Below are 53,583 nucleotides of genomic sequence, written 5' to 3'. Positions count from 1 at the left end.
GCGCCCACTACGTCCTGGTCTCCACGGCCGACACCGACGACGCCGGGCCGTTCCAGTTCCGCTCCTACCGCATCGTGGACGGCCAGGTCACCGAGGAGGACGTGCGGATCGTGGAGTCCTACGGCTGAGGCACGGGTCCGGCCGGCGCTCCCACCGGTGTGAGCGCCGACCGCGCCGGGCCCGCCCTGACGGGCCCCACCCGCCCGCCGTCCCACCAGGTGTGCACCGATCGTCCGCTCGCTGAGACGCGTTTCCAGTCTGCGGACGGGGAATCGATACGATGACCGCATGGTTGACGAGGACGTGAGCGACAAGACCCCGGGCGCGCTGCTCGTGGCGCGACTGCACGTCGATCTGTGCCGCCTCGCCAGCGCCATCTGTCCACGCTGAACGAGGGACCGCCGCGCGGCTGACGCAGCCGCCCCGGCCGCCCCTCTTCCCCAGGTGCCGGCCGCCCGTCCCCGTCGCGACCCGCGTCGCCGCGCAGCCGGCCCCGCCCGAGCGCCACCAGCCGCCCGACCCCGCCGCCCCCGGCCCCGCGCCAAGGCGACCGACGGCGACCGCTCACCCACGCACGCAGCCGCCCCGCCCTGACGAACAGGAGCACACCATGGCCATCGAGGTCCGCATCCCGACCATCCTCCGCACCCACACCGACGGGCAGAAGTCCGTCGAGGGCAGCGGGGACACGCTCGCCGACCTCTTCGCCGACCTGGAGAGCCGCCACCCCGGCATCCGCGACCGCCTCGTCGAGGGCGACCAGCTCCGCCGCTTCGTCAACGTCTACCTCAACGACGAGGACGTCCGGTTCCTGGACGGGATCTCCACCAAGCTCACCGACGGCGACAACGTCACCATCCTGCCCGCCGTCGCCGGCGGATCCGGTGCGGCGGACGCGGCAGGCATGCGCTGATGCGGTACGACTCCCCGCTCGCCGCGGTCGGCAACACCCCGCTCGTCCGGCTGCCCCGGCTCTCGCCGTCGCAGGACGTGCGCCTGTGGGCCAAGCTGGAGGACCGCAACCCGACCGGCTCCATCAAGGACCGCCCGGCCCTGCACATGATCGAGCAGGCCGAGAAGGACGGACGCCTCACCCCGGGGTGCACCATCCTGGAGCCCACCAGCGGCAACACCGGCATCTCGCTGGCGATGGCGGCCAAGCTCAAGGGCTACCGCATGGTCTGCGTCATGCCGGAGAACACCTCCGAGGAGCGCCGGCAGCTGCTCGCCATGTGGGGCGCCCAGATCATCTCCTCACCCCCCGAGGGCGGCTCCAACACGGCCGTCCGCATGGCCAAGGAACTGTCCGTCCAGCACCCCGACTGGGTGATGCTGTACCAGTACGGCAACCCGGACAACGCCGGCGCGCACTACGCCACCACCGGCCCGGAGATCCTCGCCGACCTGCCCTCGGTGACCCACTTCGTCGCCGGCCTGGGCACCACCGGCACCCTCATGGGCGTCGGCCGTTACCTGCGCGAGCACGTCCCCGACGTCCAGATCATCGCCGCCGAGGCACGCTACGACGACGTCGTCTACGGGCTGCGCAACCTCGACGAGGGCTTCGTCCCGGAGCTGTACGACGAGTCCCGGCTGACCACCCGGTTCTCCGTCGGCTCCGACGACGCGGTCCGCCGCACCCGCGAACTCCTGGCCGAGGAAGGCCTGTTCGCGGGCGTCTCCACCGGCGCCGCCCTGCACGCCGCCCTCGCCGCGGGCCAGAAGGCGGTCCGCGCCGGGCAGAGCGCCGACATCGTCTTCGTGGTCGCCGACGGCGGCTGGAAGTACCTCTCGACCGGCGTCTACACCGCCGAGACCACCGAGGCCGCCATCGAGACGCTCCAGGGCCAGCTCTGGGCCTGACGGCCCCGCCACCACCCGCCCCCCGGAGCCGACCGAAGCCACCGGGGGAGAGCGGCACCTGAGGTCACACGGGCCCCTCCCCGTCCGAGCCGTCACGGCCACCGGACCCGGAGGGGCCCTGCCGCGTTCCGCCCCCGCCGGGCGGCTCCGGCTCACCGGGCCGCGGCGTCCGCGCCCGGGCCCGCGCCGCCCGCCGCTGCGCACGGGTGGGCCTGCCGGAGCGCCCCCGGCCGTCCACTACCGCGGCCACCAGCGCCAGCACACCCACCGCGACGGCCAGCAGCGGCCACCACGACACCGTCATCACCTCACCTCTCCCTCCCGCCCCGGACCGCCCCCTGCCCCACCCGTACCCACCGTGACACCGGACGTCCCGGCCCGGGCGGCAGAGACCTGGTGCGATGGGCGGGGACGGCGTACGGGGCGGACGAACAGGCCGTCGGCGCCTCCCACTCGGACTGGTGATTCCGCCCACAGCTCGCCCCGCCACAGGACCCGGCGGCCCCCGTGCGCCTTACGCTCGGGAGCACCGCGCGACCGGCCCGCACCCCCGAGCGGCAGCTGCCGCACCGTCCGGAAGCCGGCGCCCAGCCGCCCGCCCCAGGAGGTACACCCCCCTATGAAGCTCACTGTCGTCGGATGCTCGGGGTCGTTTCCGTCCGCGGAGTCGTCCTGCTCGAGCTACCTCCTGGAGGCCGACGGCTTCAGGCTGCTGATCGACATGGGCAACGGCGCCCTCGGCGATCTCCAGCGCCACACCGGTCTCTACGACCTCGACGCCATCCTCCTCTCCCACCTCCACGCCGACCACTGCATCGATCTGTGCGGCTACTTCGTGGTGCGCTACTACTGCCCCGACGGCAGCCGGTGCGCGCCGCTGCCGGTGTACGCACCGCCCGGCGCCGAGAGCCGGCTGGCCGCCGCCCACGGTGACCTGCCCCACCCGGGCGCCCTCGCCGAGGTGTTCGACTTCCAGACCCTCGCCCCGGGCTCCTTCCGGATCGGCCCGCTCACCGTCACGGCCGCACCCGTCAAGCACCCCGTCGACGCGTACGGCTTCCGCATCGAGCACGCGGGGCGCACGCTGACGTACTCCGGCGACACCGGCCCCTGCCAGGCGCTGGACGAGCTGGCCAAGGGCAGCGACCTGTTCCTGTGCGAGTCCTCGTTCACCGACGGCAAGGAGGCCATCCCCGACCTCCACCTCAACGGGCGCGAGGCGGGCGAGCACGCCTCCCGGGCCGGCGTCGGCCGCCTGGTCCTCACCCACATCCCGCCCTGGACCGACTCCGACGCCAGCCTCCGCGACGCACAGGCCGCCTTCGACGGGCCGGTGGAGGTCGCCAAGTCCGGTGCCGTGTACGAGGTCTGACTGCCTCTCGGCCCGGTCCGCAGGCAGGGGCCGCGGCCCGAACGGCCGGTGATGGCATGAGGAAGCCCCGGAGTCCATGAGACTCCGGGGCTTTTTCATGCCGTACCGGCCGGGGCGGCCTGTGGTGGCGGGCGGACCGTCAGGCGCCGGGGGAGGGCGGCTCGGCCGAGCCGTCGGCCGCACCGGACGCGGAGGCAGCCGGGGCGTCCGCGCCACTCGCCTGGGCGGGCACCTTCTCCCGCTTGGCGCGGCGGGCGGCCTTCTGCTCCGCCTCGGCCGCGGCCTCCGCGGCGTCGTCGATGGTGTCCTCCGGCTCACGTCCCGGCGTCGGGATGTTGAGCTTGGTGATCAGGACGCGGAAGACCACGTAGTAGATCACCGCGAAGACCAGGCCGATCGGGATGATCAGCCACTGCTTCTCGCCGTGGCTCCAGCCCAGCAGGTAGTCGAAGAGGCCACCGGAGAAGGTGAAGCCGGAGCGGATGCCCAGCGCCCAGGTGAGCGCCATCGACACACCGGTCAGCACCGCGTGGACGCCGTAGAGGACCGGCGCGATGAACATGAACGAGAACTCGATCGGCTCGGTCACACCCGTGACGAAGGCGGTGAGGCCGACGGAGATCATCATGCCCATCACGGCCTTGCGGCGCTCGGGGCGGGCGGCGTGCGCGATGGCCAGACCGGCGGCGGGCAGCGCGAACATCATGATCGGGAAGAAGCCGGTCATGAACATTCCGGCGTGCGGGTCACCGGCGAAGTAACGGGCGATGTCGCCGTGGACGGCGTCGCCGCCACCGGGCGGGTTGAAGGTGCCGAACTGGAACCAGGCGAAGGAGTTCAGCAGCATGTGCATGCCGATGGGGATCAGCAGACGGTTGACCAGGCCGAAGATGCCCGAGCCCACCGCGCCGTTGCCCGACAGCCACTCGGCGAAGGAGTTCAGGCCGTCACCGATCGGGTGCCACAGGTATCCGAAGACCACGCCGTAGATCAGGCCCACACCGGACATGAGGATCGGGATGAACCGGCGGCCGGAGAAGAAGCCGAGCCAGTCCGGGAGCCGGGTGCGGTGGTACTTCTCCCACAGCACCGCGGCGGTGATGCCGACCACCACGCCACCGAGCACGCCCGGGTCCTCGGGCTTGCCCGTCACGTTGCTGACGAAGCCGGTCAGCACGTTCTTGTAGACGAGGAAGCCGACGACGGCGGCGAACGCGGTGGTGCCGTCCGCCTTCTTGGCGAAGCCGATGGCCACACCTATGCAGAACAGCAGGGCGAGGTTGTCGAACAGCGCGCCGCCCGCGTGGCCGAAGATCTCGGCGACCTTGTTCCACCCCAGGCCGTCCTTGCCGAAGACGTCAGGCTGGCCGAGACGGTTCAGAATGCCCGCGGCGGGCAGGGCGGCGACGGGCAGCTGGAGACTGCGCCCGATCTTTTGCATGCCCTTGATCGCGCCCTGGCCCCGCTTCTTCGCGGGGGCCTTGGCGGTGGCCGTACTCATCGGATTCCTCCTGGCGAGGCGGGCACTCGGAAGGGGTTCGCCCGCCAATGATGGTCTAAACCACTAGTGGTTTAGACCTTTCTAGCACGGGGCCGCCACCCAAAGGAATCCATAGTTCCAGGTGGTCTGGAACACAGCACCACCGCCCCCGGCACCCCCGCCACTCCCGCCACCTCACCTGGTGACGTCCCGCTCCATCTCCTCGGCGACCTCCTCCGGCTCCCGCCCCGGCGTGGCCAGGCGAAAGACGGTGATCGCCACCCGGAACACCACGTAGTACAGGACCGCGAAGCACGCCCCGACCGGCAGCAGCAGCCACGGCTTCGTCGCCAGGGACCAGTTGATGACGTAGTCGATGAGACCGGCCGAGAAGCTGAAACCGTCCTTCGCCCCCAGCGCCCAGCACACCGCCATCGACACACCCGTCAGCACCGCGTGAATCACGTACAGCAGCGGCGCCACGAAGAGGAAGGAGTACTCCAACGGCTCCGTCACCCCCGTCACGAACGAGGTGAGGGCCACCGAGAGCATCAGCCCGCCCACCTCCTTGCGCCGGCCGGGACGCGCACAGTGGGTGATGGCCAGCGCCGCCGCCGGCAACGCGAACATCATGATCGGGAAGAAGCCCGTGGTGAACTGCCCGGCCGTCGGGTCCCCCGCCAGGAACCGGTTGACGTCGCCGTGCACCACCGTCCCGTCCGGCTTGGTGAAGCTCCCGAACTGGAACCACATGAAGGTGTTCAGGAACTGGTGCAGCCCCACCACCAGCAGCGCCCGGTTGGCGACGCCGAACAGCCCCGAGCCGATCGACCCCAGGTCCGTCAGCCACCTGCTGAAACTCGTCAGCGCGTCACCGATCGGCGGCCACACCCACAGGCACGCCGCCGCGAACAGCAGCCCCACGAAGGCCATGACGATCGGCACCAGCCGCCGCCCGTTGAAGAACCCCAGCCAGTCCACCAGCTTCACCCGGTGCAGCCGCTGCCAGGTGAACGCCGCACACAGCCCCACCACGATGCCGCCGAAGATCCCCGGGTTCTGGTACAGCCCCTGCGTGGCCTGCCCCGCCGAGTCCACGCACACCCCGCCCCACAGCCCCGCACTCCCGAAGTGCGAGCCCGCCGGACACGGCTGCGGGAACTGGTGCAGCACCGCGAAGAACACCAGGAACCCGGTGACCGCCGCCAGCGCCGTCGACCCGTCCGCCTTCTTCGCCATCCCGATGGCCACCCCGACGCAGAACAGCATCGGCAGCCCCAGCGCCGAGTCCAGCAGCCCGCCACCCGCCCCCGCGAACACCTTCGCCACGCTGTTCCAGCCCAGCCCGTCGGCGCCGAAGACGTCCGGCTGCCCCAGCCGGTTCAGGATGCCCGCCGCCGGCAGCACCGCGATCGGCAGCTGGAGGCTGCGCCCCATCTTCTGGAGCCCGCCGAACAGACCGGTCCACCACCGCCCGCCGGGACGCCCGCCACGCTCCGCCGCCGTGGCACTCATCCGCGTCCCTCCGTCCTCGGCCGGCCCGTCACCGACCGCTCGCCGGCCGCCGCGGGCCGCGCCCTCAGGTGAGGCGGCCGGACGACCCGAACCCTGCCTACGGGGATTCGGCGCGTGGGCGCATACTGGGTGGTGTAGACCACCTGAGTGCCCTCGCCGGCGCTCTCCCGATGGTCGTCATCCTTCGTCACCTCGCGTACGGACGCCCGGTCAACTGGGCTGAACGTGCGTTACCGTGTGAAATCCGACCGGCGGGAGCCGGCGGCCGGACCTACAGGAGCAGACATGGCCAGCAAGGCTGAGAAGATCGTCGCCGGGCTCGGCGGTATCGACAACATCGAAGAGGTCGAGGGCTGCATCACCCGCCTCCGCACCGAGGTCGTGGACCCCTCCCTGGTCGACGAGGCCGCGCTGAAGGCCGCCGGCGCTCACGGCGTCGTCAAGATGGGCACCGCCATCCAGGTCGTCATCGGCACCGACGCCGACCCGATCGCCGCCGAGATCGAAGACCTGATGTGAGCTGACGGCTCCCACCGGCGCCCCGCGCCGCCCAAGGCCCCGCCGCCCCCACGCACCACCGGGCTCGCGGGGCCTTCGCACGCCCCGGCGCACCCGCCGTCGCGGACCGCCGGCCCGGCGCCACCCGGCCCGACCGGCCCCCGCCCATGCCCCGCCCCCGGCCCGACCGGCGCCACCCGCACAGCCGATAGGCTTCCCCCCATGCGTATCGACGGCCGAACCCCCCAGCAACTCCGCCCCGTGACCATCGAGCGGGGCTGGAGCAAGCAGGCCGAAGGATCGGTCCTGGTCTCCTTCGGCGACACCAAGGTCTTCTGCACCGCCTCGGTGACCGAGGGCGTGCCCCGGTGGCGCAAGGGCAGCGGCGAGGGCTGGGTCACCGCCGAGTACGCCATGCTGCCGCGCTCCACCAACACCCGCGGCGACCGCGAGTCCGTCCGCGGCAAGATCGGCGGACGCACCCACGAGATCTCCCGCCTCATCGGCCGCTCCCTGCGCGCCGTCGTCGACTTCAAGGCGCTCGGTGAGAACACCGTCGTCCTGGACTGCGACGTCCTCCAGGCCGACGGCGGCACCCGCACCGCCGCGATCACCGGCGCCTACGTCGCCCTCGCCGACGCCATCTCCTGGGCCCAGAACAAGAAGCTCGTCAAGCACGGCAAGAAGCCGCTGACCGGCACCGTCTCCGCCGTCAGCGTCGGCATCGTCGGCGGCGTCCCCCTGCTCGACCTCTGCTACGAGGAGGACGTGCGGGCCGAGACCGACATGAACGTCGTCTGCACCGGTGACGGCCGGTTCGTCGAGGTACAGGGCACCGCCGAGGCCGAGCCCTTCGACCGCGACGAGCTGAACGCCCTTCTCGACCTCGCCACCGCCGGCTGCGTCGACCTCGCCGCCCTCCAGCGCACCGCCCTCGACGCGACGCTCTGATCGCACGGCGAGCGGCCCGGCTCCCCCCGGCACCCGTCCGCCGCTCGCCCACCGGGCCCGGCCGCCTCGCCGGGCCTGGTGGGGCGCTGCACGGGCGCCCACCCCCCGACGGGATAATCGACGCCATGAAGCGCCTGATTCTCGCCACCCGCAACGCCGGAAAGATCACCGAGCTCCGCGCCATCCTGGCCGACGCCGGCCTGGAGTACGAACTGGTCGGGGCGGACGCCTACCCGGAGGTCGGCGACGTCAAGGAGACCGGCGTCACCTTCGCCGAGAACGCCCTCCTGAAGGCCCACGCCCTGGCGCAGGCGACCGGCCACCCCGCCGTCGCCGACGACTCCGGCCTCTGCGTCGACGTCCTGGGCGGCGCCCCCGGCATCTTCTCCGCCCGCTGGGCCGGCCGCCACGGCGACGACCAGGCCAACCTCGACCTGCTCCTGGCCCAGCTCTCCGACATCGACGACGACCACCGCGCCGCCCGCTTCGCCTGCGCCGCCGCCCTGGCCCTGCCCGACGGCACCGAGCGCGTGGTGGAAGGCAGCCTGGAGGGCACCCTCCGGCACGCCCCGGCCGGCGAGTACGGCTTCGGCTACGACCCGATCCTCCAGCCCCTGGGCGAGACCCGCACCTGCGCCGAGCTCACGGCCGCCGAGAAGAACGCCATCAGCCACCGCGGCAAGGCCTTCCGGGCGCTGGCGCCGGTGGTGGGGGAGTTGGTGGGGTGAAGCGGAGTGGGCCCCGCCGTCGTCGTGACGGAGGGACCCACGTAAGTGTGCGGCCGGAGGGATTCGAACCCTCACGGGATTTCTCCCACGGGGTTCTAAGCCCCGCGCGGCTGCCTTTACGCCACGGCCGCTTGCGGCCATCGTACTAGACCGTGTGCGGCTGCACCGTGGTCACCGTCGCCGCGCAACGCTGCCTCCCCGGCACCACGTGTCTGTCACCGCATGGCAGTTGGGGCAGAGAAGGCGCAGGTTGTGGCGGCGGTCATCCGCCGGATCGCCGTTGATGTGGTCCACCTCCAGCACGAGCCGTCGGCCGCGCCACTGCTCGCCGAGTCCGCACTCCGCGCATCGTTCGGCGACTCCCACGTCCACCAGTGCTCGGCGGAGCATCGCGGAGCTGGTGCGACGCGGTCGGTCGTGCCGCACCAGGATGTCGTCGGCGGGCTTCTTGCGCCGATCGGATCGCACCTTGCCGTGGGCCTGCCCCAGAAAGTGTGCGGTGCTCAGGCCACGGTCGGCGATCAGCGCTCTCAGGCGGGCCCTGCTGCCGCCGCTCTCCGGGAGCCCGAGGCGCCTCAACACGGCGGCGATGGAGATCTCCTCCCGCACGGCCTGCCGCAGCAGGTCGGCGTCAGGCTCTGGGTGACCTCGTTCCCGCCTCGCCTCGAAGTGTGAGACGTCGATGCCGAAGTGGGCGAACCGCCGCAACAGGTAACGCTCCAGGTGCTTGTACCTCCGCGTGCCGAAGTGCTCGATGACCTCGTCGATGCTGTGGCAGACGCGGGCGGCGCCCTCAAGCCTCTCCCGCGAGTACTCCCTACCGCCGGTCACTGCCACCCCCGAAGCTCCCCTGCTCCGACGCTCGCTGTGCTCCGAGGCGCTTTTTGCCGCGCCCCCGGTAGGTATCGGTGGCGGAGTGGCAGTTGGGACAGAGGAACCGCAGGTTGGATGGGAGGTTGTTGCGCCAGTCGCCGTCGATGTGGTCGACCTCCAGTGGCAGCGGGCGCTCTCGCCACGCAGGTCCGATGCCGCAGTCGGCGCAGCGTTCCGGAACGCCGTGCGCAAGCAGGGCCGTCCGCAGCCGACTGGGACGTGCCCGGCGGCTCCGCTCCGGCCCGTGGGCGACCAGGACTGCTTCGGGTCCGCGACGCCGGGGGACACCCGGTACATGCTCTGCCCGTCCCGTGAAGTGCGAGGTGTCGATACCCATGGCGCGGACGCGCCGGGTGATGTGGGTGTGGTATCCACCGACCACGGGAAGTCCCAGCCGTCGCAGGACCCCGTTCATGGACGTCGACGCGGCGACGGCGGGTTCGAGTACCTCGCGCGTCCAGCGGTCACCCTCGCGCTGGAAGTGCGTGGTGTCCACTCCCAGCCTGCGCAGGCGATTGCGCAGGTACTTCCGGGTGGGGCTGGTCGGGTCGACCCCCAGGTGTACCAGCGCTTCGGTCAGGGACGAGGCGTGTGCGGCGGCTTCGGACAGTAACGCGTAAGTGAAGCGGCTTTCTCCCATTGGTTCCCCCAAGTGGCCGCCCCCACCGGGACGACCATCCGTGCCGTTCTCGAACTGTTCAACGACCGCCCCTCGCGTCGGTTACGCCGTTCGGCTCAACGTCCGCTCGGCGCCACCTTCGCCGCGGCCCGTCCCACCCGTGACCGCCCACGAAAGAACCCGCCGGCCCCCTCCGAAACGGAAGGGGCCGGCGGGCGGGGCCGTGGGGCAGGGCGCGGGTCAGGTCAGAACTTGGGGTCCTGGGTCTGGGAGTGCACGATCTCGGCCGCCTCCTCCTCGGTCTCGACCGAGGGGGGCGAGCCCTCCAGGGGCTGGTTGGCGGTCTCCTTCATGCACAGGACCGCGATCACGCCGACCACCGCCGCCGCCACCGCGTAGTAGGCCGGCATCAGCTTGGTGCCGAAGGCGCTGATCAGGGCGGTGATGACCAGGGGTGTGGTGCCACCGAAGATCGAGGTGGAGACGTTGTAGCCGACCGAGAGGGAGCCGTAGCGGACGTTGGTCGGGAAGAGCGCCGGCAGCGCCGCGGACATCGTTCCCAGCATGCACACCAGGGACAGGCCGAGCATCACCAGGCCGATGGAGATCGCCACCACCGAGCCCTGCCGGATCAGCAGGAAGGAGGGGACGGAGAGGACCAGGAAGCCCAGCATGCCCGTCATCAGCAGCGGCTTGCGGCCGAAGTGGTCGCTCAGCCGGCCCACGTAGTGGATGAGCACCATCTGGAGCACCATCACCAGCAGCAGGATCAGCAGGCCGTGGTTGGTGCTGTAGCCCAGCTCGTCGGAGAGGTAGGACGGCATGTACGACAGCAGCATGTAGTCGGTGATGTTGTACGCGCCGACCAGGGCGACGCACAGGACGAGCATCGGCCAGTACTGGGTGAAGATCTTCCGCAGGTCGCCCTTGGACGTGGTCTCCACGGCGTCGGCCGCGTCGCTCGCCCGTACCTTGCCGCTCTCCATCTTCTGGAAGGCGGGGGTCTCGTCCAGGCGCAGTCGCAGGTAGAGGCCGACGGCGCCGAGCGGACCCGCGACCAGGAAGGGCACGCGCCAGCCCCAGCTGGTCATCGCCGAGTTGTCGAAGAAGGTGGTGAGGATAACGACGAGGCCGGCCGCCGCGACGTAACCGGCGAGGGTGCCGAACTCCAGGAAGCTGCCGTAGAAGCCGCGCTTGCGGTCGGGCGCGTACTCGGCGATGAAGGTGGAGGCGCCGCCGTACTCGCCGCCGGTGGAGAAGCCCTGGACCAGGCGGAAGAGGACCAGCAGCGCGGGGGCGAACCAGCCGATCGACTGGTACGAGGGGATCAGGCCGATGGCGAAGGTGCCGATCGCCATCATGATCATGGTGATGGCCAGGATCTTCTTGCGGCCCAGCCGGTCGCCGAGGGGGCCGAAGAACATGCCGCCGAAGGGGCGGACCAGGAAGGCGACCGCGAAGGTGGCGAAGGACTGCAGCAGGGACGAGGTGTCACTGCCGGAGGGGAAGAAGACCCCACCGATGGTGGACGCCAGGTAGCTGTAGATGCCGAAGTCGTACCACTCCATGGCGTTGCCGAGCGCGGCGGCCTTCACCGCGCGCTTGACGGAGGCCTCGTCCGTGACCGTGATGTCGCTCCGCCGGAGCCTGGGGTTCTTCCGGCGGGCGATGGCTCTGAAAAGGGTGCGGTGTCGCTTGACAGCCTCGGGGTCGGTGTCTGGAGCGAACTCCGCGTCGCTGCTGCCGGTCGCCACGGGTCGGGTCCTCTCGGTCAGTCGGCGTGCGGTCGTGCCACGCCCGGGTGTACGAAGGGGACGCCTGCGCGGGATCACCCCGGCTCAAACCACTCTCGCGCCAGAACGCGACGTACGTCACGCCGCGTGAGCTGTTCGGGGTGGGAAAGGCGGGGCAAAACGGTAAGGGTGGTGCGTCCGGTGGACGCCGGGGTTGCGGCGCGGAGCCGCGGGAGCGGCGACACACGGTCACCGCCCCCTCACTCGGGGGTCGGGATCGGGTACCCCGCGACGGTCGGTGCACTCGTGATCCGGACCCCTAAGGCGAACGGAGCCGGGTCTCAGAGCCCCAGATCCTTGATGATCTTCGCGACGTGGCCGGTGGCCTTCACGTTGTACAGGGCCCGCTCGACCTTCCCCGACTCGTCGACGACGACCGTGGAGCGGATGACGCCCTGCACGGTCTTGCCGTACAGCTTCTTCTCGCCGAACGCCCCGTACGCGCTCAAAACCTCCTTGTCGGGGTCGCTGACCAGCGTGACCCGCAGCTCCTCCTTCTCCCGGAACTTCGCCAGCTTCTCGGGCTTGTCCGGGGAGACGCCGATGACGTCGTAGCCCTGGCCGGCGAGCAGCTCCAGGTTGTCGGTGAAGTCGCAGGCCTGCTTGGTGCAGCCGGGGGTGAGCGCCGCGGGGTAGAAGTAGACGATGACCTTGCGGCCCCGGTGGTCGGCGAGCGAGACCGGTCGGCCGTCCGCGTCGGGCAGGGTGAAGGCCGGGGCCTCGTCGCCGGGCTGTAGGCGCTCGCTCATGGTGCTCCTTGTCCGTGCCGGCCCTGTGCTGGCCGGCCTCGCTGGTCCGGCCGGAACCGGGCCGGTCCGGCCTGGGGGTGTTCCCGCCCGGGCGGGGTAGGCGCGGCGTGCGGGAGGTGCGCCTACCCCGCCGGGTCGTGGCGGCCTTCCGGTCGCCGTGTCCGACGAGGTTACCGAGCAGGCCGAACGGGGGTGCCGTGGGGCGCGGTGACGGGGAAGCTGACAGACTGTCCCTTCCGCAGTGCCGCGAACCACGAGGTCCGCGAACCCAGCAAGCCGAACCAGGAAAACAAGCGAGTACGCGCCGTGTCGCACCGGCGCGGGACGACGGAGGCAGCGCGGTGTCGGATGCCAGGACCCCTGCGCAGATCGAGGCGGACATCGTCCGTCGACGGCAGGAACTCGCCGTGACGCTCGACGAGATCGGTGTGCGCCTGCACCCCAAAACGATCGCCGGTGATGCGAAGGCCAAGGTCGTGGCCGTCGCGGACCGCACGGCGGGCAAGGCCTATGTGAGCGCCAACCGTGCGGTGTCCGGGATGCGGGCGAAGCTGACGGCGCCCGACGGGTCGCCCCGCATGGAGCGGATCGTTCCGGTCGCGGTGGCGGCCGTGGCGGTCGTGGGCCTGGTGGCCTTCACCTCCTCGCGCCGCCGCCGGTCCTGAGCGGCCGGACCCGGGGACGGCACGTCCGGGGGCGTGGGAGGCGGAGGCCTTCCGCGCCCCCGGCGGCATGTGGGGGCACGCGCGGCGCGCCCGCGGAGCGGTGGCGGGCGTGTGCCCGGCGGTGCGGGGCCGCGGGAGGGGCGGTCGGGGCGCGGTGGCGGTGGCGGGCCAGGTACCGTCATGCGCGTGAGCCCGAAAAACGACCATGAGACCCACGACAAGCTGCCCATCCGCATGCTGCACGACCGTGTGCTGGTGCGGACCGACATCGCCGAGGGTGAGCGGCGGTCGACCGGCGGCATCGTCATCCCCGCCACGGCGGCGGTCGGCCGGCGGCTGGCCTGGGCGGAGGTCGTCGCCGTCGGTCAGAACGTGCGGACGGTGGAGCCCGGCGACCGGGTCCTGTACGACCCCGAGGACCGTGCCGAGGTGGAGGTGCGGGGCATCGCCTACGTGCTGATGCGTGAGCGCGACCTGCACGCGGTGGCGGCGGAGCGCCTGGAGGGCGCGGAGGACGCCACCGGCCTGTACCTGTGAGCCGCTGACGGCCCCGGGCCGCCGGACGGACGCGAGAGGGCGAGGCCGTCGCGGGAGTGAAGCCGCGGCGGCCTTCCGCCTGCCCCGGACGGTCTCCCCTGCGCGGGGGCGGGCCCCGGCAGGTCGCGCCCGAGCCCGCCGGACCTCGCCCGTCGCGCTCGCGTCCGCCGGACCTCGCCCGTCGCGGCCGCAACTGCCCGGAGGCGTGGTTGCCCGGCGGGCGTGGTGACCGGGGTCTCCCCGGGCTCCGGGGCCGGTTGCTACGGTGGGACGAGCCCGACGAGACGCGCCGTACCGGGTCACGACAAGACGACGCACTCCTGTTGAGAGAGCTTTCACGGAGGTGCCGTCATGGCATGGGTGCTGTTGGTCGTGGCCGGTCTGCTGGAGGTCGCCTGGTCGGTGGGGATGAAGTTCACCGACGGTTTCACGCGGCTGTGGCCGAGCCTGTTCACCGGGGCGGGCATCGTGGTCAGCATGGCGTTGCTGTCCTATGCCGCCCGTACGCTGCCGATCGGCACGGCGTACGGGGTCTGGGTGGGGATAGGCGCCGCCGGTGCCGCGGTGGTCGGCATGGTGGTGCTGGGTGAGCCCGCCACCGCCGCGCGCGTCTTCTTCATCGCGTTGCTGCTGGTGGCGGTCGTCGGCCTCAAGGCCACCTCGGGCCACTGACCACCAGGACACCGACCGCCGCCACCCGGTGTGATCCCGCGCGGTGGGCGGCACGGACTGCCGGGCCGGGCCCGCACCAGGAGGGCCCCGGCCCGGCGCCTCTGACCCGGCGCGACCCTGTCACCCCTCGCCCCGGGGCCCCGCTGCCGCCGCCGTTCCGCTGTCGCTCCCGCGCCCACCACCGCCCCCGTCGCCGTCCGCCGTGCCGAGCGGCAGCAGCGCCGGCTGTCTGCGGGGCTGCGGGCCTTCGCCGCCCGGGACGGTGCCTTCGCCGCCGGTGGTGCCCTCGCCGCCGTCCGGTGGGTTGCCGCCGCCGGGGGGCTGGGGGCCCCCGGTGGGTTCGCCGGGGGGCTGCTCGCCGCTGGGCCGGGGCTCACCGGGGGGTTCGGGGCCCTCGGAGGGTTCGGTTCCGGGGGACTCGCCGGGGCTCCCGGAGGGGGAGGAGCCCGGTGAGCTGGAGGAGGCGTCGTAGGGCTCGGGGCTGGCGTCTGCGGCCAGTTGCAGGTCGAAGTCGGTGGCCGACCGGTCCCTGAGGGCGGCGGCGGTGTAGTCGGCCCAGATCTGCGCGGGGTAGCCGCCGCCGTTGACGCGTTTCTGGCCGCCGGCGCCGTAGAGGGGTTCCTGCCGGGCGGTCTGCGGGTTCTGCCCGAGGACGGCGACGACGGTGGCGAGGTCGGGGGTGTAGCCGGCGAACCAGGCGGCCTTGTCGTCCTCGGCGGTGCCGGTCTTGCCGGCGGCCGGCCGGTCTGCCGCGCGGGCGGCGGAGCCCGTGCCGTCCTTGCTCTCGACGACGCTGCGGAGCACGGCGGTGGTGGTGTCGGCGGCCTCGCGGGGGATGGCCTGACGGGGGGCGCGGTCGGGCAGTCGCACGTCGCGGCCGTCGCGTTCGACCTTGTCCACCAGCGTGTAGGGGCGCTCCTGCCCGTGGGCGGCAAGGGTGGCGTAGGCCTGGGTCATGTCCAGGACGCTGGGGGTGGCGGTGCCGAGGGCGATGGCGGCCTGGGAGTCGGTGAGTCCGGGCACGTCGCGGGGGACGCCGAGGGCGACGGCGGTGTCCTTGACCTTCTCCGGGCCGACGTCCACGCCCATCTGCGCGTAGACGGCGTTGACGGAGCGGTCGGTGGCCTCGGTGACGGTGATCTGGCCGTAGGAGCGGTCGTCCTCGTTGGCAGGGGCGAAGCCGGTGCGGTGCCCGTGGTGGACGGTCATCCGCTTGTTGCGGCCGTCGTAGCGGGTGTTGGGCGTGATGGTCTGGCCGTCCTGCGTCTTGGCGCCGTTGGCGATGGCGGAGGCCAGGACGATCGGCTTGAAGGTGGAGCCGACCTGGTAGTCGCGGCGGGTGGCGCTGTTGACGTACTGCTTGGCGTAGTCCTTGCCGCCGTACAGGGCGATGACGCGGCCGGTGCCGGGGTCGACGGAGGCGGCGCCGGCCCGTACGTAGGAGTCCGTCCGGGAGTCGCCGAGGTGGGCGGTGAGCTGGTTCTTGACGGAGGTGAGCAGGGCCTTCTGGCGGGGCGGTTCGATGGTGGTGGTGATGCGGTAGCCGCCGGAGTGCAGGTCGCCCTCGTCCAGTACGTGGTTCTCGGCGAGGTAGTTGCGGACGGCCTCGACGAGGTAGCCGCGCTGGCCGGAGAGGCTGGAGGAGGTCTTCGCCGCGTGGGGGTCGGGGAAGGTGGTGCGGCGGCGCTCGGAACTGCTGAGCCACTTCTTCTTGACCATGCCGTCCAGCACGTAGTTCCAGCGGGCCAGTGCCCGGTCCCGGTTCTCGGGGTGGGCGGTCAGGTCGTAGATGCTGGGAGCGTTGAGGAGGGCGGCGAGGTAGGCGCCCTCGCCGACGGTGAGTTCGTCGGCGTCCTTGTCGTAGTAGGCCCGGGCGGCGGCCTGGATGCCGTAGGCGTTGCGGCCGTAGTAGCTGGTGTTGAGGTAGCCCTCCAGGATGTCGTCCTTGCCGACCTCGTTGTCGAGCTTGATGGCGATGAAGAACTCCTTGGCCTTGCGGGTGAGGGTCTGCTCCTGGCCGAGGTAGTAGTTCTTGACGTACTGCTGGGTGATGGTGGAACCGGACTGCTTGCCCTTGCCGGTGAGGGTGTTCCAGGCGGCTCGGATCATGGCGGCGGGGTCGACGGCCGACTCGGAGTAGAAGTCGCGGTCCTCGGCGGCGAGCACCGCGTGCTGGACGCGGTCGGGCACGTCGTGCAGCGGCACGTTCTCGCGGTTGATGTTGCCGTCGTGGGCCAGCGGGGAGCCGTCGGCGTAGAGGTAGACGTTGCTCTGGGCGCGGGCGTTGGCGTTGGCCGGCGGGATGTCGACGAGCAGGTAGCCGGCGGCGAGTCCGCCGGCCAGGAGGAAGACCAGGAGGAGGAAGGCGCCGAGCCACATGCGCCAGGTGGGGATCAGCCGCCGCCAGCCGGTGCGCCGGCGCCGGGCGGTGGGCGGGCGCCGGTCCCAGCCAGGTGGCCCGTTCCTCGACGTGCCGGGGTGGTGCGGATCGCTCATGGTGCTGGACTCCTCGGCCGCCGCCGGGGGTCGTGCCACGGCGTGTTCGGTGTCGTGACGGGCACGGCGTCGGCCCTGCCCGGTGCCCACTTTGGCACCGTGTGTCCCACCTCGTGGCGGGGCGCGCGTGGTGGCCCGCGCGTACTGCGGCTGACGGCGGGCGAGCTTCACCTGATGGGGTGATGCGCGGTGGCGGTTGCCGCTCCCGGAGGCGCAGGCGCGGCCGTACGGGAGCGGCGACGACCGGGCGGTCTGGCCGGCCGCCCGGGGTCCGGCGTCCCGCGGTGTGCGGAAACCGGGTGGTGCGGGTGGTGCGGGCGCCCCTACGATCGCCTCTCCTCCCGCTGTCGCCTCCCGCGTCCGCGCTCGCGCGCGCCCCCCGGACCCATGGCGGGCGCGGCCCGGCGTTCCGGCCCGCTTTTCGAGGAGTCCCTGCCACGACGCACGGCCCCGGCCCCCGCGGTCCGGTGGCCGCGCCGTGCGCTGCGCCCTGTGTCGGCCGGTTCCGGTGGCCCGGGGTGCGGTCCGCGGGGCCGGTGCCCGGCCGCCGGCCGTCCCCGGCCGGTCGCGCCCGCGCCCGCGGTGGGCTCCGCACACGGATGCAGCAGCGGAGGAGAGAGACATGCTGTACGCGGCGGTGGCCGCCGGCGGGTTCCGGCGGTACGCCACCTATCGGGTCGCCACGGCGGCCGGGGTGTTCACCAACACGGTGTTCGGCTTCATCGTGGCCTACACCTTCCGGGCGCTCTGGGAGGTCCGGCCGCACCTGGGCGGCTACGACCAGCGCCAGGCGCTGACCTTCGTCTGGATCACCCAGGCGCTCCTCGCGGCGGTGGCGCTGCTGGCGGGCGGGGGGATCGACGAACTCCAGGAGCGCATTCGCAGCGGGGACGTCGCCGTGGACCTCCTCCGTCCGGGTGACCTGCAACTCTGGTGGCTGGCAGCCGATCTGGGCCGCGCCGCCTTTCAGCTGCTGGGGCGCGGGGTGGCGCCGATGGTGGCGGGTTCCCTGGTCTTCCCGCTGGCGTTCCCCGGGGGCTGGCTGCCCTGGTTGGGGTTCGCGGTGTCGGTGGTGCTGGCGGTGGTGGTGAGTTTCGCGTTGCGCTACCTGGTGACGCTGACGTCCTTCTGGCTGCTGGACGGGGCGGGTGTCTCGCAGGCGGCCGGTCTGCTCTGCCTGTTCTTCTCCGGCACGCTGCTGCCGCTCACCGTCTTCCCGCACGGGCTCGGCGAGGTGGCGGCGGCCCTGCCGTGGGCGGCGGTGCTCCAGGTCCCCGCCGACGTGTTCCTGGGCGCACGCTCGGGCGACTCGCTGGTGGCGGGCCTGGTGTTCCAGGCGGGCTGGGCGGTGGCGCTGCTGCTGACCGGGCGTGCCGTGCAGGCGCTCGCGACCCGGCGGGTGGTGGTCCAGGGTGGTTGAGACGGTGACGCGGGACGTGGCCGCGGGGCCGCTGCGCGCAGATCGCGACGCCCCGGCTTTGGGGCTCGGCCGGCGGACGGCCGAGGCCTTGCGGGTCTACGGGCTGATCGTGGCGATGTGGGTGCGCTCGACGTTGGCCTACCGGGCGTCGTTCGCCATGACGACCGTCGCCAACCTGGTGGCGACCTTCGCGGACTTCGCCGCCATCCTGGTGATGTTCGGCCACGTCCGGGCGCTCGGCGGCTTCTCGCTGCCGGAGGTGGCCGTCCTCTACGGCTCGTCGAGCACCAGCCTCGCCCTGGCCGACCTGGCGCTGGGCAGCATGGACCGGTTGGGGCGGCGGGTCCGCGACGGGACGCTGGACGTGCTGCTGGTCCGGCCGGCGCCGGTGCTGGTCCAGGTCGCCGCGGACCGGTTCGCGCTGCGGCGGCTGGGGCGGCTCTCCCAGGCGCTTGCGGTGCTCGGCTGGGGCCTTGCCCACCTGGACGCGGGGTGGACGGTGGGGCGGGTGCTGTGGGTGGTGTCGATGGTGGTGTGCGGGGCGGTCATCTTCGGCGCGGTCTTCGTGGTCGGGGCGGCCTGCCAGTTCCTGGCCAACGATGCCGCCGAGGTGCAGAACTCCTTCACCTACGGCGGGAACCTGCTGCTCCAGTACCCGCCGACGGTGTTCGGCCGGGAGCTGGTGCGCGGCGTGACCTTCGTCGTGCCGCTCGCCTTCGTCAACTGGATCCCCGCCCTCCACCTGATGGGCCGGGACGATCCGCTGGGCCTGCCCGGCTGGGTGGACCACCTGGGCCCGCTGGTGGCCGCGGGCTGCGCGGTGGTGGCCGGAGCGGCCTGGCGCCTGGGGCTGCGCAGCTACCGCAGCACGGGCAGTTGAGGGGCTCGGCGTGGACACGGAACCGAGGCCCGGCACGAGCACGGACCGGAGCACGAACACCCACAACACCCACAACACCCACAACACCCAGAACACCCAGCACACCCACATCGGCACGGCGGAACAGGGAACGGCGGTGGCGGACGCGATGGCGGCGGAGGACGGAGCGGTGACCGCGCGGGAGACGGTGACGGAGGACGGAACGGCGACTGTGCACGAGACGGTGACGGAGGACGGAACGGTGGCCCGGAGTGCGACGGCGAAGGTGAGCGGAGAGGCGGCGGGCACGGCGGTGTCCACGGTCGCGGGGGAGGCGGCGGGCACGGCCGAGCCCCTCATCGTCGTCGAGGACCTGGCGAAGGTCTTCACCGTCCGCCGCCGGGGAGAGGGACGGCTGCGGCGGCGGCGGGAGGAGGTGCGGGCCGTGGCGGGCGTCGACTTCACGGTGCACCGGGGCGAGATGGTCGGCTACCTCGGGCCCAACGGCGCGGGCAAGTCCACCACCATCAAGATGCTCACCGGCATCCTCGTCCCCAGCTCGGGGCGGCTGCGTGTGGCGGGGCTCGACCCCGCCCGCGACCGCACCCGGCTCGCCCGCCGCATCGGCGTCGTCTTCGGCCAGCGCACGACGCTCTGGTGGGACCTGCCGCTGCGCGACTCCTACGAGCTGGTCCGCCGCATGTACCGGGTGGAGCGGGAGACCTACCGACGCAACTTCGAGCGCTGCGTGGAACTGCTGGACCTGGCGGAGCTGCTGGACGTGCCGGTGCGCCAGCTCTCGCTCGGCCAGCGTATGCGGGGCGACCTCGCGGCGGCCCTGCTGCACGACCCGGAGGTGCTGTACCTGGACGAACCCACCATCGGGCTGGACATCGTCAGCAAGGCCCGGGTCCGTTCGTTCCTGCGTCAGGTCAACGCCGAGCAGGGCACCACCGTCGTGCTGACCACGCACGACCTGACCGACATCGAGCAGCTCTGCCGCCGGGTGCTCGTCATCGACCACGGCCGGGTCGTCCATGACGGCTCCCTCGCCGCACTGCACGCCGTGGGGGAGAGCGAACGCACCCTCGTCGTCGACCTGGAACGGGAGTACCCGCCCATCGACGACATCGAGGGGGCCCGGCCGGTGCGGGTCGAGGGACCCCGCCAGTGGCTGGCCTTCCCCGCCGGCCGCAGTGCCGCGCCGCTGGTGGCCGCGGTGGCGCAGCGGTACCCGCTGGTGGACCTCTCGGTGCGGGAGCCGGAGATCGAGGAGGTGATCGCCCGGGTGTACGGGGGACGGGGCTGAGCCGGTGACCCGCACCCTCCCCCGCCCGCCCCCGCCCGCCCGTCGGGGTGGGGGCGGGGGGTTACCCGGAGATCTCCCTGAGCTTCCCCACGGGGCGGGGTCGCGGGGGCCGTCCCGCCCTACGCTGACGCGCATGAGCGAGAAGCAGCCGGAACTGCGTGCCTCGGACGCCGACCGGGACCGGGTGGCGGAGGTACTGCGTGATGCGCTGGCCGAGGGCCGGCTGGCGATGGAGGAGTTCGACGAGCGGTTGGAGTCCGCCTACCGGGCGCGCACCTACGCGGACCTGGCCCCGCTGACCGCCGACCTGCCGGCCGCGTCCCGGCCGGTGTCCCGGGCGGAGCCCCCGGCGCGGGCGACGGGTGCGGCGGCGCGGTCCTGGCGTGACCGGATCACCGGTGGGCAGCCGGCCTCGTCGGGGGCGGTGGCGGTACTGGGCGGGTTCCAGCGCAAGGGGCGGTGGACGCTCGGCCCGCTCTTCTCGGCGTTCACCTTCCTGGGCGGCGGCGAGCTGGACCTGCGGGAGGCGGTGTTCAGCGAGCCGGAGTCGGTGATCCGGGTGACGGCGGTGCTCGGCGGCGTGAACATCGTCGTGCCGCCGGGCCTGCGGGTGGACGTGCGGGGCGTCGGCGTCATGGGCGGATTCGACGAGCAGGCCTCGGCGGACCCGGGCGACCCGGACGCGCCCCTGGTGGTGGTGACCGGCCTCGCCCTGCTGGGCGGGGTCAGTGTGGAGCGGAAGCCGACGAAGGAGGAGAAGCGGCTGCTGAGGGCGGAACGCAAGCGGCTGGAGGGGGAGGGGCGGACCCGGCTGTCGAAGGGTCACGACGCGGAGCGGGACTGACCACGGCCCGGACCGCCCGCCCGCCCGACGGCCTGCCGGGCACGCGCCCGGACGACCGGGCGCACGCCCGGCGAGCCCACGGGCCGAGTGCCGGCGGCCGGGTGCCCCCTCACTCCCGGCCTCCCGTTCCCTCGGCTCCCCGGGGCCGGGGCACGTCAGGTGGTGGCGGGGGAGCGGCCCTTGAGCCCTTCGAGGTTGACGGCCCTGGCCATGGCCCGGTAGCCGATGTCGCTGGGGTGCAGGTGGTCGCCGGAGTCGTAGGCGGGACGCAGCCGGTCGGGGTGCGCGGGGTCGCGGAGCGCCTTGTCGAAGTCGACGACCTGGTCGAAGACGGTCCCGGACCGGATCTGGCGGTTGACCGCCTCGCGCACCTGGTTCATCTTCGGCAGGTAGCCGTGGTGGCCGTAGAAGGGTGTCAGGGTGCCGCCGGTGACGCGCAGGCCGTGGGCGTGGGCCTCCTTCACGACCTGCCGCATGCCCGCCACGATCTTGTCCGGGTCGAACTGGCGCGGCCACTTGAACATGTCGTTGAGGCCGATCTCCAGCACGACGGCCTTCACGTCGGTACGGGTGAAGACGTCGCGGTCCAGCCGGGACAGGACGCTGGGGCCGTTGTTGGGCGAGAACCTGCTGCCGTTGACGAGCAGCCGGTTGCCGCTGATGCCCTCGTTGAGCACGCCGTAGCGGGGCGCGCCCTTCTCGTCGCGCAGCCGGGCGGCGAGGTAGTCGGTCCAGCGGTGGTTGGCGCCGACGGTGGAGGTCAGCCCGTCGGTGATGGAGTCGCCGATGCACACCACCGAGCCACTGGCCTGGGAGGACCAGACGTCCACGCCGGTCAGGTAGCGCCAGAACGGGCTCTGCTCGGTGTAGCGGGTGCCGGTGGTGTCCTCGGTGCGGTCGCCGTGCGCCAGGTAGGAGGTCTGCCGCGAGTAGGGGTGGTAGGTCACCGGGCCGGAGGGCACTGGCGAGTAGGTGGTGACCAGCAGGTCCGCGTCATGGGGCACGTCCAGGCGGACGGGGGAGCTGGTGACACTGGACCCGGCGGGGATCGTCACCGTCGGGCGGTTGTCGCCGAAGCCGAGGCGGCGCATGGTGCCGACGGCCGCCGTGGGGTTGCTGGGGGTGGCGGCCAGGGCCACCGAGGCATGGCTGATGACGAGCGGGCGGGTGCCGAACAGGTTCGACAGCTGGATGCGCACGCTGGTGCCGCCGACGCTGGTGTGGACCACGTTGCGGATCGACATGCCGGCGTAGCCGTCGAGGTTGCCCGGCTCGGCCGCGGCGGCCGCACCCGACCAGGTGCCGACCCACTGGCCGGCGACCGCGGGCGAGACGGGCTCCCGGGTGCGACCGGAGTCACCGCCGGGGGTGCGACGGTGCCCGCCGAAGCCGACGAAGATCGCCGCCGAGATGAGCACCACTACTGCCGCCAGGCCGGCGAGCAGGGAAAATCCCACGCGCTTGGTCATGTGGGGCAGGTCTCCAGGGACAGGCGGAGCGGCAGGCTCCGGACGGGCGGGGGCAGCGGGTGATCAGCAGCTCCGTTGCAGTCGATCGGTGCTCCATGATCCCACGGCGGCTTCCTGAGCGGCCCGGCAGGCCACCCTCACCCCGGCCTCCGGGGTGCTCGCGGACACGGGGTAGGACGCGCGGAACACCGGACGCGTTCCGTTCGTGGGTGAGAAGAGACCTGTCCGACACCTGGTGCGGCATCCCGGGGCGCCCGCCGCCCGTCCGGAGGCGCCCGGCGGGCCCGGGCGGGCACCGGAACGGCAGGCGCGGACGGCGGGGCCGGCAGCGGTCGGGGGGCCGGGAGAGGAGAGCCGGGACGGACGGCGGACGCAGACGCGGACACGGGCGGCGGATGAGGGAGGACCGGGCAGGGCCGGTCGGCGGACGGGTGGTCGCACGGCGGCCCGGCGTCGGCGGAGCCTCGTCGGGAAGGATGGCGGTGGGGGACGTCCCGGCACTCGGTGGGGGACGGCGCGGACCGCGACGGCAGCAGAAGGCGGACGAGGTGGCAGCGAGCAAGGGCAGCGACGAGGCGCGGACGGCGGTACCGGACGGCACCGGCACGGGAGGCGGCAGCGGCACGGGTACGGGAGGCGGCTTTGGCGGTGAGGGCGGGCCGTCCCCGGCCGGGCCGCCGGCGACGGCAGCGGCGCACGGCCCCGGCCCGGCAGCGGCGCACGGCCCCGGCCCGGCAGCGGCGCACGGCCCCGGCCCGGCACCGGCGTCCGCCGCGAGCGGCTTCTCCCTCACCCCCGCCGACCTGGAGCGGCGCCGCGGCGTGCGGCGCATGAAGACCTTCGCGACGCTGCTGCTGCTGGTCGTGGCCCTGGTGTACGCCGGGGCGACCTGGGCGGGCGCGGCCGGCGCCGGCGCCTGGACGGGGTACGTGGCCGCCGCCGCGGAGGCCGGCATGGTCGGTGCGCTCGCCGACTGGTTCGCGGTGACCGCCCTCTTCCGCCGGCCGCTGGGCCTGCCGATCCCGCACACGGCGATCATCCCGACCAAGAAGGACCAGCTCGGCCGCAGCCTCGGCGACTTCGTGGGGGAGAACTTCCTCTCCGGCGACGTGGTGCGCCTGCGGCTCAGCCGCATCGGCGTCGGGTGGCGGCTGGGCGCCTGGCTGGCCGCGCCGCGCAACGCCGAGCGGGTGACCGCGGAGGCCGCCACCGCCCTGCGCGGCGCGCTGACCGTGCTGCGCGACTCCGACGTGCAGGCCGTGGTGGGGGAGGCGATCACCCGCCGGGCCGGGACGGTGGAGATCGCGCCGCGGCTGGGGACGCTGCTGGAGCGGGTGGTGGCCGACGGCGGCCACCGGCGCGTCGTCGACCTGGTCTGCGCCCGCGCCCACGACTGGCTGGTCTTCCACAGCGACTCGGTGATGACGGCCGTGACCGGTGGCGCGCCCGGCTGGACGCCGCGGTTCGTGGACCGGCGGATCGGCGAACGCGTCTACAAGGAGCTGCTCCGCTTCGTCACCGAGATGCGCGACATGCCGCAGCACCCGGCCCGCGGCGCCGTCGACCGGTTCCTGAAGGACTTCGCCGCCGACCTGCGCACCGACCCCGACACCCGGGCGCGGGTGGAGCGGCTGAAGACGGAGGTGCTGGCCAGGGACGAGGTGCAGGACCTCATCGCCTCGGCCTGGAACTCCGTCCGCGCCATGATCGTCGCCGCCGCCGAGGACGAGCACAGCGCCCTGCGGACCCGCGCCCGCGACTCGCTGCTCTCACTGGGCGAGCGGCTCTCCCACGACGAGCGGCTCCAGGCGAAGGTCGACGGCTGGCTGGAGGGCGCCGCCGTCCACGTGGTGACCGCCTACCGCGACGAGATCACCTCGCTCATCACCGACACCGTCGCGGGCTGGGACGCCGAGCAGACCTCCCGCAAGATCGAGGCGCACATCGGCCGCGACCTCCAGTTCATCCGTGTCAACGGCACGGTGGTGGGCGCCCTGGCCGGACTGTGCATCTACACCGTGGCGCAGGCGCTCGGGGCGTAGAGGCCGCGGCAGGGTGCCGCCGGGGCCTGCTGCGGGGCGCGCCGCTGCGGGTAGGGTCCGTCCGTGTCCTCCAAGCCCCCCGCCCCGCGCTCGCCCCGGCTCCGGCGCCCCACCCTGTGGTGGCTGCTCACCCCCTACCTGCTGTACCTGGTGGTGCTGCCGCTGGTGAACCGGGTGACGCCAAGGGTGTTCGGCCTGCCCTTCCTGCTGTTCTGGCTGCTGCTCGCCACCGTCCTCACCCCGCTCGGGGTGTGGCTGGCGTGGCGCGGGGACCGGAAGCGGGGCCGGGCGTGAACGCGACGGTCGCCACCTCGATCTTCGCCGTCGCGATGGCGGCCACCGTCGCCCTGGGCCTGCTGGCGGTCCGGCGGCGGGGCGGCGGCTCCTTCACCGACTGGTCGGTGGGCGGTCGCGGCCTGGGCCCGGTGCTGATCTGGGTGCTGATGGCCGGTGAGGGCTACACCAGCTTCAGCTACCTGGGAGCGGCCGGCTGGGGGTACGGCTTCGGCGTGCCGGTCCTGTACGTCGTGGCGTACATGTCGTGCGGCTACGCCCTGGGGTACGTGGTCGGCCCGATGCTGTGGTCCTACGCCCGCCGCCACGGCCTGGTCTCCATCACCGACATCGCGGCCCGGCGCTACGGCAGGCCGTGGCTGGGCACGGCCATCGCCCTGCTCGCCACCGTCTGCCTGCTGCCGTACATCCAGTTGCAGATCACCGGCATGGGCGTGGTGGTCAACACCATCTCCTACGGCGCGATCAGCCTGAACTGGGCGTACTTCGCGGCCTTCCTGGTGACGACCGCGTTCGTCGTGGTCAGCGGGCTGCGGGGCAGCGCCTGGGTCTCGGTGCTCAAGGACGTGCTGGTCATCGTGACGCTGGTGGTCCTGGCGGTGTACGTGCCACTGCACTACTTCGGCGGTTACGGGCACTTCCTGGACCGGGTGGTGGCCGAGCGGGCGGACTGGCTGACCTTCCCGGGCCACGCCTCGGGCGGGCTGGGCCAGGGCTGGTTCGCCTCCACCACCGTCCTCAACTCCCTCACGGTGACCATCTTCCCGACGACGGTCGCCGGCTACCTGGGGGCCCGCTCGGCCGACGCGCTGCGCCGCAACGCGGTGTTCCTGCCGTTCTACAACGTGCTGCTCGTGGTGCCGATGCTGCTGGGCATCGCCGCCTCGTTCGTGGTGCCGCACCTGGCCGACTCCAACATGGCGCTGTTCCGGCTGGTGGTGGACTCGCTCCCGGCCTGGCTGGTGGGCGTCGTCGGGGTCGCCGCCGCGCTCTCCTCGATCGTCCCGATGGCCGTGTTCATGCTGGTCATCGGCACCATGTGGGGCCGCAGCGTGCTGGGCGCGGTGCCCCGCCTGGCGAGCCGCCAACGGCTGTGGTCCCAGGTGGTCGTGGTGGTGGCCGGCGCGCTGGCGCTGCTGCTGACCTACACGGCGCCCAACACCCTGGTCCGCCTCTCCCTCATCTCCTACGAGGGCATGGCGCAGTTGGTGCCGCTGCTCCTGCTCGGGCTGGTGTGGCGGCGGTTGACGCTGACGGGCGCCCTGAGCGGGCTGGTCGTCGGGTTCGCCGCGGTGTGCGTACTGGTCTTCACCGGCCACGACCCGCTGTGGGGCGTCAACGCGGGCCTGCCGACACTGGCGTTGAACGCGGTGGTGGCCGTCGCCGTCTCACTGTTCGGGCCGCGCTCGCGGGACGGACGCCCGGACGCGGAGGTGCTCGCCGACGACGTGGACGAGCCGGCGGAGCAGGTACCGGCTGCCGGTGGGGAACGCTAGGCTGTTCGAGGAGCAGGGCCGTCGCGTCGCGAGGACAACGGTCCTGCGACTGCGGCGGACGGCTGCTCGGGCGGGGAGACCGCCCCGGCCGGACACGGCGGAAAGGGGGAGCGATGCGGGACTGCACCAGCACCTGGCGCCTGCACGGCAACGTCGTGCTCTTCCTCCTCCTCGGCCTGGTGGTGACGCACAGCGGCGTCGCCACCGCGCTCGCCGCGGTCGCGACCGCGGCCGCCCTGTGCTGGGCGAGTCGCGCGATCCTGCTGGCCGTCTGCGCCCGCCCGGTCTCCGCGGCCCGCGTCCGCACAGCCCTGCGCGACCGGCAGCGACGCACCGCCTTCCTCCCCCAGCGCGACCCGGACGCCGCCGGCAGGCCGCGCCCCAGGGCTCCCGGCCTGCTCGTCCCGACGGCCGCGTAACCACCCCGCCCACCCCGGGCCACTACCCGCACCCCCGCCTGACTGCCCCACCGGGGCTCTGAGACCGCCACGCCCTGCCCCCGGCCACCCCGGCCGTGCGCTTTCCCGTCACGCGGGCGGTGGGCGGGATCGGGACGTGTCACCACGGGGGAACGGGCCTCCGGCGCCTTCTGCCGGAGGCCGGGCCACCGGTGCTTGCCGCATCGGGCCGTGCACCGAGCCGCGCGCCCGGTGTTCGTCCACCCGGTCTCCGGTGCCGCTGACTCCGGTGCTCGTCCACCCGGGTTTCCGTAACCCTGCGTCCGGTTCGCGTCCGTCACGCCGATCCTTCCTCCCGTCCCCTCCGGTCCGGACACGGCCGGACACCGTCCCGTGCGCCGGACCACCGGCGTCGCGCCGCGGTCGACGGGAGCCCCACCCGGCACGACGAGACCCGTGGAGGCTCTCCATGTCCCCCTTCTCCTTCCTCGGCGACCTGCTGTCCCGCCTCGCCGACCTCCTCGCCCCCCTGTGCGGCGCGTCAGCAACCGCCGCAGCCGTCGTCACCCTGACCCTCGCGGTCCGCGCCGCGCTCCACCCGCTGGCCCGGGCCGCAGCCCGCGGTGACGCCGCCCGCGCCGCCTTCGCACCGCGCCTGGCGGAGCTGCGGCGCACCCACCGCGACCACCCGGAGCGGTTGCAGCGCGCGGTCACCGAGCTGTACGCGGAGGCCGGCGGTTCGCCGTTCACCGGCTGCCTGCCGATGCTGCTGCAACTCCCCGTCTTCGCCCTGATGTACCACCTCTTCACCGGTGGCGGCGCCCACCTCGGCGACCACACCCTGTGGGGCGCCCCGCTCGGCGGCCACCTCACCGACGCCTTCGCGGCGGCCGCCCCCGCAACCGCCGCGTGGGTCTACCCGCTGCTGTTCGCCCTCACCGCCGCCGTCGCCACCTGGAACTACCGCCGCGCCCGCGCCCTGGCCGCCCGCACCCCCGCCGCGACCGACACGGCCGGGCAGCTGCCCGGACTGGCCGGGCTCGCGCGTCTCACCCCGCTCCTCTCCTTCGCCACGCTGGTCTCGGTCGCCGTGGTCCCGCTGGCGGCGGCCCTCTACCTGGTCACCTCCACCAGCTGGACGGCGTGCGAACGCGCCTGGCTCCAGCAGCGGTACGGCAAAGCCGGGCAGGACGCGGACCAGGGCGTCGAGGCCGCCGAGGCCGAAGTCATGAAGGCCGGGGCGGCCCGGTCGGGCGGGCGGAAGTAGGCCGCGACGACTGTCGGGTGGGCGCGCCAGGGTCTGCCCGAGGCGAGGCGTGCGCGGGGAGAGTCCTCTGCTCGACCGGCTCGGGGTGGGGTTCCGGCCGGTCCAGGGGCTGAACGGGGTCTTGCGGGATGGTCGGGCTTCTTGGAGGATCAGCCGAATCCCGTGGGGGCCGTCCCCTCCACCAGCCGGTCCGGGCAACCGCTCGGACCGACCGTAGGAACAGGGAGTTGAAGCCGTGAAGCTGCTGCGTGTCGGACCGACGGGGGCGGAACGCCCGGCGCTGCTCGACGAGAACGGAACCCTGCGCGACCTGTCCGGCCTGGTGGGCGACGTGGACGGAGCGCTGCTGGCCGACCCGGAGGCGCTCGGCCGCCTACGGGCCGCCGCCACCTCCGGTGCCCTGCCCGCCCTCGCCGACCAGAACCCGAGGATCGGCCCGCCGATCGGCCGCATCGGCAAGATCGTGTGCATCGGGCTGAACTACCACGACCACGCCCGCGAGACGGGGGCCACCGCCCCCGAGGAACCCATCGTCTTCATGAAGGCCCCCGACACCGTCGTGGGCCCCGAGGACACCGTCCTCGTCCCGCGCGGCTCGACCAAGACCGACTGGGAGGTGGAACTCGGCGTCGTCATCGGCCGCACCGCCCGCTACCTGGGCTCGCACGCCGAAGCCCTCGACGCGGTCGGCGGCTACGTGCTCTCCCACGACGTCTCCGAGCGCGAGTACCAGATCGAGCGCGGCGGCCAGTGGGACAAGGGCAAGAACTGCGAGACCTTCAACCCGCTCGGCCCCTGGCTGGTCACCGCCGACGAGGTGCCCGACCCCCAGGCCCTCGGTGCCCGCCTCTGGGTCAACGGCGACCTGAAGCAGGACGGCACCACCGCCGAGCAGATCTTCCCCGTGGCCGAAGTGGTCCGCTACCTCAGCCACTTCATGACGCTGTACCCCGGCGACGTCATCAACACCGGCACCCCCGCCGGCGTCGCCATGGGCCAGCCCGAACCCAAGCCCTACCTGCGCGCCGGCGACGTCGTGGAGCTGGAGATCGACGGCCTGGGACGGCAGCGGAGCGTACTGAAGGACGCCTGACCTTGCCCCGCGCCTGAACGCCCTCGGGCCCTCCCCGGTGTGGTGGGGAGGGCCCGAGTGGTGTGCCGTCGAGGCGCGCCGCGCCTCAGCGACCGACGGTGTCCAGGAAGGTGCGCCAGGCGGCGGGGCTGTGGTGGAGTGCGGGGCCTTGCCGGTTCTTGGTGTCGCGGACGTGGACGGCGTCAGGAGTGTCGGCCACCTCGACGCAGTCGCCGCCGTTGGGACCGCTGTGGGTGCTCTTGCGCCAGGGGAGAGCTTCAGGCTGTTCGACCGGCATTTTTTCTCCCGTTGTTACCGGGGCGTTGTGGCGTTGACAGGCAGACCGCTGGGGACATCCGGTCTGCTGCTCCTATCCGCCGACGGCGTCCAGGAACGTGCGCCAGGCGGCGGGGCTGTGGTGGAGTGCGGGGCCTTGCCGGTTCTTGGTGTCGCGGACGTGGACGGCGTCAGGAGTGTCGGCTACCTCGACGCAGTCGCCGCCGTTGGTGCCGCTGTGGGTGCTCTTGCGCCAGAGAAGGAGATCGGGTGTTTCGTTCGGCATGGGCCCTCCTGCCGTGGGATGTGGGGTAGGCAGCCGGCAGCTGTTCTTCCCTCCGACCGACGCTTTTTATCCGCGGACGGCGTTCAGGAAGGTGCGCCAGGCGGCGGGGCTGTGGTGGAGTGCGGGGCCCTGCCGGTTCTTGGTGTCGCGGACGCTGACAGCGTCCCCGGTGGCTGCCACCTCGACGCAGTCACCGCCGTCGGAGCCGCTGTGGGTGCTCTTGTGCCACAAGGCTGCCTGCGGGGCGCTCGTTACAAGACCTGGTCTCATAGCTCTCCCGTCAAACGCTCGATGAACCGGGCCGACTCGTCCGTACTGAGGGCCTGGGAGCGCAGCTTGCCATACCGGAGTTCGAATGCGCTGACCTTCGGGACTTCGGTCACAAGGGTCCCCACACCTTGTGACTCGAAGTACGCGACGTGGTCATGGGTCGCGGTCACGACCAACACCATCGGACCGTTGAGTCCTTGGTGAAAGCCACTGACTGTCGGCATGACCTGTACCTGAACGTGCCGCTGACGAGCTGTGGCGAGGATGTGCTCAAGCTGCTCCAGCATGGTGGCCCGGCCTCCCAAGGGGTTGCGCAAGGCGGCCTCACCGATGATGAAGCTCAGCTCGGCAGTGGGAGTGCGGGTCAGCAGGCTCTGCCGACCGATGCGCCCCTCCAGGCGCTGGTCGAGTGTCTCCGCGTCGAGCTGCGGGCAGTGCCCGTTGAAGACCTCTCTGCTGTAGTCCTCGGTCTGAAGGAGGCCGGGTACCAGGAGTGGGTCGAAAGAGGCCCTGCTCAACGCCTCCGTTTCGACAAGAGCGAAATCCTGGAAGAACTGCGGAAGCTTGGCGTGATCCACTTCCCTCTGCAGAGCGCTCAGCGTGCCGGCCGCCTCCAGCACCCTTTCTGCGGCCTGGGTGAAGGCTGCTTTCGCCGGACGCCGGCCTTGCTCGATCGAGGCCACTGTCTCGCACGAGTAGCCGACCTTGTCCGCGAGCTGTTGGCGGGAGAGGCCCGCACGGTCGCGGAAAAGCCGGACCAGCTTCCCGTAGCCGATCCAGATCGAGGGCCGGTCACTGTTTCCTTGGCCTTGCCCTGCCTGTCGCGCCGCCATCAACATCTCCCGCCCTGCGTTTGTTCGGCCCAACCGTCCCGGCGCGCTGAATGACACGGCTGGTGGTACGTACAGCCGTGGCTGCGGTACGTACGGCCGCCTTCGTACGAGGCGCCGCACTGGCTTTGTCACCCAGCGTGACAGGACAGTGGTCGCATGTCTGTGAATACGGAGGAAACGGGCCGCTCCTTCTCCGTCCGCCTCAGCTCCACCCGCCGGGGTGCCCGCCTCGCGCGCCAACTGGTCCTTTCCCAGCTCTGCCTCTGGGGCGTCCCCGTGTCCGGGGAGTTCGGGGCGGACGTGGCGAGCGTGGTGGGGGAGCTGGCCGCCAACGCCGTCTTCCACGGCCGCTCACCGGGACGCGACTTCGAACTGGCGGTGTCGTGCAGCCCGCCCCTGCTCCGGGTAGCGGTGACGGACACCCGCCCGGAACGTCTGCCGCCGAGCAGCGGGCACTCGCCCCGCCCTGCCCCCGAGGAGGAGGGCGGACGGGGACTCAGGCTGGTGGATGCTCTGGCGCTGGAGCGCGGCATGGTCGTCGGACCTGTGACGAAGACGGTCTGGGCCGCCCTGCGGCTGCCGGGGTGCTGAGGGGTGACGGTCGGCCGAGTGCCCGCGCGCTCAGGCCGGAGGCACCAGCTCAATGCGGACCTTGGCCCGCTCGAACCGGGCCTCGGCCAGGTCCTGGGGACGCATCAGCCAGAAGAGGGTGTTCTCGACCGGCTCCCGGACCTTCGGTGAGACGCGTGCCTGGGCCAGCAGGCGCCAGGGCTGCTCGTCGTTGTCCGGGTACGGGGGCAGGCACGGGTCGTCGAAGGCGGGACAGGAGTAGCCGCCCAGGGTCAGTTCACCGGCCCCGCTGTTGTCGATCCAGAGGTCGTAGTCGTACTCCTCCCACAGCTCGCTGCGTTCCTCGTCGGAGTTGACGACGTCGTGGTCGGGGGTGGGCATGTTCCAGTCGAGGTGCCCGTGGAGGGGGAAGGGGTCGGTGACGAACTCGGCGTGCTCTTCGTCCGGTTGCCGTTCGGTGGTCGGTGTTCCGGCGGGCACGTACACCACCTGGCCCTCCTTGTCCTCGTCCCACACCGGTTCGTCCAGGTTGCCGAAGAAGAGCAGGTGGCCGTCGTCGGGCAGCGGGAAGTCGAGCGCGTCGCGGGGCAGGGCCGCGCAGTCCACCGAGGCCACGAAGTGCGGGAAGCCGGACCACTCGACGTCCGCGGGGAGCGAGGGCAGGCCTCCGTACACCCCGACGACCGGGCCCGGACTGTGTCCTTGCGGACGCAACTCAATTCGGGGAAGGGCGAGTTGCATGGCCGATTCGACCACGTCTGCGGGTATCCCGTGGTCGGTGAGGGTGGCGCGGTAGCGCTGACGTCTGTCCATGAGGCAGGGAGTGTGCCACATGTGAGCCGGGCGCCCTAACTCAGGTGTGGCGCACAGGGGTTGGGGCCGGCGGCTCGGCTGTCTGGGCGCCCTCCGGAGCAGGGTGGCGGGGGAAGTGGGCCCGCATCGCGGTGATGCAGCTGTCGCGGGATGTGGGGCCGTCGAAGCGGAGCCGGTCGTAGTCGGTGAACGCCGGTTCCAGGGCGTCGAGTTCGTCGATCAGGAGGTGCAGGTGCTCCCGCCACCGTGCCGTGCCGGCATCCGGGGCGTCCGGGGCGGCGGTGATGGCGGCCGTCAGGTGGTCCTTGCGCCGGATGGTGGCGGGGGTCACCGAGTGCAGGCACACGTACCGGCCGCTGAGGTAGGCGTCCCACTCGGCGGCGCCGGCGGCCGGGTCGGCCCAGTGGGCGGTGAACCACTTCTGAAGCCGTTCCGTGCCGCCCGCCTCGTCGGCGAGGGCGAAGAGGTCGGCGGGGACCATCTCGGCACCGTCGGAGCGCAGGTATCCCGGGAGCGGCAGCAGCCGGTCCAGCATCAGCCGGCGTACCTCGTCGGTGTCCCGGCCGTGCGTTGCGCACAGTTCGTCCAGGGGGACGAACTGTGCGCTGACGTAGGCGTCGTCGGCGTCGGTCATCCGGTGGTCACCGTTGACCTGCCGGAACCGTGCGGCGAGCCGTGATCGCAGGTCCGTCCTCGGCACGAGGGCTCCTCCCGTCGCCCGCGGGGGCCTTCCCCGCGGCGTCCGGAGCACGCTAACGGCCTGGTCGTTCGGCCTGTGCCGAAGTGTCCTGGGCGGGGGTCACCCCGCCAGGAACCGCTCCACCGCCGCCACCACCAGCGCGTGGTCCTCCGCCTGCGGCAGGCCCGAGACGGCGACCGAGCCGACCACACCGGTGCCGCCCACCCGGACCGGGAAGGCGCCGCCGTGTGCGGCGTAGTGGTCGGGGTCCAGCCGGGAGGAGTCCTCGAAGGTGCGGCCCTTGGCGCGGAAGCGGGTGCCGACGAGGTAGGAGGACTCGCCGTAGCGGCTCACCACCCGGGCCTTGCGGGCCAGCCAGGCGTCGTTGTCGGCGCTGGTCCCGGGCAGGGCGAAGTGGAAGAGCTGCTGCTCGCCGTGGCGGATGTCGACGGTGACGGCCGCCTTCCGCTCGCGGGCCATGTCCACCAGCAGGGAGCCCAGGCGCCAGGCGTCGTCGTTGCCGAAGGCGGGGAAGACCAGCCGCGCCTCCTGCTCCTCCAGGCTCGCCACGAGGGCGAGCGCTTCCCGGCGCGCGCGGTCGGAGGTGGTTTCGGGCGTGGTCACGCGCTCTCCTCCTTCTGGTCCAGGCGGATGGTGCGGCCCTCGGCGGCCGAGCGGCGCGCCGCCTCCAGGACGCGCAGGGCCGCGGCGGCCTCGGCGGCGGTGACCGGCGGCTGCCCGCCCTCGCGCAGGGCGCGGGCGATCGCGGCGTAGTAGGCGGGGTAGTCGCCGGGCCGGGTCGGGACCGCGTGGCCGCCGCCCGTCAGGGGGGACTCGCCGGCGCCGAGACGGCCCCAGGAGCCCTCCTCCTCCACGCCCCAGGTGCCTCCCTCGGTACCGGGGCGGCGGCCCTCGCGGAGCGCGGCCTCCTGCGGGTCCAGGCCGTACTTGACGTAACCGGCGGAGCTGCCCAGGACGCGGAAGCGCGGGCCGAGCTGCGCGGTGGTGGCGCTCATCCACAGGTGGGAGCGGGCGCCGCCGGCGTGGGTGAGGGCGATGAAGGTGTCGTCGTCGGCCTCGGCGCCGGGGCGGCGCACGTCGGACTCGGCGTAGACGGTCTGCGCCGGGCCCAGCAGCGTGAGCGCCTGGTCGACGAGGTGGCTGCCCAGGTCGTAGAGGAGACCCCCGATCTCGCGGGGGTCGCCGGACTCCCGCCAGCCGCCCTTGGGCCTGGGCCGCCACCGCTCGAAGCGGGACTCGAAGCGCTGGACGTCGCCGAGCGCGCCGTCCGCCACCAGCTCGCGCAGGGTGAGGAAGTCGTTGTCCCAGCGGCGGTTCTGGAAGACGGAGAGCAGCAGGCCGCGGTCGCGGGCGAGGGCGTCCAGCTCCTCGGCCTCGGCGGCGGTGCCGGCCAGCGGCTTGTCGACCACGACCGGAAGGCCGGCCCGGAGGGCGGCGGCGGCCAGCTCCACGTGGGTCTTGTTGGGGGAGGCGATCACCACGAGGTCCAGCTCGCCGGCGCGGGCGATGACCTCCTCCGGTGAGGCGACGGTGCGCACCTGCGGGTGCTCGGCCCGCGCCTGTTCCTGGCGCTGCGGGCTGGAGGTGGAGACCGTGTCCAGTACCAGGCCCTCGGTCGCCGCGATGAGCGGGGCGTGGAAGACGGAACCGGCCAGGCCGTAGCCGATGAGGCCGACGCGGAGCGGGGCCGGTGCGGGGGAGGGGGCGCTCGTACCGTTCATGGCAGCCACTTAAGCAACGCTGTTGCTAAAGTGCAAGCGACGCGGACCGTGATGCCGACAAGGGCGGGGTGAGCACCATCGAAGACAGCGAGCAGGACGCCCGTCCCCTCCCCGTCGAGGACGCAGGCGGCGAGGCGGCCCGCAGCTCCACGGCGGCCGGCGCCAACCTCCTGGCGCTGCGCCACCACAACGCGGCCCTGGTGCTGGCCCTGCTCCGGGCGGCCGGGGAGGCCGGTGTCAGCCGGCTGGAGCTGGCCGCGCACACGGGCCTCACCCCGCAGGCCGTCAGCAAGATCACCGCCCGCTTGCGGTCCGAGGGGCTCGCCGTGGACGCCGGACGCCGCGCCTCCACCGGCGGCAAGCCCCGCACCGTGCTCCGGCTGGACCCCACCGCCCGCTGGGCCGTCGGCGTCCACCTCGACCGCGACGAGGTCACCACCGTCCTCGCCGACCTCGCCGGTTCCCCGCGGCGGGTCCGCACCGCGGCCCTGGACCTCGGCGGCCGGGTCGAGGAGGTGCTCGCGGTGGTGGCGGACGAGGTCGCCGCCGCGCTCGCGGAGGTCGAGCCCTCCCGGGTACTGGGCGTCGGCGTCGCGAGCCCCGGCCCCCTCGACCACGACCGCGGCGTCCTCGGGCCGGTCACCGGGGTGCCCCGCCTCGCCGGCTTCCCGCTGCGCCGGGCGCTCGCCGAGCGGACCGGGCTGCCCGTGGTGGTCGACAAGGACACCAACGCCGCCGCCCTCGGCCTCACCCGGGAACCGGTCGTGTCCGCCGTGGGCCCCGCCCGGCCGCGTGACACCTTCGCCTATCTCCACCTGGGCACCGGTCTCGGCGCCGGCCTGGTGATCGGCGGCCTGCTGCACCGTGGCGAGCGGACCGCCGCCGGCGAGTTCGGGCACCAGGTGCTCCAGCTCGACGGACCGCAGTGCGTCTGCGGGAAGCGGGGCTGTGTCGAGGCCCTCGCGCTGGCGGCGGTCGCCCGGGGGGAGATCGCGAGGGCCGCCCGGGTGCTGGGGGTGGCGGCCCGCAACCTGGTGGAACTCCTCGACGTCGACCACGTCGTCCTCGGCGGGCGCGTCGCGCTGGCACACCCGGACACCTTCCTCGCGGGCGTCGGGCAGGCCCTGGGCGCACCCGAACGTCGCACCCCGGGCGTGACCACCCCCGGCGTCTCCTTCCCCGAAGCCGGGGCCCGGGTGGTGGCGGACGGGGCCGCCCACCTGGTGCTGGCCCCGCTCTTCTCGGGCGACGCCCCCACCCTGCCCGCCCCCGCCGTGCCCTGAAGGACCGGGCGGCGAGCGGGCAGGGCACGCCCCGGACGCGGCCCGGTCCGCAGGACGGACCGCCGCACCGAGTCCGCCCACCTGGCATACGCTGGCCCCGTCGGCCGAACGTATGACCCCAGGTGGCGCGGGCAGGCTGCCCGCAGCGGGGACGGACGCCCGACCGGTACCAGGCACCCACCCAGGCAGGAGACGCGGTAGTGGCAGAGCGCAAGCCGATCGAGTCATGGCTGACCGACATGGACGGCGTGCTGATGCACGAGGGCATCCCGGTGCCCGGCGCCGACACGTTCATCAAGCGGCTGCGGGAGTCGGGCCGGCCCTTCCTCGTGCTGACCAACAACTCCATGTACACCCCGCGCGACCTCCACGCCCGCCTCAAGCGCATCGGGCTGGACGTCCCGTGGGAGTCGATCTGGACCTCGGCGCTGGCCACCGCCAAGTTCCTGGACGACCAGCGGCCCGGCGGCACCGCCTACGTCATCGGCGAGGCTGGGCTGACCACCGCCCTGCACGACATCGGCTACGTCCTGACCGACTCCGACCCCGACTACGTGGTGCTCGGCGAGACGCGGACCTACTCCTTCGAGGCCCTGACCAAGGCGATCCGCCTGATCAACAACGGTGCCCGGTTCATCGCCACCAACCCCGACGAGACCGGTCCCTCCGCCGAGGGAGCGCTGCCCGCCACCGGCTCGGTCGCCGCCCTCATCACCAAGGCCACCAAGCGGGAGCCCTACTTCGTCGGCAAGCCGAACCCGCTGATGATGCGTGCCGGGCTCAACGCCATCGGGGCGCACTCGGAGACCTCCGCCATGATCGGCGACCGGATGGACACCGACGTCCTCGCGGGTCTGGAGGCCGGCATGGAGACCTTCCTCGTCCTCACCGGACTGACCGGGACCGAAGAGGTCGACAAGTACCCGTTCCGGCCGTCCCGCGTCGTCGACTCCATCGCGGACCTCGTCGACCTGGTCTGAGCCACCCCCGCGAACACGAGGAAGCCCCCCGCTCACCAGAGCGAGGGGCTTCCTCGTAGCTGTGCGCCGCCAGGGACTCGAACCCCGGACCCGCTGATTAAGAGTCAGCTGCTCTAACCAACTGAGCTAGCGGCGCCTGCTGACCTGGAAAACTCTACACGACCGCCGAAGGTGCTCCGGCCCGCAGCCGGGGCCGTGGAGGCGGTCCGCTGAGTGAGTTCCCCCACGCCGCCGCGACCCACCGTGACGGCGGGTGAGGGGAGTGTGGCCTGCTGTGCCGGCGTCCGGCCTGCCACCCGCACACCTTCACGGCGGCGCCCCGCCGGCCTCCCCGCGCACACGGCCGGTTCCCCTGTGGCGCACGGAGTCGTCCCGGTTGGCCGCCTTTCGCCTGTGCGGCCGCAACACTAGGCAATACTCTGCCAGTTGGTCTGTACCAATCGCACGTGTCCGGCTGGAAACCCCACCGTCACCGGGAGCGACGCATGCGCAGGAGCCTGAGAACCGTCACCGTCTCGGCGGCCCTGGCCGCCCTCACCGTCCTGGCCACCGGAGGCACCGCCTCCAGCCACGGCTACACCGACCAGCCGCCGAGCCGGCAGGCGCTGTGCGCGGGCGGCACCGTCACCGGTTGCGGCGACATCCAGTACGAACCGCAGAGCGTCGAGGGTCCCAAGGGCTTCCCCTCGGCGGGCCCCGCCGACGGCAGCATCTGCGCCGGCGGCAACAGCCGGTTCGCGCAGCTCGACGACCCCAGGGGCGGGCAGTGGCCGGCCACCAAGGTCACTGCGGGCCAGCGCTACACCTTCACCTGGCGCTTCACCGCCCGCCACGCCACCACTGACTTCAAGTACTACCTGACCAAGCAGGGCTACGACCCGACGAAGCCGCTGACCCGGTCCGAGCTGGACACCACGCCCTTCCTGACCGTCCCCATGAACGGCACGCAGCCCGGCTCGACCGCGTCCCACACCGGCACCATCCCCGGCGGACGCACCGGAAAGCAGCTCATCGTCGCCGTGTGGACGATCGCCGACACCTCCAACGCCTTCTACGCCTGCTCCGACGTCCAGTTCTAGGACGGGCCGCAGAGCCGGGGACGGGACCCTGTGAGGCGCGGCACCCGGGCGGCGTGAGGCGCCTCACGCAGCACACGACCGAGGGCCCCCACATGCGTGGAGGCCCTCGGTCTCAGGTGCGCCGCCAGGGACTCGAACCCCGGACCCGCTGATTAAGAGTCAGCTGCTCTAACCAACTGAGCTAGCGGCGCCTGCTGACGACAGAAATACTACCTGCTTTCCGGGGGTGCTCCTGACCACCGCCCGGCCACCCGGCCGCAGCGGTCAGATGGTGAGCGCGAGCAGGACCGGGGCGGCCCGGCGGTTCAGTGTCTCGGCGGCCTTGCGCAGCCGGTGGGCCTTCTCCAGCGGCATCGACACCGCCAGGCAGCCGACGGCCGAGCCCGCCGTGATCGGCACCGCCGCGCAGACCGTGCCCACGGCGTACTCCTGGAGGTCCAGGACCGGGACCGTCGGCGGCTGGCTGTCGAGCCGGTGGAAGAGGACCCGCTCGTTGGTGATTGTCCGCGAGGTCAGCCGGGCCGTCTTGTGGCGCGAGAGGTGGTCCTTGCGCCCGTCGTGGTCGAGCTGGGCCAGGAGGCACTTGCCGACGGCGTTGGCGTGGGCGGTGCGGCGGAACTCGGCCCACTCGTTGACCTTGGGCGTGCCCGGGCCGTCCGCGTAGTGCAGGATGCGGACCTCGCCGTCGATGTAGCGGCTCACGTACACCGCGGCGCCGACGGAGTCCCGGATGTCGGCGAGGGTCTCCTGGAGCTTGGTGCGCAGCGAGTCGTCGTGGGAGGCGCCGGAGCCGAGCTCGGTCAGGGAGGAGCCGGTGACGTACGCGCCGTCGGAGAGCTGCTGGACGTAGCCCTCGCTGCGCAGCATCGCCAGCATCTGCGCCATCGACGGGGTGGGGAGGCTGGTGGCCCTGGCGATCTGGGAGTCGGTCACGCCGTCCGGGTGGCGCGAGACGGTGTCGAGCACGCGCAGGGCGTTCCGCACGGCGTGCAGCGGCGCGTTGGGCTCGGGTTGCAGCGCCACGGTGTCCCCCCTGCAAGGTCGTGACCGTTGTGCGGTTTCGCGGTGGTGCGGGTGTGGATCGGACGGTGGTGCGGCCTGCCGGAGAGCCGGCCGGGAGGGTACCCGGTCGTGCGCCGCGGCGTGACCCTCCCACGATAGCGGTCAACCGGTTGCCTGGGAGGGTCCGTTGACAGAAAGAACGGGGGTTGCCCTTCCGGTAGGGTCCGGCATCCCCACATGTACTGACAGCGGCATATGCCGTGAGATCCACGGTGGGCGCCGGCGTACGCCCCGTGCCCGGTCCGCGTCCGGCGGCGGTCCGGGCACGGGGACGTGCTCAGACCACGGCCCGCAGGAACTCGCGGGTGCGCTCGTGCCGCGGGTCGCCGAAGATCTGCTCGGGCGGCCCGGACTCGATGACCCGGCCCGAGTCGAACATCAGCACCTCGTCGGAGATGTCCCGGGCGAAGGACATCTCGTGGGTCACGCAGAGCATGGTGATGTCGGTCGAGCGCGCGATGTCCCGCAGCAGGTCCAGCACGCCCGCCACCAGCTCCGGGTCGAGGGCGGAGGTCACCTCGTCCAGCAGCAGCACCTGCGGGCGCATGGCCAGGGCCCTGGCTATCGCCACCCGCTGCTGCTGGCCGCCGGAGAGCTGGGCCGGGTACTTGTCGGTGCAGTCGGTCAGGCCCACCAGCTCCAGCAGCTCGCGGGCGCGCTCCTCGGCCGCCGCCCGGTCCATGCCCAGGACGTGGACGGGGGCCTCGGTGAGGTTGCGCAGCACCCGCATGTTGGGGAAGAGGTTGAACTGCTGGAAGACCATCCCGATGTTCTTGCGCACCTCGCGCATGTGCTTCTCGCCGGCCGGCACCAGCCTCCCGCCGCGTTCCTCGTGGGTGAGGGAGGTGCCGGCCACCGTTATCCGGCCCTCGTCGGGCTTGAGCAGCGTCATCAGCAGCCGCAGGATCGTGGTCTTGCCGGAGCCGGAGGGTCCGATGAGGGTGACGTGCCGGCCGCTGGAGACGGTGAAGTCCAGCGAGTCCAGGACGGTCTGGCTGCCGAAGCGCTTGGTGACCGCGTCGAAGCGGACCAGTTCGGCGGCCCCCTTCCCGGAGGCGGCCGGGGCGGCGGGCCGTGCGGCGGTGGTGGCTGCGTCGTCCGTCGCGCCGCGGGAGCCTGCGGCGGGGGACTCGGGCGTGGGCTGGGGTTCAACGGACAAGGCGGCGCTCCAGGGCTCGCAGGAGGAGGGAGGCGGGGTAGGCGATGACGACGAAAGCGACGCCGACCAGGGCCAGGGGTTCAAGGCTGAGGAAGGTCTGGGCCGAGAACTGCTTGGCCTGGCCCAGCATCTCCAGCACCCCGATGGCGAAGATCATCGGAGAGTCCTTGAGCATCGCGATGACGTAGTTTCCGAGGGCGGGCACCACGCGGCGGATCGCCTGCGGCAGGATCACCGAGGTCCAGGTCCGGCCGCGCGGCAGGCTCAGCGCGGTGGCGGCCTCCCACTGCCCGGCGGGCACCCCGTCGATACCGGCCCGGTACACCTCGGCGGTGTACGTCGAGTAGTGCAGGCCCAGGCCCACGACGCCGGTGGTGAGCGGCGAGAGCGTCAGCCCCCACTCCGGCATCACGTAGTACAGGAAGAACAGCTGCACCAGCAGCGGGGTGTTGCGGACGAACTCGGTGACGGCCGTCACCGGCCAGCGCACCACCCGCAGGTCCGAGCGCTGCGCCAGCGCCCACACCAGGCCGAGCGCGAAGGCGATCAGGGCGCCGAGCACCAGCGCCTGCAGGGTGACGAGCAGACCGTCCCAGAACATCGGCAGGAAGTCGCCCACCGCGGACCAGTGGAACCTCATCGCTGGACACCCCCCTCACCGGCGGCAGGGGTCCGGCCCGGGCCGGCGGCCGCCGGACCCGCCTGCTCCGGTACGGCGAGGCGGCGGCTGAGGCCGGCCCGCGGTGGCGGGGTGCGGCCGACACCGGCCTTGGCCCGCCGCTCCACCACGCGCATGCCGCGGGTGATGACGAAGGCCAGCACGAAGTACATGACGAGGATGACGGTGTAGACCGGCGCGCTCTGCGAGAGCGCGTTGCGCACCAGCGAGGCGTTGAAGGCGATGTCGCCGACGCCGAGGATCGAGACCAGCGCGGTGCCCTTGAGCAGCTCGATCGAGAGGTTGTTGAAGGGCGGGACCATCTCGGGCCACGCCTGCGGCAGCCAGATCTTGCGCAGCTGCTGGAAGGGCGTGAAGTTCAGCGCCACGCCCGCCTCCCGCTGCGCCACCGGCACCGCCGCCAGCGCGCCGCGGACGATCTCCGAGCCGTAGGCGCCGTAGGTGAGGCCGAGAGTGAGGACGGCGGCCCACATCGGTACCAGCTGCCAGCCCAGTCCGACCGGCAGGCCGAAGAAGACCAGGAACATCAGGACCAGCGCGGAGGTGCCGCGGAAGACCTCGAAGTAGGCGCCGGAGACGAACCGCACGATCCACAGCCGGTGCGTCCTGGCCACGCCGACCACGAACGCCAGGACGAGGGCGAGGGCGGCGCTCGCCACCGTGAGCTGCACGGTGACCCAGACGCCGCTCAGCAGAAGCTTCCACAGACCCCAGGTGATGTCGCTCATGGCTGACACTTCTCCTTGGCCGTGATGGTCGTCATCTGCTTCTCTCCGAAGCCGAACGGCCGCATGACCCGCAGCAGTTCGCCGCTGGCGCGCATCTTGTGGAGCTCGGTGTTGAAGGCGTCGCGCAGGTTCGACTCCGAGGGGCGGAAGGCGAAGGCGCCCACGTCGATCACCGGCTTGCCGTCGACCAGCGGCGTGACCTCGGCCGTCGCCTCGGCCTTGGTGGTCCTCGACTGCTTGACGACGTTGCGGACGGTCACCGCGGTGCCGGCGAAGACGTCGATGCGGCCCTGTTCCACGGCGAGCAGGCCGGCGAGCGGGTCGGGGAGGGTGCCCACGTGCCGGACGCCGCCCTCCTTGGCGTAGGCGATCTCCGCGTAGCCGACGCCGGTGGCCAGTCGCGCCCCGGCCTTGGCGACGTCGCGGTAGCTGTGCAGGTTCATCGGGTTGCCGCGGCGGACGATGAACGCGTCGAGCATCTGGTACTCGGGGTCGGCGAAGAGGACCTGTTGGCATCGGTCGGGGTTGATGTACATCCCGGCGGCGACTACGTCGAACTGCTGTGAGTTGAGCCCGGTGATCAGGGAGCCGAACTCGGTGGCGAAGGGCTGGACGTCCGGGACGCCGAGGCGGCCGAAAATGATCTTCGCGACGGTGGGTGAGGTGCCGGTCATCCTCCCGTCGCGGCCTATGTAGCCGTAGGGCTGTTCACCCGCCAGGCCCAGCTTGACCGTGCCCTGGGCCTTCAGCCGTTCCAGCAGGTCACCCCCGTTGCCGGCGTCTTCCAGGGAGATCCGGCTGCAGGCGCTGGTGAGGCCCGTCGTGGCCGCCGTACCGAGCGCCGCCACCCCCGCGAGCAGCGATCGGCGAGGCAGTGCACCTCTCAACTGGCGTCTCTGTCTTGGGTACTTCTCCTGTGGTGGAGCCATGGGCGCGCCGCTACCCGCTCCACGGCCGGGTTATGCCGGTCGTTTCCAGCCCGTAAGACGATCTGCACGAGATGTTCCGTTCGCCGGGGTCGCGTCCCTACGATCGGATCATGACCGAGCGCTACATCGAAGTCTCCCTCGACAAGCGCGGTGTCACCTGCACCGCGAAACTGCTCGACGACCGCGCACCGATCACCTGCAACGCCGTGTGGAACGCGCTGCCGCTGGGCGGCGACGTCTACCACGCCAAGTACGCCCGCAACGAGATCTACGCCCTCGTGCCGCCCTTCGCCCCGGAGGAGCCGCCACTGGAGAACCCCACCATCACGCCGATCCCCGGCGACCTGTGCTACTTCACCTTCACCCAGACCCAGTTGGGCAACGCCGCCTACGGCTACGAGGACAGCTCCCAGGCGCGGCGCACCACCACCGTGGTCGACCTCGCGCTGTTCTACGAGCGCAACAACCTGCTGATCAACGGTGACGCGGGCTGGGTGCCGGGCATCGTGTGGGGGCAGGTCGTCGACGGCCTGGACCGCATGGCCGACGCCTGCCAGGACCTCTGGCGCGCCGGCGCCGTCGGCGAGACCCTCAACTACCGCCGGGCCTGAGGCCCGCCGCACCTCGGGGCCGGTCGGGACGGTGCTCGCAGCCGCCGCCCGGGCCGGCCCCGGGGCACGCCTCAGTCCGGCAGCACCGGCCGCGGCAGGTCCGCCACCCCCGCCTCGTACAGCGTGTGCGCCGCCCGCAGCACCAGGGCGTCGGCGTGCCGGGCCCCGACCAGCTGGGCGCCGATCGGCAGCCCCCGGGAGTCCAGGCCGCAGGGCAGGCTGGCCGCGGGCTGCTGCGTCATGTTGAACGGGTAGGTGAACGGCGTCCACTCCGTCCACCGCCGCATCCCCGACCCGGCCGGCACCTCCACGCCCGCCTCGAACGCCGTCAGCGGCTCGGTGGGCAGCAGCAGGAGGTCGTAGCGGGTGTGGAAGTCGCCCATGGCCCGGCCCAGCGCCATCCGCTCGTCCACCGCCGCCAGGTAGTCCAGCGCCGTCAGCCGCGCCCCCTGCTCGCAGATCTCGCGCAGCCCCGGGTCCAGCAGCTCGCGCCGCTCGGGGTCCATGTGCTGCACGACGCGGGCCGCGCCGCTGAACCACAGCGTCTCGAAGGCCTCGCGCGGATCGCTGACCCCGGGGTCCGTCTCCTCGACGACCGCGCCGAGTTCGGCCAGCCGCTCGGCCACCCGGCGCACGGCCCGCGCCACCTCGGGGTCGACCGGCACGTCCCAGCCCAGCCGGGGGCTGTAGGCGATCCGCAGGCCCCGCACGTCCGCCCGGCACTCTGCGGCGAACGACTGCGCGGGGGGCGCCTGTTGCGACCAGTCCCGCCAGTCGGAGCCGCTGAGGACGTCGAGCATCAGGGCGGCGTCGGCGGCGTCCCGCGTCATCGGGCCGGTGTGCGCCAGCGTCCCGAACGGACTGGAGGGGTACATCGGCACGCGCCCGTAGGTCGGCTTCAGCGCGAAGATCCCGCAGAACGAGGCGGGGATGCGCACCGAGCCCCCGCCGTCCGTCCCCACGCTCAGCGGCCCCGCACCGGCCGCCACCGCGGCCGCGGCCCCGCCGCTGGACCCGCCGGCGGTGCGCGCCGGGTCGTAGGGGTTGCCGGTCACGCCGTGGCGCGGACTGTCGGTGACGCCCTTCCAGGCGAACTCCGGTGTCGTGGTGCGGGCGAGGAAGACGGCCCCGTGCTCCCGCAACCGGGCCACCGGCGGCGCGTCCTCGTCCCACGGGCCGTCCTGTGGGCTGATGGTCAGGGAGCCGCGGAGCGTCGGCGTGTCCCGCATCAGCACCAGGTCCTTGACGGTGACCGGCACGCCGTCGAGCAGGCCGAGCGGCGAACCGGCGCGCCACCGGTCGGCCGACGCCTTCGCCTGGGCCAGGGCCTGGTCGGCCGATATGGCGGTGAAGGCGTTCACGCTCCGCTGCGCGGCCTCGGCGCGGGCGAGGGCGGCCTCGGTGGCCTCGACGGGGGTGAAGTCGCCGGCCGCGTACCCCGCGGTCAGGGCGACGGCGGTGAACTCGGCGAGGTCGGTGGGGGCTTGCGGCAACGTGTCCTCCAGGATGCGGGGTGCTCGGTGGACGGTGGCGGGCGGGCCGGATCAGTCCACGGGGACGTAGCCCCGGCGCTTGTCGACCACGTTGCGGGGGGTGCGGCCGGCCGCCCAGAGGTCGAAGTTGTCGGCGAACTGCTCGGCCAGCGCGTCACGCCAGCCCAGCGTGTCCCCGCTCATGTGCGGGGAGACCACCAGGTGCGGCACGTCCCACAACGGGTCGTCGGGGGCCAGGGGCTCGTGCTCGAAGACGTCGAGGGCCGCCGCGGCGATCCGCCTCTCCCGCAGTGCGGCCACCAGGTCGCGCTCGACGACCAGCGGCCCGCGGCCGATGTTGACGAACCGGGCGGTCTCCTTCATCAGGGCGAAGGTGCGGCGGGCGAACATGCCGCGGTTCTCCTCGGTGAGCGGCGCCGCGCACACCACCCAGTCGGCGGAGGGCAGAAGACGGTCCAGCTCCGCCGCCGCACGGACCTGTTCGAATTCGGGGTCCTGCGGCCTGGCGGTCCGCCCCACCAGGTCCACGGCGACACCCAGTGCCTTGAGAGTGCGTCCGACCGCGCGACCGATGGGCCCGGAACCCACCACGAGTGCACGGCTTCCCGCAACCCGCAGTGTCTCCCGGTGCCGCCAACGCCGTTGCCGTTGGAGTTCCCAGGTGCCGTGGAAATCCTTCGCCATCGCGATGACGAGTCCGGCGACGTACTCGGCGATGGGTTGTTCGAACACGCCGCGCGCGTTGGTGACGAGCGTGTCGTCGGCAACCAGGGCGGGGCACAGCAGGCGGTCGACGCCGGCGCTGGCGGTGTGCACCCAGGCCGGCCGCGGCCCGTCGCCGGGCCACGCGTCCCGCACGGCGTCGGAGGTGAAGTCCCAGGCCAACAGCACGTCGGCGGTGGGTAGTTGCTCGGCCAGCTGCTTCTCGTCGGTATGGACCACGCGGGCCCGGCCGGCCAGTCGGCCGAGATCGGGCGGCGCGGCGTCGGCTCCGCCGAGGACGAGGACGGTGCATGAGGTCATTGGCCAGAAACCGTTCTGTAACGCGCGGGCTTTTTACTGGTCGGGCCGGGATCGTGGTGTCGGCAAAGCCTTTTCCGATCGAGGATTGACCACGCTAAGAACTCGTAACTACCGTGTCAACAACGGATCTGTCCCGACGTCCCGGCTTGTTCCGGCAGCTCCAAATTCCTCGGCCAATGGCCTGTTTCGTCGTCCCTTTTTCTTCTTTTTCTGGGGCCAATGTATGGACGTCTCTTTCCTCGGGGGCCCGGAACCCCAACGCGGCGTCGGTGTCGTCGCGCCCTTCGACTTCGCCCTCGACCGCGAACTGTGGCGCTGGGTACCCGACAGCGTCTCCCTCCACCTCACCCGCACCCCCTTCGTCCCCGTCGAGGTCAGCCTCGACATGGCACGGCTCGTCAGCGAGCACGAGACCCTGCGGGAGGCCGTCCAGGCACTCGGCGCGGTGGAGCCCCGGGTGGTGTCCTACGCCTGCACCTCGGGCAGCTTCGTCGGCGGCGTCACCGGTGAGCGCGGCATGTGCGCCGCCATGCGCGAGGTGGGCGAGGTCCCGGCCCTGACCACCTCCGGAGCGCTCCTCCAGGCGCTGGGCGAGGTCGGGGCGCGCCGGGTCGCCGTCGTCACCCCGTACACCAAGTCCGTGACGGACTCGCTGGAGTCCTTCCTCGGCGAGGGCGGCGTGCACGTCACCGGCCGCGCCTACCTCGGACTGACCCGGCACATCTGGAAGGTGCCCTACCGCGACGTGGTCGACATGGCCCGGCAGGCGGTGGTGGGCGGGGCCGACGCGCTGTTCATCAGCTGCACCAACCTCCCCACCTACGACGTCATCCCGCAGCTGGAGGCCGAGCTGCGCATGCCGGTGCTCTCGGCGAACCAGGTGACGATGTGGAGCGCGCTGCGGGCGATAGGCGCCGAGGCCGTCGGCCCCTACCAGGCGCTGCTGGACCCGGCGGCGCGCAGCGGCCCCGCGGGCTGGCCCGCCCGCACGCCCCACCACGGCCTCCCCCTGGTCGCCGATCCGCTGGTGGCCGCCGAGGCCGCCGTGGCCGGAGCCGGGGACTTCGAGGTGGTGGAGGGGGTGGAGCAGCCGGCCCTGCCCGACGAGCCGGGCGGTCAACCGCCCGTGTGACCCGGCCGTCGGGCGGCACCCCGGTGCCGCCCGGCAGCAGCCGCCCCGCCCCGGGCCCGCGCCGGGGACGGGGGTCGCAGCACCGCACCCGGGCACCCGCCCGGAGAGATGGAGAGTGCCATGCCCACGGTCGGCTTCCTCTACCCCGGTCACTCCGCCGAGGACGACTACCCCCGGCTGGAGGAGATCCTGAACGACGCCGAGGACAGCGGCGAGGTCAGGCTGCCCCTGGTCCACACCGACATCGGCGAGGACGCCCACCGCGTCGACGCGCTGCTGGAGATGGGCGCCGCCCACCGGCTCGCCGACGGTGTTGCCGACATCGTCTCCCGCGGCGCCCAGGCCGTGGTGTGGGCCTGCACCAGCGCCAGCTTCGTCTTCGGCTGGGCGGGCGCCCACGACCAGGTCCGCGAGCTGTCGGAGACCGCGGGACTGCCCGCTTCCAGCACCTCCTTCGCCTTCGCCCGTGCGGTGCGGGCCCTCGGCGCCACCCGGGTCGCCGTCGCCGCGACCTACCCGGCCGACGTCGCCGCGCACTTCGAGGCGTTCCTGCGGGCCTCGGGCACCGAGGTCGTCGCCACCCGCGGCAGCGGCATCATCACCGCAGCCGAGGTCGGCACCTGGGGCCTGCCGGAGGTCCTTGCGATGGCACGGGCCGGCGACCACCCCGACGCGGAGGCGGTGCTGCTGCCCGACACCGCCCTGCACACCGCCGCCTACCTCCCGGACCTGGAGGAGGCCCTGCACAAACCGGTGCTCACCGCCAACCAGGTCACCGTCTGGGAGGGGCTGCGCCTGGTGGAGCACGGTGTGGTCTGCCCGCGGCTCGGCACGCTCTTCAGCCGGCACGCCCCGGTACCGGCGGCGACGGGCTGAGCGCGGACCGTACGCGGGCGTGGGCGACGGAATAACGGCTGGTCCGGCTCGGTTGCGCTGGAGCGGCGCGGCGGTGCCCCCACGGGTGCCGCCGGCCGCGCAAGAACCCCGCAGTGACCGAGGAGGCCCCGCCCGTGAGCGGCGACGACGACCAGCACGACGAGATCCGCGGCACCGCCCGGGGCACCTCGCCCGTCCCCCTGTCCGTACTGGACCTGGTGACCGTCGGGGCGGGCACCACCGCCACCGACGCGATCCGCACCGGCGTGGAGATCGCCCGGACCGCCGAGCGCCGCGGCTTCACCCGCTACTGGGTCGCCGAGCACCACTCGATGCCGGGCGTGGCCTCCTCCTCGCCCGCGGTGCTGCTGGCCCACCTCGCCGCCCACACCGACCGCATCCGCCTCGGCTCGGGCGGCGTGATGCTGCCCAACCACGCACCGCTGGTCATCGCCGAGCAGTTCGGCACCCTGGAGGCCATGGCGCCGGGCCGCGTCGACCTGGGCCTGGGCCGGGCCCCCGGCACCGACGGCGCCACCGCCGCCGCCCTGCGCCGTACCGACAGGCTCCGGGAGGGCGCCGACGACTTCCCCCAGCACCTCGCCGAGCTGCTGCGCTTCCTCGACGACGACTTCCCCGACGGCCACCCCTACGCCCGCATCCACGCCGTGCCGGGCCCGGTGCAGTCCCACGCAGCGGGCGGGGTGCAGTCCGCGCACCGGCCGCCGGTGTGGCTGCTGGGCTCCTCCGGCTTCAGCGCGCAGCTCGCCGGGCAGCTGGGGCTGCCGTTCGCCTTCGCCCACCACTTCTCGGCCGCCAACACCGTGCCGGCGCTGGACCTCTACCGCGAGACCTTCCGGCCCTCCGCCGTCCTGGACGAGCCCTACGCGCTGATCGGCGTGGCGGCGCTGGCCACGGAGACGGAGGCCGAGGCGCGCCGCCAGGTACTGACCGGCGCGCTGTCGATGCTGCGGCTGCGCACCGGCCGCCCCGGGCTGGTGCCCACGCCCGAGGAGGCCGCGGCGTACGCCTTCAGCGACATCGAGCGGGACTTCGTCGACGACTGGCTCGGCAACATCGTCCACGGCACCCCGGACGCCGTCCGCGACGGGCTGGACGCCCTCGCCAAGCGGACCGGCGCGAACGAGCTGATGATCACCGCCAACGCCCACACCGGCGCCGTCCGCGCCCGCTCCTACGAGCTGATCGCGGACGCCTACGACCTGCCCGGCCTCGGCGCCTGACCACGCGGCGGCCCGACCCCCAGGGGGCCGGGCCGCCGCCGTGCTCACAGCAGGCCGAGGTCCTTCAGCTCCTGGTGCAGGTCCCCCCGGGGATGGCCGTCGGGCGCGCCCTGGACGGCCGGTGCGGAGGGCTGCCCGGCACCGCCGGCCATCGCCGGCGCGGCAGCGGCCTTCCGCTCGCGGGAGCGCCGCCGGTCGCGGAAGAGCCAGGCGCCGACGAGCCCGCCGGCCAGCCCGCCCAGGTGCGCCAGCCAGCTGATGCCGGGCGCCCCGGGCACCGCGACGGTCAGCATGTAGGCGAAGGACGCCGCCATCACCACGCCGATGAGCGAGTCGACGAGGTTGCGGTCGAACAGGCCGCGCACCACCACGTAACCGAAGTAGCCGAAGACCAGCCCGCTGGCCCCGACGGTGTAGTGGTCACCGGACTCGAAGACCCACACCGTCAGTCCGCTGACCACCGCCACCAGCGCCGTCAGCCCCAGGAAGCGGGCCACCCCGCGGTAGGCGGCGAGGAAGCCGAACACGAAGAGCGGCCCCGAGTTGGACTCGATGTGCGACCAACTGCCGTGCAGCAGCGGCGCGGTGAGGATGTCCGGCAGGCGCGTCAGGTCGCCGGGGACCAGCCCGTACTCCCGGTCCAGCGCGTAGTGCCCGCTCCAGTTCGCCAGCTGCACCGCCCACAGCAGCGCCAGGAAGGCCACCATCACGAACAGCCCCCGGCGTGCCTCCGCCACCAGCAGGGCGGCGCCACCCCCTGAGGTATCCCGCGCCTGCGTACCCGACCCGGCCATCGCCGTCCTCCCTTTCCCGGACGTCCCCCGCCCGGCCCCGGACAAAGCGTAGGGCCACCCGCCGCAGGGCCGCTCACGCACCGGGGAACGCGTCAGCCCAGGAGGGGCACGTCCGGCGGGTCGTCCAGCATGGCCGTGATGTCCTCGGCCGGCACGGGACGCGAGTAGAGCCAGCCCTGCCCGGTGTCGCAGCCGATCCGCCGCAACCGCTCGGCCTGCTCCACGCTCTCCACGCACTCGGCCGTCACCGTCAGCCCCAGCCGGTGCGCGAGCGTCACCAGCGCCTCCACGATCGTCTCGTCGGCGGGGCTCGGGTGCTCGGGGGAGCGGAAGCCGCGGACGAAGGACCCGTCCAGCTTCAGCACCGACACCGGAAGACGGCTGAGGTAGGCGAGGTTGGAGTAGCCGGTGCCGAAGTCGTCGATGGCGATGCCCACGCCCATGTCGCTGAGCTCCTGGAGGGCCTGCAGCGGCCGCCCCGCGGAGCCCATCACGGCGGACTCCGTCAGCTCCAGTTGCAGCAGGTGCGGCGGCAGGCCCGTCTCCGCCAGGATCGCGGCGACGTCCGCCACCAGGTCGGAGTCCCACACCTGCCGCACGGCGACGTTGACGCTGACGAACAGCGGCCGCCGGCCGGGGTGGCGGACGTGCCAGTCCCGGGCCTGACGGCAGGCCTCGCGCAGCACCCAGCGGCCGAGCTCGACGATGGCGCCGTTCTCCTCGGCGAGCTGGATGAACCGCCCCGGCGGCAGCAGCCCGAACTGCGGGTGGCGCCAGCGCACCAGCGCCTCCACACCGTGCGGACGGCCGTCGGCGAGGTCCACCAGCGGCTGGTACTCCAGCGTGAACTCGCCCCGCTCCAGGGCGGGCCGCAGCGTCGAGGACAGCGCCTGCCGGGTCATGCGGTGCGCGTTGCGCTCGGGGTCGAACAGCGTCCAGCGGGCCTTGCCGTCCTCCTTGGCCCAGTACAGCGTCGTGTCCGCGGCCTGCATCAGCGCGGTCGCGGTGGTCCCGGCCGCCAGCCGCTCCACCACCCCGATGCTCGCCGACAGCGACAGCCGCTGGCCGGCCAGGTCGAAGGGCCGCTCCAGGGCGTCCAGCACCCGCTGGGCCAGGTCGGCGAGCTGCTCGGTCCCCGAGGAGTCCTCCACCAGCAGGGCGAACTCGTCACCGCCGAGCCTGGCCACCAGGTGGCCGCCGTCCCCGTCCGCGCCGCCCGGTTCCGCGGCGACCCGGTTCAGGCGCCGGGCGACCGCGCCCAGCAGCCGGTCGCCCACATGGTGGCCCAGGGTGTCGTTGACCGCGTTGAAACCGTCGAGGTCGAGGTAGCAGACGCCGATCCGCCCGGTGGCGCCCTGCTCGAAGGCGGTGGTCTCCAGAGCCGCCGTCAGGCGCTCGAAGAACAGGGCGCGGTTGGGGAGCAAGGTGACCGGATCGTGCATCTGGCGGTGGCGCAGCTGGGCCAGCAGGTCCTGGCGGTCGCTGACGTCGCCGAGGGCCAGCAGGGACCGGGCCTCGGGCAGCGCGACGACGGTCAGCTCCACCCACACCACCTCCCCGCCCGCTCCGCGCAGCCGCCGGGTGCCGCACCGCCCGCCGCCACCGCCGAGGGCGGCCCGGTAGGCGGTGCCCACCGCGTCGGCCGCGTCCAGGGCCAGCACCTCGGTGAGCACCGCGGGCGTGACCGCCTGCGGGTCCACCCCCAGCAGCGCGCCCAGTGCGCGGTTGGCCGTCACCACCCGCCCGGCGGCGTCCAGCACCGCCATGGCGGCGGGAGCCGCGTCGAACGCGGCCCGGTGCGGGGGAGCGGCCGGGGCGCCGCCCTCGTGACCGTGGGCCGGCAGGTGGCGTTCCTCCTCACCCGGGCGGGGGACGGCCGGCTGCGGCCCCGCCGGCTGCTGCCCGGCCTGCTGCCGGGGCGGGAGACCCGGCTCCGCGGCGGGCTCGGGTCTGCCACCGGAGTGGTCCGCCAGCTCCTCGCAGGGCGGACCGTCACCGTGGTCACCTTGGGTGACGATCGGCAGTCTGGTCGCGGGGGCGCGGCGTGTGCCGTCGGAGTGTCCGCTCACTGCTCGCTCCCGTGGCGCCTGTCTCGTCCGGAGGGGGATCCGCGCTGGAAAGTCTGGCGATCATAGAGGTTCGCGCGACGGTCCAGCCAGTGACGATCCCGCCGCCGTCAAGACCTGTGACGGATGTTTGACGATTTCTGCCCAACTCTGCGCATGGGCACTCTTCCAACGATCGTATGTCACGGTGCGTTACGGGTGAGGGGCGGGAACGCGTCACTCGTCTGGGGTGCCGGAACAGGGCGTGTCGCGCCCTGACCGCGGATGGTGAGGAGGTGACCCCAACCAGTAACGGGAGGTTGACGTGGGGTGTGCCCAGACACCGCCCGGCAGGGCCCGTCACCGCCGTCGTCGTGGCGCGGCCGCGGCCGCCTGCCTCAGCGCGGTCATAGCCACCTCCGTCGTCACGGCACCGGCGACGGCATCCGGCACGGCGACGCCCTGCGGCCCCGACCGCACCGGCGCGCACCACTCCGAGGGGGTGGCCCCCTGGAACACGGCCTACCCCCGCCCCGACCGTCCGCGCGACGCGGTCATGATCTTCCTGTCCTTCCCCGACGCCGAGCCCACCGCCGACCCGGACCGGCTCGCTGCCGACTACTTCCCCTCGACGACCCGGTTCTTCGCCCGGGCCTCCTACGGACGCTTCACCCTCCGGCCGCACATACACCGGCGCTGGGTCCGGATGCCGCACAGCTCCAGCAGCTACGGCATACGCCGGGACTGGGACGCCGGACACCGCTCGGCGTACCTGCGCGACGCGGTGGCCGCCGCCGACCCCGGTGTCGACTTCAGCCGCTACGACCTGGTCTACCTGGTCGCCGACCCCGACGCGCCGGGCGTCGACTCCGACGCCACGAAGGTGGTCAACCTCGACCGTCCGCTGCACGCGGACCACACCTCGCTGCCGCGCTTCGTGACCTCCTTCGAGCAGAGCCCGCCCGACCGCAACGTCCTCGCCCACGAGACGGGACACGTCTTCGACCTGCCGGACCTCTACCACCGGCCCACGGACGGCAAGGGCGACTGGGACACCCACGTCGGCGACTGGGACCTCATGGGCAGCCAGTTCGGACTGGCCCCCGAACCCTTCGCCTGGCACAAGTGGCGCCTCGGCTGGATCAAGGACTCCCAGGTCGACTGCGCCGCCCTCTCCCCGGACACCGTCCACACCCTGCGCCCGGTCGCGGCCCCCGCCGAACCCGGCGAGGAGCGCCGCACCCGCATGGTGGTGGTCCGCACCGGACCGGACCGCGCGCTCGCCATCGAGGCCCGCACCCGCGTGGGCAACGACGTCACGGCCTGCCGCGAGGGAGTCCTCGTCTACCGGGTCGACGCGGACGTCACCTCGGGCGAGGGGCCGATCCAGGTGCTGGACGGCCACCCCGGCACCGCCGCGTGCCGCGGCTCCTCGGTCTACCCGCCCCTGGCGGACGCCCCCCTCGGGGCCGGCGAGAGCCTGGACGTCCCCGGCGCGGGCGTACGGGTGGAGGTGGCCGGCCGCACCGCTGACGGCGACTGGCAGGTGAAGGTGACGGCACCCAGGTCCTGACATGGGCAGACATCACCGGGTACAGACACACCGAGGGCCTCCACGATCGTGGAGGCCCTCGGTCTCAGGTGCGCCGCCAGGGACTCGAACCCCGGACCCGCTGATTAAGAGTCAGCTGCTCTAACCAACTGAGCTAGCGGCGC

The 53,583-nt window shown here is 72.8% G+C and carries 56 protein-coding genes, 4 tRNA genes and 1 riboswitch (1 of these 61 only partly in view); of the genes, 30 read left to right on the top strand and 30 right to left on the bottom strand.

Going from position 1 to position 53,583, the window contains the following annotated elements; all coding sequences use genetic code 11:
• The 4 genes from ACFV3R_RS04275 to ACFV3R_RS04260 form a co-directional block, all read left to right on the top strand.
• Positions 1-128, top strand: partial view of a Mov34/MPN/PAD-1 family protein gene (locus ACFV3R_RS04275; protein WP_385575215.1) — the 3' portion only. 298 nt of this gene lie to the left of the window's left edge; 128 of the gene's 426 nt are visible here — the last part of the coding sequence; the start codon falls outside the window, past its left edge; the stop codon is at positions 126-128.
• Positions 129-288: 160 nt separating this feature from the next.
• Complete coding sequence (locus ACFV3R_RS04270) at positions 289-390, top strand: putative leader peptide (RefSeq protein ID WP_385575212.1); 102 nt, start codon at positions 289-291, stop codon at positions 388-390.
• A gap of 220 nt (positions 391-610) precedes the next feature.
• The gene (locus ACFV3R_RS04265) at positions 611-913 is read left to right on the top strand and encodes a MoaD/ThiS family protein (RefSeq protein ID WP_385575207.1); all 303 of its coding nucleotides are present in this window, start codon (positions 611-613) and stop codon (positions 911-913) included.
• Positions 913-1,863 carry a PLP-dependent cysteine synthase family protein gene (locus ACFV3R_RS04260; protein ID WP_385575204.1) on the top strand — a complete coding sequence of 317 codons (951 nt, stop codon included), beginning with the start codon at positions 913-915 and terminating at the stop codon, positions 1,861-1,863. The genes ACFV3R_RS04265 and ACFV3R_RS04260 overlap by 1 nt, the downstream gene beginning before the upstream one ends.
• A 64-nt stretch (positions 1,864-1,927) precedes the next feature.
• On the opposite strand, the gene ACFV3R_RS04255 is transcribed toward ACFV3R_RS04260, so the two are convergent.
• Positions 1,928-2,167 carry a hypothetical protein gene (locus tag ACFV3R_RS04255; protein ID WP_385575201.1) on the bottom strand — a complete coding sequence of 80 codons (240 nt, stop codon included), beginning with the start codon at positions 2,165-2,167 and terminating at the stop codon, positions 1,928-1,930.
• A gap of 315 nt (positions 2,168-2,482) precedes the next feature.
• Between ACFV3R_RS04255 and ACFV3R_RS04250 the strand changes: the two genes are divergently transcribed.
• Positions 2,483-3,235, top strand: coding sequence for an MBL fold metallo-hydrolase (locus tag ACFV3R_RS04250; RefSeq protein WP_385575197.1), 753 nt, complete (start codon positions 2,483-2,485; stop codon positions 3,233-3,235).
• Between the two features lie 139 nt (positions 3,236-3,374).
• Here ACFV3R_RS04250 and ACFV3R_RS04245 read toward each other — a convergent pair whose 3' ends face one another.
• Positions 3,375-4,736 (bottom strand): PTS transporter subunit EIIC, encoded by a 1,362-nt coding sequence (locus tag ACFV3R_RS04245; RefSeq protein WP_385575193.1) that lies wholly within the window; start codon positions 4,734-4,736, stop codon positions 3,375-3,377.
• 174 nt (positions 4,737-4,910) lie between these two features.
• A complete protein-coding gene (locus ACFV3R_RS04240; RefSeq protein ID WP_385575190.1) occupies positions 4,911-6,230 on the bottom strand; it encodes a PTS transporter subunit EIIC in 1,320 nt (439 codons plus the stop codon).
• Between the two features lie 285 nt (positions 6,231-6,515).
• Between ACFV3R_RS04240 and ACFV3R_RS04235 the strand changes: the two genes are divergently transcribed.
• The 3 genes from ACFV3R_RS04235 to rdgB all read left to right on the top strand — a co-directional run bounded on the left by ACFV3R_RS04235 (position 6,516) and on the right by rdgB (position 8,407).
• Positions 6,516-6,749: a glucose PTS transporter subunit EIIB gene (locus ACFV3R_RS04235; RefSeq protein WP_385575187.1), complete on the top strand. Its 234-nt coding sequence runs from the start codon at positions 6,516-6,518 to the stop codon at positions 6,747-6,749.
• Positions 6,750-6,950: 201 nt separating this feature from the next.
• The gene (gene rph, locus ACFV3R_RS04230; protein ID WP_385575183.1) at positions 6,951-7,679 is read left to right on the top strand and encodes a ribonuclease PH; all 729 of its coding nucleotides are present in this window, start codon (positions 6,951-6,953) and stop codon (positions 7,677-7,679) included.
• Between the two features lie 125 nt (positions 7,680-7,804).
• Positions 7,805-8,407 carry an RdgB/HAM1 family non-canonical purine NTP pyrophosphatase gene (gene rdgB / locus ACFV3R_RS04225; RefSeq protein ID WP_385575179.1) on the top strand — a complete coding sequence of 201 codons (603 nt, stop codon included), beginning with the start codon at positions 7,805-7,807 and terminating at the stop codon, positions 8,405-8,407.
• A gap of 48 nt (positions 8,408-8,455) precedes the next feature.
• Here rdgB and ACFV3R_RS04220 read toward each other — a convergent pair.
• From ACFV3R_RS04220 to bcp, 5 genes are all read right to left on the bottom strand, one after another.
• Positions 8,456-8,538: transfer RNA gene (locus ACFV3R_RS04220), tRNA-Leu, on the bottom strand.
• A gap of 40 nt (positions 8,539-8,578) precedes the next feature.
• Positions 8,579-9,244: an HNH endonuclease signature motif containing protein gene (locus tag ACFV3R_RS04215; protein ID WP_385575176.1), complete on the bottom strand. Its 666-nt coding sequence runs from the start codon at positions 9,242-9,244 to the stop codon at positions 8,579-8,581.
• On the bottom strand, positions 9,225-9,920 hold the full coding sequence (locus ACFV3R_RS04210) for an HNH endonuclease signature motif containing protein (protein ID WP_385575173.1): 696 nt from the start codon (positions 9,918-9,920) through the stop codon (positions 9,225-9,227). The genes ACFV3R_RS04215 and ACFV3R_RS04210 overlap by 20 nt, the downstream gene beginning before the upstream one ends.
• Positions 9,921-10,144: 224 nt before the next feature.
• Entirely contained in the window at positions 10,145-11,653 is a 1,509-nt protein-coding gene (proP, locus tag ACFV3R_RS04205) for a glycine betaine/L-proline transporter ProP (RefSeq protein ID WP_385575168.1), read from the bottom strand.
• 320 nt (positions 11,654-11,973) lie between these two features.
• Complete coding sequence (bcp, locus tag ACFV3R_RS04200) at positions 11,974-12,441, bottom strand: thioredoxin-dependent thiol peroxidase (protein WP_385575165.1); 468 nt, start codon at positions 12,439-12,441, stop codon at positions 11,974-11,976.
• Between the two features lie 341 nt (positions 12,442-12,782).
• Here bcp and ACFV3R_RS04195 point away from each other — a divergent pair, with 341 nt between their 5' ends.
• The 3 genes from ACFV3R_RS04195 to sugE all read left to right on the top strand — a co-directional run bounded on the left by ACFV3R_RS04195 (position 12,783) and on the right by sugE (position 14,315).
• Positions 12,783-13,106, top strand: coding sequence for a DUF3618 domain-containing protein (locus tag ACFV3R_RS04195; RefSeq protein ID WP_385575161.1), 324 nt, complete (start codon positions 12,783-12,785; stop codon positions 13,104-13,106).
• 180 nt (positions 13,107-13,286) lie between these two features.
• Complete coding sequence (locus ACFV3R_RS04190) at positions 13,287-13,643, top strand: GroES family chaperonin (protein ID WP_385575158.1); 357 nt, start codon at positions 13,287-13,289, stop codon at positions 13,641-13,643.
• Between the two features lie 251 nt (positions 13,644-13,894).
• Positions 13,895-13,962: riboswitch (guanidine-III (ykkC-III) riboswitch) on the top strand.
• A gap of 32 nt (positions 13,963-13,994) precedes the next feature.
• Positions 13,995-14,315, top strand: a complete 321-nt coding sequence (gene sugE, locus ACFV3R_RS04185) for a quaternary ammonium compound efflux SMR transporter SugE (RefSeq protein WP_385575155.1) — start codon at positions 13,995-13,997, stop codon at positions 14,313-14,315.
• 120 nt (positions 14,316-14,435) lie between these two features.
• Here the strand turns inward: sugE and ACFV3R_RS04180 are convergent, their stop codons facing one another.
• On the bottom strand, positions 14,436-16,811 hold the full coding sequence (locus ACFV3R_RS04180; RefSeq protein ID WP_385575151.1) for a transglycosylase domain-containing protein: 2,376 nt from the start codon (positions 16,809-16,811) through the stop codon (positions 14,436-14,438).
• Between the two features lie 622 nt (positions 16,812-17,433).
• On the opposite strand from ACFV3R_RS04180, the gene ACFV3R_RS04175 reads away from it, so the two are divergent.
• From ACFV3R_RS04175 to ACFV3R_RS04160, 4 genes are all read left to right on the top strand, one after another.
• On the top strand, positions 17,434-18,231 hold the full coding sequence (locus ACFV3R_RS04175) for an ABC transporter permease (RefSeq protein ID WP_385575145.1): 798 nt from the start codon (positions 17,434-17,436) through the stop codon (positions 18,229-18,231).
• Positions 18,224-19,111, top strand: a complete 888-nt coding sequence (locus ACFV3R_RS04170) for an ABC transporter permease (protein ID WP_385575142.1) — start codon at positions 18,224-18,226, stop codon at positions 19,109-19,111. Before ACFV3R_RS04175 ends, ACFV3R_RS04170 begins: the two co-directional genes overlap by 8 nt.
• A gap of 241 nt (positions 19,112-19,352) precedes the next feature.
• Entirely contained in the window at positions 19,353-20,399 is a 1,047-nt protein-coding gene (locus ACFV3R_RS04165; RefSeq protein WP_385575498.1) for an ATP-binding cassette domain-containing protein, read from the top strand.
• A 133-nt stretch (positions 20,400-20,532) separates the two neighbouring features.
• The gene (locus tag ACFV3R_RS04160) at positions 20,533-21,243 is read left to right on the top strand and encodes a DUF1707 domain-containing protein (RefSeq protein WP_385575139.1); all 711 of its coding nucleotides are present in this window, start codon (positions 20,533-20,535) and stop codon (positions 21,241-21,243) included.
• A 155-nt stretch (positions 21,244-21,398) separates the two neighbouring features.
• On the opposite strand, the gene ACFV3R_RS04155 is transcribed toward ACFV3R_RS04160, so the two are convergent.
• Positions 21,399-22,712, bottom strand: coding sequence for an SGNH/GDSL hydrolase family protein (locus tag ACFV3R_RS04155; protein WP_385575136.1), 1,314 nt, complete (start codon positions 22,710-22,712; stop codon positions 21,399-21,401).
• A 476-nt stretch (positions 22,713-23,188) separates the two neighbouring features.
• Here ACFV3R_RS04155 and ACFV3R_RS04150 point away from each other — a divergent pair, with 476 nt between their 5' ends.
• The 6 genes from ACFV3R_RS04150 to ACFV3R_RS04125 all read left to right on the top strand — a co-directional run bounded on the left by ACFV3R_RS04150 (position 23,189) and on the right by ACFV3R_RS04125 (position 29,302).
• Complete coding sequence (locus ACFV3R_RS04150) at positions 23,189-24,754, top strand: DUF445 domain-containing protein (protein ID WP_385575133.1); 1,566 nt, start codon at positions 23,189-23,191, stop codon at positions 24,752-24,754.
• A 63-nt stretch (positions 24,755-24,817) separates the two neighbouring features.
• Positions 24,818-25,048, top strand: coding sequence for a DUF3311 domain-containing protein (locus ACFV3R_RS04145; protein WP_385575131.1), 231 nt, complete (start codon positions 24,818-24,820; stop codon positions 25,046-25,048).
• Positions 25,045-26,544 (top strand): sodium:solute symporter, encoded by a 1,500-nt coding sequence (locus tag ACFV3R_RS04140; protein WP_385575129.1) that lies wholly within the window; start codon positions 25,045-25,047, stop codon positions 26,542-26,544. The genes ACFV3R_RS04145 and ACFV3R_RS04140 overlap by 4 nt, the downstream gene beginning before the upstream one ends.
• Positions 26,545-26,657: 113 nt before the next feature.
• Complete coding sequence (locus ACFV3R_RS04135) at positions 26,658-26,963, top strand: DUF6412 domain-containing protein (protein ID WP_385575127.1); 306 nt, start codon at positions 26,658-26,660, stop codon at positions 26,961-26,963.
• 448 nt (positions 26,964-27,411) lie between these two features.
• Positions 27,412-28,209: a membrane protein insertase YidC gene (gene yidC / locus ACFV3R_RS04130; RefSeq protein ID WP_385575123.1), complete on the top strand. Its 798-nt coding sequence runs from the start codon at positions 27,412-27,414 to the stop codon at positions 28,207-28,209.
• A 235-nt stretch (positions 28,210-28,444) separates the two neighbouring features.
• Positions 28,445-29,302, top strand: coding sequence for a fumarylacetoacetate hydrolase family protein (locus tag ACFV3R_RS04125; protein WP_385575120.1), 858 nt, complete (start codon positions 28,445-28,447; stop codon positions 29,300-29,302).
• Between the two features lie 85 nt (positions 29,303-29,387).
• Here the strand turns inward: ACFV3R_RS04125 and ACFV3R_RS04120 are convergent, their stop codons facing one another.
• The 4 genes from ACFV3R_RS04120 to ACFV3R_RS04105 form a co-directional block, all read right to left on the bottom strand.
• Positions 29,388-29,579: a DUF397 domain-containing protein gene (locus tag ACFV3R_RS04120; protein WP_385575115.1), complete on the bottom strand. Its 192-nt coding sequence runs from the start codon at positions 29,577-29,579 to the stop codon at positions 29,388-29,390.
• 72 nt (positions 29,580-29,651) lie between these two features.
• A complete protein-coding gene (locus tag ACFV3R_RS04115; RefSeq protein ID WP_385575111.1) occupies positions 29,652-29,843 on the bottom strand; it encodes a DUF397 domain-containing protein in 192 nt (63 codons plus the stop codon).
• A 66-nt stretch (positions 29,844-29,909) separates the two neighbouring features.
• Entirely contained in the window at positions 29,910-30,113 is a 204-nt protein-coding gene (locus ACFV3R_RS04110) for a DUF397 domain-containing protein (RefSeq protein ID WP_385575108.1), read from the bottom strand.
• Positions 30,110-30,946 (bottom strand): Scr1 family TA system antitoxin-like transcriptional regulator, encoded by an 837-nt coding sequence (locus ACFV3R_RS04105; protein WP_385575105.1) that lies wholly within the window; start codon positions 30,944-30,946, stop codon positions 30,110-30,112. Before ACFV3R_RS04105 ends, ACFV3R_RS04110 begins: the two co-directional genes overlap by 4 nt.
• A gap of 156 nt (positions 30,947-31,102) precedes the next feature.
• Between ACFV3R_RS04105 and ACFV3R_RS04100 the strand changes: the two genes are divergently transcribed.
• Positions 31,103-31,537, top strand: a complete 435-nt coding sequence (locus ACFV3R_RS04100) for an ATP-binding protein (protein WP_385575102.1) — start codon at positions 31,103-31,105, stop codon at positions 31,535-31,537.
• A gap of 30 nt (positions 31,538-31,567) precedes the next feature.
• Here ACFV3R_RS04100 and ACFV3R_RS04095 read toward each other — a convergent pair whose 3' ends face one another.
• The 4 genes from ACFV3R_RS04095 to ACFV3R_RS04080 form a co-directional block, all read right to left on the bottom strand.
• Positions 31,568-32,329 carry a DUF1963 domain-containing protein gene (locus ACFV3R_RS04095; RefSeq protein WP_385575099.1) on the bottom strand — a complete coding sequence of 254 codons (762 nt, stop codon included), beginning with the start codon at positions 32,327-32,329 and terminating at the stop codon, positions 31,568-31,570.
• Positions 32,330-32,369: 40 nt separating this feature from the next.
• Complete coding sequence (locus ACFV3R_RS04090; protein ID WP_385575095.1) at positions 32,370-33,029, bottom strand: DUF6058 family natural product biosynthesis protein; 660 nt, start codon at positions 33,027-33,029, stop codon at positions 32,370-32,372.
• A gap of 99 nt (positions 33,030-33,128) precedes the next feature.
• The gene (locus tag ACFV3R_RS04085; protein WP_385575092.1) at positions 33,129-33,632 is read right to left on the bottom strand and encodes a heme-degrading domain-containing protein; all 504 of its coding nucleotides are present in this window, start codon (positions 33,630-33,632) and stop codon (positions 33,129-33,131) included.
• Positions 33,629-34,750: a Gfo/Idh/MocA family oxidoreductase gene (locus ACFV3R_RS04080; protein WP_385575087.1), complete on the bottom strand. Its 1,122-nt coding sequence runs from the start codon at positions 34,748-34,750 to the stop codon at positions 33,629-33,631. The genes ACFV3R_RS04085 and ACFV3R_RS04080 overlap by 4 nt, the downstream gene beginning before the upstream one ends.
• A gap of 170 nt (positions 34,751-34,920) precedes the next feature.
• Between ACFV3R_RS04080 and ACFV3R_RS04075 the strand changes: the two genes are divergently transcribed.
• Together ACFV3R_RS04075 and ACFV3R_RS04070 are read left to right on the top strand one after the other, a co-directional pair.
• Positions 34,921-36,033 (top strand): ROK family protein, encoded by a 1,113-nt coding sequence (locus ACFV3R_RS04075; protein ID WP_385575495.1) that lies wholly within the window; start codon positions 34,921-34,923, stop codon positions 36,031-36,033.
• Positions 36,034-36,233: 200 nt separating this feature from the next.
• On the top strand, positions 36,234-37,013 hold the full coding sequence (locus tag ACFV3R_RS04070; RefSeq protein ID WP_385575082.1) for an HAD-IIA family hydrolase: 780 nt from the start codon (positions 36,234-36,236) through the stop codon (positions 37,011-37,013).
• 62 nt (positions 37,014-37,075) lie between these two features.
• Here ACFV3R_RS04070 and ACFV3R_RS04065 read toward each other — a convergent pair.
• A tRNA-Lys gene (locus ACFV3R_RS04065) sits at positions 37,076-37,149 on the bottom strand.
• Between the two features lie 349 nt (positions 37,150-37,498).
• Here ACFV3R_RS04065 and ACFV3R_RS04060 point away from each other — a divergent pair.
• Positions 37,499-38,092, top strand: coding sequence for a lytic polysaccharide monooxygenase (locus tag ACFV3R_RS04060; RefSeq protein WP_385575079.1), 594 nt, complete (start codon positions 37,499-37,501; stop codon positions 38,090-38,092).
• 117 nt (positions 38,093-38,209) lie between these two features.
• Here ACFV3R_RS04060 and ACFV3R_RS04055 read toward each other — a convergent pair.
• The 6 genes from ACFV3R_RS04055 to ehuB form a co-directional block, all read right to left on the bottom strand.
• A tRNA-Lys gene (locus ACFV3R_RS04055) sits at positions 38,210-38,283 on the bottom strand.
• A 73-nt stretch (positions 38,284-38,356) separates the two neighbouring features.
• On the bottom strand, positions 38,357-39,115 hold the full coding sequence (locus tag ACFV3R_RS04050; protein ID WP_385575074.1) for an IclR family transcriptional regulator: 759 nt from the start codon (positions 39,113-39,115) through the stop codon (positions 38,357-38,359).
• Positions 39,116-39,431: 316 nt separating this feature from the next.
• The gene (gene ehuA, locus ACFV3R_RS04045; protein ID WP_385575069.1) at positions 39,432-40,313 is read right to left on the bottom strand and encodes an ectoine/hydroxyectoine ABC transporter ATP-binding protein EhuA; all 882 of its coding nucleotides are present in this window, start codon (positions 40,311-40,313) and stop codon (positions 39,432-39,434) included.
• Positions 40,303-40,953, bottom strand: coding sequence for an ectoine/hydroxyectoine ABC transporter permease subunit EhuD (ehuD, locus tag ACFV3R_RS04040; RefSeq protein ID WP_385575066.1), 651 nt, complete (start codon positions 40,951-40,953; stop codon positions 40,303-40,305). Before ehuD ends, ehuA begins: the two co-directional genes overlap by 11 nt.
• Positions 40,950-41,720: an ectoine/hydroxyectoine ABC transporter permease subunit EhuC gene (gene ehuC / locus ACFV3R_RS04035; RefSeq protein WP_385575063.1), complete on the bottom strand. Its 771-nt coding sequence runs from the start codon at positions 41,718-41,720 to the stop codon at positions 40,950-40,952. The genes ehuD and ehuC overlap by 4 nt, the downstream gene beginning before the upstream one ends.
• A complete protein-coding gene (ehuB, locus tag ACFV3R_RS04030) occupies positions 41,717-42,649 on the bottom strand; it encodes an ectoine/hydroxyectoine ABC transporter substrate-binding protein EhuB (protein ID WP_385575056.1) in 933 nt (310 codons plus the stop codon). Before ehuB ends, ehuC begins: the two co-directional genes overlap by 4 nt.
• A gap of 110 nt (positions 42,650-42,759) precedes the next feature.
• On the opposite strand from ehuB, the gene ACFV3R_RS04025 reads away from it, so the two are divergent.
• Entirely contained in the window at positions 42,760-43,260 is a 501-nt protein-coding gene (locus tag ACFV3R_RS04025; RefSeq protein ID WP_385575053.1) for a DUF3830 family protein, read from the top strand.
• Between the two features lie 71 nt (positions 43,261-43,331).
• On the opposite strand, the gene ACFV3R_RS04020 is transcribed toward ACFV3R_RS04025, so the two are convergent.
• Positions 43,332-44,753 carry an amidase gene (locus ACFV3R_RS04020; RefSeq protein WP_385575049.1) on the bottom strand — a complete coding sequence of 474 codons (1,422 nt, stop codon included), beginning with the start codon at positions 44,751-44,753 and terminating at the stop codon, positions 43,332-43,334.
• Between the two features lie 51 nt (positions 44,754-44,804).
• Entirely contained in the window at positions 44,805-45,776 is a 972-nt protein-coding gene (locus tag ACFV3R_RS04015) for a D-2-hydroxyacid dehydrogenase (RefSeq protein WP_385575046.1), read from the bottom strand.
• Positions 45,777-45,999: 223 nt separating this feature from the next.
• Between ACFV3R_RS04015 and ACFV3R_RS04010 the strand changes: the two genes are divergently transcribed.
• From ACFV3R_RS04010 to ACFV3R_RS04000, 3 genes are all read left to right on the top strand, one after another.
• Complete coding sequence (locus tag ACFV3R_RS04010) at positions 46,000-46,908, top strand: decarboxylase (RefSeq protein ID WP_385575043.1); 909 nt, start codon at positions 46,000-46,002, stop codon at positions 46,906-46,908.
• A 120-nt stretch (positions 46,909-47,028) separates the two neighbouring features.
• A complete protein-coding gene (locus ACFV3R_RS04005; protein WP_385575039.1) occupies positions 47,029-47,784 on the top strand; it encodes a decarboxylase in 756 nt (251 codons plus the stop codon).
• Positions 47,785-47,918: 134 nt separating this feature from the next.
• Entirely contained in the window at positions 47,919-49,028 is a 1,110-nt protein-coding gene (locus ACFV3R_RS04000) for an LLM class flavin-dependent oxidoreductase (RefSeq protein ID WP_385575034.1), read from the top strand.
• 44 nt (positions 49,029-49,072) lie between these two features.
• On the opposite strand, the gene ACFV3R_RS03995 is transcribed toward ACFV3R_RS04000, so the two are convergent.
• Together ACFV3R_RS03995 and ACFV3R_RS03990 are read right to left on the bottom strand one after the other, a co-directional pair.
• Positions 49,073-49,822: a rhomboid family intramembrane serine protease gene (locus ACFV3R_RS03995; RefSeq protein WP_385575030.1), complete on the bottom strand. Its 750-nt coding sequence runs from the start codon at positions 49,820-49,822 to the stop codon at positions 49,073-49,075.
• 92 nt (positions 49,823-49,914) lie between these two features.
• Positions 49,915-51,891: a putative bifunctional diguanylate cyclase/phosphodiesterase gene (locus ACFV3R_RS03990; protein ID WP_385575027.1), complete on the bottom strand. Its 1,977-nt coding sequence runs from the start codon at positions 51,889-51,891 to the stop codon at positions 49,915-49,917.
• A gap of 301 nt (positions 51,892-52,192) precedes the next feature.
• Here ACFV3R_RS03990 and ACFV3R_RS03985 point away from each other — a divergent pair, with 301 nt between their 5' ends.
• Complete coding sequence (locus ACFV3R_RS03985; RefSeq protein WP_385575023.1) at positions 52,193-53,440, top strand: M6 family metalloprotease domain-containing protein; 1,248 nt, start codon at positions 52,193-52,195, stop codon at positions 53,438-53,440.
• Between the two features lie 69 nt (positions 53,441-53,509).
• Here the strand turns inward: ACFV3R_RS03985 and ACFV3R_RS03980 are convergent.
• Positions 53,510-53,583, bottom strand: a tRNA-Lys gene (locus tag ACFV3R_RS03980).

Origin of the sequence: Streptomyces sp. NPDC059740, from assembly GCF_042733155.1 — a bacterium.
Classification (GTDB): Bacteria; Actinomycetota; Actinomycetes; order Streptomycetales; family Streptomycetaceae; genus Streptomyces.
The sequence above is the reverse complement of the archived record's forward strand: the minus strand, read 5'-3'. Positions and strand labels throughout refer to the sequence as shown.

Bases quoted from the DNA above. Each gene is read 5' to 3' on its own strand.
- ACFV3R_RS04015 (WP_385575046.1), bottom strand. From the start codon at position 45,776: ATGACCTCATGCACCGTCCTCGTCCTCGGCGGAGCCGACGCCGCGCCG.
- ACFV3R_RS04270 (WP_385575212.1), top strand. From the start codon at position 289: ATGGTTGACGAGGACGTGAGCGACAAGACCCCGGGCGCGCTGCTCGTG.
- ACFV3R_RS04135 (WP_385575127.1), top strand. From the start codon at position 26,658: ATGCGGGACTGCACCAGCACCTGGCGCCTGCACGGCAACGTCGTGCTC.
- ACFV3R_RS04250 (WP_385575197.1), top strand. From the start codon at position 2,483: ATGAAGCTCACTGTCGTCGGATGCTCGGGGTCGTTTCCGTCCGCGGAG.
- ACFV3R_RS04235 (WP_385575187.1), top strand. From the start codon at position 6,516: ATGGCCAGCAAGGCTGAGAAGATCGTCGCCGGGCTCGGCGGTATCGAC.
- ACFV3R_RS04255 (WP_385575201.1), bottom strand. From the start codon at position 2,167: ATGACGGTGTCGTGGTGGCCGCTGCTGGCCGTCGCGGTGGGTGTGCTG.
- ehuD (WP_385575066.1), bottom strand. From the start codon at position 40,953: ATGAGGTTCCACTGGTCCGCGGTGGGCGACTTCCTGCCGATGTTCTGG.
- ACFV3R_RS04190 (WP_385575158.1), top strand. From the start codon at position 13,287: ATGCGCGTGAGCCCGAAAAACGACCATGAGACCCACGACAAGCTGCCC.
- ACFV3R_RS04175 (WP_385575145.1), top strand. From the start codon at position 17,434: ATGCTGTACGCGGCGGTGGCCGCCGGCGGGTTCCGGCGGTACGCCACC.
- ACFV3R_RS04265 (WP_385575207.1), top strand. From the start codon at position 611: ATGGCCATCGAGGTCCGCATCCCGACCATCCTCCGCACCCACACCGAC.
- ehuC (WP_385575063.1), bottom strand. From the start codon at position 41,720: ATGAGCGACATCACCTGGGGTCTGTGGAAGCTTCTGCTGAGCGGCGTC.
- ACFV3R_RS04005 (WP_385575039.1), top strand. From the start codon at position 47,029: ATGCCCACGGTCGGCTTCCTCTACCCCGGTCACTCCGCCGAGGACGAC.
- ACFV3R_RS04025 (WP_385575053.1), top strand. From the start codon at position 42,760: ATGACCGAGCGCTACATCGAAGTCTCCCTCGACAAGCGCGGTGTCACC.
- ACFV3R_RS04160 (WP_385575139.1), top strand. From the start codon at position 20,533: ATGAGCGAGAAGCAGCCGGAACTGCGTGCCTCGGACGCCGACCGGGAC.
- ACFV3R_RS04180 (WP_385575151.1), bottom strand. From the start codon at position 16,811: ATGAGCGATCCGCACCACCCCGGCACGTCGAGGAACGGGCCACCTGGC.
- ACFV3R_RS04245 (WP_385575193.1), bottom strand. From the start codon at position 4,736: ATGAGTACGGCCACCGCCAAGGCCCCCGCGAAGAAGCGGGGCCAGGGC.
- ACFV3R_RS04150 (WP_385575133.1), top strand. From the start codon at position 23,189: ATGGCGGTGGGGGACGTCCCGGCACTCGGTGGGGGACGGCGCGGACCG.
- yidC (WP_385575123.1), top strand. From the start codon at position 27,412: ATGTCCCCCTTCTCCTTCCTCGGCGACCTGCTGTCCCGCCTCGCCGAC.
- ACFV3R_RS04210 (WP_385575173.1), bottom strand. From the start codon at position 9,920: ATGGGAGAAAGCCGCTTCACTTACGCGTTACTGTCCGAAGCCGCCGCA.
- ACFV3R_RS04110 (WP_385575108.1), bottom strand. From the start codon at position 30,113: ATGAGACCAGGTCTTGTAACGAGCGCCCCGCAGGCAGCCTTGTGGCAC.
- ACFV3R_RS04010 (WP_385575043.1), top strand. From the start codon at position 46,000: ATGGACGTCTCTTTCCTCGGGGGCCCGGAACCCCAACGCGGCGTCGGT.
- ACFV3R_RS04100 (WP_385575102.1), top strand. From the start codon at position 31,103: ATGTCTGTGAATACGGAGGAAACGGGCCGCTCCTTCTCCGTCCGCCTC.
- rph (WP_385575183.1), top strand. From the start codon at position 6,951: ATGCGTATCGACGGCCGAACCCCCCAGCAACTCCGCCCCGTGACCATC.
- ACFV3R_RS03995 (WP_385575030.1), bottom strand. From the start codon at position 49,822: ATGGCCGGGTCGGGTACGCAGGCGCGGGATACCTCAGGGGGTGGCGCC.
- rdgB (WP_385575179.1), top strand. From the start codon at position 7,805: ATGAAGCGCCTGATTCTCGCCACCCGCAACGCCGGAAAGATCACCGAG.
- bcp (WP_385575165.1), bottom strand. From the start codon at position 12,441: ATGAGCGAGCGCCTACAGCCCGGCGACGAGGCCCCGGCCTTCACCCTG.
- ACFV3R_RS04095 (WP_385575099.1), bottom strand. From the start codon at position 32,329: ATGGACAGACGTCAGCGCTACCGCGCCACCCTCACCGACCACGGGATA.
- ACFV3R_RS04240 (WP_385575190.1), bottom strand. From the start codon at position 6,230: ATGAGTGCCACGGCGGCGGAGCGTGGCGGGCGTCCCGGCGGGCGGTGG.
- ACFV3R_RS04080 (WP_385575087.1), bottom strand. From the start codon at position 34,750: ATGAACGGTACGAGCGCCCCCTCCCCCGCACCGGCCCCGCTCCGCGTC.
- sugE (WP_385575155.1), top strand. From the start codon at position 13,995: ATGGCATGGGTGCTGTTGGTCGTGGCCGGTCTGCTGGAGGTCGCCTGG.
- ACFV3R_RS04105 (WP_385575105.1), bottom strand. From the start codon at position 30,946: ATGGCGGCGCGACAGGCAGGGCAAGGCCAAGGAAACAGTGACCGGCCC.
- ACFV3R_RS04155 (WP_385575136.1), bottom strand. From the start codon at position 22,712: ATGACCAAGCGCGTGGGATTTTCCCTGCTCGCCGGCCTGGCGGCAGTA.
- ehuB (WP_385575056.1), bottom strand. From the start codon at position 42,649: ATGGCTCCACCACAGGAGAAGTACCCAAGACAGAGACGCCAGTTGAGA.
- ACFV3R_RS04120 (WP_385575115.1), bottom strand. From the start codon at position 29,579: ATGCCGGTCGAACAGCCTGAAGCTCTCCCCTGGCGCAAGAGCACCCAC.
- ACFV3R_RS04060 (WP_385575079.1), top strand. From the start codon at position 37,499: ATGCGCAGGAGCCTGAGAACCGTCACCGTCTCGGCGGCCCTGGCCGCC.
- ACFV3R_RS04260 (WP_385575204.1), top strand. From the start codon at position 913: ATGCGGTACGACTCCCCGCTCGCCGCGGTCGGCAACACCCCGCTCGTC.
- ACFV3R_RS04115 (WP_385575111.1), bottom strand. From the start codon at position 29,843: ATGCCGAACGAAACACCCGATCTCCTTCTCTGGCGCAAGAGCACCCAC.